50 protein-coding genes and 6 pseudogenes (1 of these 56 cut by a window edge) are annotated in these 56,695 nt (G+C 60.8%); 11 read left to right on the top strand and 45 right to left on the bottom strand.

The genetic code is table 11. The annotated features are described in order from the left end of the window. The 4 genes in view from AC0L16_RS14500 to AC0L16_RS14485 are tightly spaced (at most 60 nt apart) and all read right to left on the bottom strand, a layout consistent with a single transcriptional unit that may run on beyond the window. Positions 1-1,092, bottom strand: the 5' portion of a protein-coding gene (locus tag AC0L16_RS14500; RefSeq protein ID WP_473621516.1) for an ABC transporter ATP-binding protein. 6 nt of this gene lie to the left of the window's left edge; 1,092 of the gene's 1,098 nt are visible here — the first part of the coding sequence; it begins with the start codon at positions 1,090-1,092; its stop codon lies beyond the left edge, outside the window. 25 nt (positions 1,093-1,117) lie between these two features. Then, complete coding sequence (locus tag AC0L16_RS14495) at positions 1,118-2,020, bottom strand: carbohydrate ABC transporter permease (RefSeq protein WP_473621515.1); 903 nt, start codon at positions 2,018-2,020, stop codon at positions 1,118-1,120. Beyond that, entirely contained in the window at positions 2,013-2,948 is a 936-nt protein-coding gene (locus tag AC0L16_RS14490; protein ID WP_473621513.1) for a carbohydrate ABC transporter permease, read from the bottom strand. The genes AC0L16_RS14495 and AC0L16_RS14490 overlap by 8 nt, the downstream gene beginning before the upstream one ends. Positions 2,949-3,008: 60 nt before the next feature. Then, positions 3,009-4,274: an ABC transporter substrate-binding protein gene (locus tag AC0L16_RS14485; RefSeq protein WP_473621512.1), complete on the bottom strand. Its 1,266-nt coding sequence runs from the start codon at positions 4,272-4,274 to the stop codon at positions 3,009-3,011. A gap of 141 nt (positions 4,275-4,415) precedes the next feature. On the opposite strand from AC0L16_RS14485, the gene AC0L16_RS14480 reads away from it, so the two are divergent. After that, positions 4,416-5,612 (top strand): ROK family transcriptional regulator, encoded by a 1,197-nt coding sequence (locus AC0L16_RS14480; RefSeq protein ID WP_473621511.1) that lies wholly within the window; start codon positions 4,416-4,418, stop codon positions 5,610-5,612. A 70-nt stretch (positions 5,613-5,682) separates the two neighbouring features. On the opposite strand, the pseudogene AC0L16_RS14475 reads toward AC0L16_RS14480, so the two are convergent. Continuing rightward, positions 5,683-5,817: pseudogene (locus tag AC0L16_RS14475) on the bottom strand (DoxX family protein); the annotation flags it as partial. 178 nt (positions 5,818-5,995) lie between these two features. Between AC0L16_RS14475 and AC0L16_RS14470 the strand changes: the two are divergent. After that, entirely contained in the window at positions 5,996-6,238 is a 243-nt protein-coding gene (locus AC0L16_RS14470) for a type II toxin-antitoxin system Phd/YefM family antitoxin (RefSeq protein ID WP_473621509.1), read from the top strand. Continuing rightward, positions 6,238-6,663, top strand: a complete 426-nt coding sequence (locus AC0L16_RS14465; RefSeq protein WP_473621508.1) for a type II toxin-antitoxin system VapC family toxin — start codon at positions 6,238-6,240, stop codon at positions 6,661-6,663. Before AC0L16_RS14470 ends, AC0L16_RS14465 begins: the two co-directional genes overlap by 1 nt. A gap of 312 nt (positions 6,664-6,975) precedes the next feature. On the opposite strand, the gene AC0L16_RS14460 is transcribed toward AC0L16_RS14465, so the two are convergent. After that, complete coding sequence (locus AC0L16_RS14460; protein ID WP_473621506.1) at positions 6,976-7,941, bottom strand: SDR family oxidoreductase; 966 nt, start codon at positions 7,939-7,941, stop codon at positions 6,976-6,978. Positions 7,942-8,140: 199 nt separating this feature from the next. Here AC0L16_RS14460 and AC0L16_RS14455 point away from each other — a divergent pair. Continuing rightward, positions 8,141-8,985: pseudogene (locus AC0L16_RS14455) on the top strand (LysR family transcriptional regulator). A 226-nt stretch (positions 8,986-9,211) separates the two neighbouring features. Here AC0L16_RS14455 and AC0L16_RS14450 read toward each other — a convergent pair. Then, positions 9,212-11,698 carry a DEAD/DEAH box helicase gene (locus AC0L16_RS14450; RefSeq protein WP_473621505.1) on the bottom strand — a complete coding sequence of 829 codons (2,487 nt, stop codon included), beginning with the start codon at positions 11,696-11,698 and terminating at the stop codon, positions 9,212-9,214. 351 nt (positions 11,699-12,049) lie between these two features. Then, positions 12,050-12,517: a RidA family protein gene (locus AC0L16_RS14445; protein WP_473621504.1), complete on the bottom strand. Its 468-nt coding sequence runs from the start codon at positions 12,515-12,517 to the stop codon at positions 12,050-12,052. 402 nt (positions 12,518-12,919) lie between these two features. Between AC0L16_RS14445 and nuoH the strand changes: the two genes are divergently transcribed. The 3 genes from nuoH to AC0L16_RS14430 are packed head-to-tail and all read left to right on the top strand — an operon-like array spanning position 12,920 to position 14,981. Then, entirely contained in the window at positions 12,920-13,906 is a 987-nt protein-coding gene (gene nuoH, locus AC0L16_RS14440) for an NADH-quinone oxidoreductase subunit NuoH (protein WP_473621502.1), read from the top strand. A 28-nt stretch (positions 13,907-13,934) separates the two neighbouring features. After that, a complete protein-coding gene (locus AC0L16_RS14435; protein ID WP_292396800.1) occupies positions 13,935-14,501 on the top strand; it encodes an NADH-quinone oxidoreductase subunit I in 567 nt (188 codons plus the stop codon). Between the two features lie 39 nt (positions 14,502-14,540). Next, positions 14,541-14,981, top strand: coding sequence for a CBS domain-containing protein (locus AC0L16_RS14430; RefSeq protein ID WP_127316750.1), 441 nt, complete (start codon positions 14,541-14,543; stop codon positions 14,979-14,981). A gap of 23 nt (positions 14,982-15,004) precedes the next feature. On the opposite strand, the gene nuoG is transcribed toward AC0L16_RS14430, so the two are convergent. From nuoG to AC0L16_RS14355, 15 genes are all read right to left on the bottom strand, one after another. Further along, positions 15,005-17,614, bottom strand: coding sequence for an NADH-quinone oxidoreductase subunit NuoG (nuoG, locus tag AC0L16_RS14425; protein ID WP_473621625.1), 2,610 nt, complete (start codon positions 17,612-17,614; stop codon positions 15,005-15,007). A 32-nt stretch (positions 17,615-17,646) separates the two neighbouring features. Continuing rightward, positions 17,647-18,912 carry an NADH-quinone oxidoreductase subunit NuoF gene (gene nuoF / locus AC0L16_RS14420; RefSeq protein ID WP_473621501.1) on the bottom strand — a complete coding sequence of 422 codons (1,266 nt, stop codon included), beginning with the start codon at positions 18,910-18,912 and terminating at the stop codon, positions 17,647-17,649. 5 nt (positions 18,913-18,917) lie between these two features. Further along, the gene (locus AC0L16_RS14415) at positions 18,918-19,430 is read right to left on the bottom strand and encodes an NADH-quinone oxidoreductase subunit NuoE (protein WP_065007026.1); all 513 of its coding nucleotides are present in this window, start codon (positions 19,428-19,430) and stop codon (positions 18,918-18,920) included. Between the two features lie 18 nt (positions 19,431-19,448). Beyond that, a complete protein-coding gene (gene nuoD, locus AC0L16_RS14410) occupies positions 19,449-20,663 on the bottom strand; it encodes an NADH dehydrogenase (quinone) subunit D (RefSeq protein WP_473621500.1) in 1,215 nt (404 codons plus the stop codon). A 28-nt stretch (positions 20,664-20,691) separates the two neighbouring features. Continuing rightward, positions 20,692-21,228 (bottom strand): NADH-quinone oxidoreductase subunit C, encoded by a 537-nt coding sequence (locus AC0L16_RS14405; protein ID WP_128179632.1) that lies wholly within the window; start codon positions 21,226-21,228, stop codon positions 20,692-20,694. After that, positions 21,225-21,728 (bottom strand): NuoB/complex I 20 kDa subunit family protein, encoded by a 504-nt coding sequence (locus AC0L16_RS14400; protein WP_127208038.1) that lies wholly within the window; start codon positions 21,726-21,728, stop codon positions 21,225-21,227. The genes AC0L16_RS14405 and AC0L16_RS14400 overlap by 4 nt, the downstream gene beginning before the upstream one ends. Next, positions 21,716-22,081: an NADH-quinone oxidoreductase subunit A gene (locus AC0L16_RS14395; protein WP_287226362.1), complete on the bottom strand. Its 366-nt coding sequence runs from the start codon at positions 22,079-22,081 to the stop codon at positions 21,716-21,718. The genes AC0L16_RS14400 and AC0L16_RS14395 overlap by 13 nt, the downstream gene beginning before the upstream one ends. A 152-nt stretch (positions 22,082-22,233) precedes the next feature. Continuing rightward, the gene (locus AC0L16_RS14390; protein ID WP_473621498.1) at positions 22,234-23,673 is read right to left on the bottom strand and encodes an NADH-quinone oxidoreductase subunit N; all 1,440 of its coding nucleotides are present in this window, start codon (positions 23,671-23,673) and stop codon (positions 22,234-22,236) included. After that, positions 23,670-25,145 carry an NADH-quinone oxidoreductase subunit M gene (locus tag AC0L16_RS14385; protein ID WP_473621497.1) on the bottom strand — a complete coding sequence of 492 codons (1,476 nt, stop codon included), beginning with the start codon at positions 25,143-25,145 and terminating at the stop codon, positions 23,670-23,672. Before AC0L16_RS14385 ends, AC0L16_RS14390 begins: the two co-directional genes overlap by 4 nt. A 7-nt stretch (positions 25,146-25,152) precedes the next feature. Continuing rightward, complete coding sequence (locus AC0L16_RS14380) at positions 25,153-26,913, bottom strand: Na(+)/H(+) antiporter subunit D (protein WP_473621496.1); 1,761 nt, start codon at positions 26,911-26,913, stop codon at positions 25,153-25,155. Continuing rightward, complete coding sequence (locus AC0L16_RS14375) at positions 26,906-27,160, bottom strand: hypothetical protein (RefSeq protein ID WP_077376498.1); 255 nt, start codon at positions 27,158-27,160, stop codon at positions 26,906-26,908. Before AC0L16_RS14375 ends, AC0L16_RS14380 begins: the two co-directional genes overlap by 8 nt. Further along, positions 27,157-28,620 carry a monovalent cation/H+ antiporter subunit D family protein gene (locus AC0L16_RS14370; RefSeq protein WP_473621494.1) on the bottom strand — a complete coding sequence of 488 codons (1,464 nt, stop codon included), beginning with the start codon at positions 28,618-28,620 and terminating at the stop codon, positions 27,157-27,159. The genes AC0L16_RS14375 and AC0L16_RS14370 overlap by 4 nt, the downstream gene beginning before the upstream one ends. A 4-nt stretch (positions 28,621-28,624) precedes the next feature. Further along, complete coding sequence (nuoK, locus tag AC0L16_RS14365) at positions 28,625-28,927, bottom strand: NADH-quinone oxidoreductase subunit NuoK (protein WP_023800378.1); 303 nt, start codon at positions 28,925-28,927, stop codon at positions 28,625-28,627. After that, the gene (locus tag AC0L16_RS14360; RefSeq protein ID WP_023800377.1) at positions 28,927-29,427 is read right to left on the bottom strand and encodes an NADH-quinone oxidoreductase subunit J; all 501 of its coding nucleotides are present in this window, start codon (positions 29,425-29,427) and stop codon (positions 28,927-28,929) included. The genes nuoK and AC0L16_RS14360 overlap by 1 nt, the downstream gene beginning before the upstream one ends. Before the next feature lie 273 nt (positions 29,428-29,700). Further along, positions 29,701-30,132, bottom strand: a complete 432-nt coding sequence (locus tag AC0L16_RS14355; RefSeq protein ID WP_473621479.1) for a CBS domain-containing protein — start codon at positions 30,130-30,132, stop codon at positions 29,701-29,703. Positions 30,133-30,809: 677 nt separating this feature from the next. Between AC0L16_RS14355 and AC0L16_RS14350 the strand changes: the two are divergent. Next, positions 30,810-31,108, top strand: a pseudogene (locus AC0L16_RS14350) (alcohol dehydrogenase catalytic domain-containing protein); the annotation flags it as partial. 44 nt (positions 31,109-31,152) lie between these two features. Here AC0L16_RS14350 and arcC read toward each other — a convergent pair. The 13 genes from arcC to AC0L16_RS14285 form a co-directional block, all read right to left on the bottom strand. Continuing rightward, a complete protein-coding gene (gene arcC, locus AC0L16_RS14345; protein ID WP_473621493.1) occupies positions 31,153-32,088 on the bottom strand; it encodes a carbamate kinase in 936 nt (311 codons plus the stop codon). Positions 32,089-32,091: 3 nt separating this feature from the next. Beyond that, positions 32,092-33,093 (bottom strand): ornithine carbamoyltransferase, encoded by a 1,002-nt coding sequence (locus AC0L16_RS14340; protein ID WP_473621492.1) that lies wholly within the window; start codon positions 33,091-33,093, stop codon positions 32,092-32,094. A gap of 32 nt (positions 33,094-33,125) precedes the next feature. Next, positions 33,126-34,352, bottom strand: a complete 1,227-nt coding sequence (gene arcA, locus AC0L16_RS14335) for an arginine deiminase (RefSeq protein ID WP_128245893.1) — start codon at positions 34,350-34,352, stop codon at positions 33,126-33,128. Between the two features lie 58 nt (positions 34,353-34,410). Then, positions 34,411-34,770 (bottom strand): hypothetical protein, encoded by a 360-nt coding sequence (locus AC0L16_RS14330; protein WP_473621490.1) that lies wholly within the window; start codon positions 34,768-34,770, stop codon positions 34,411-34,413. A gap of 18 nt (positions 34,771-34,788) precedes the next feature. Next, positions 34,789-36,072 (bottom strand): amino acid permease, encoded by a 1,284-nt coding sequence (locus tag AC0L16_RS14325; protein ID WP_287246598.1) that lies wholly within the window; start codon positions 36,070-36,072, stop codon positions 34,789-34,791. Between the two features lie 302 nt (positions 36,073-36,374). Beyond that, positions 36,375-37,232 carry a TorF family putative porin gene (locus tag AC0L16_RS14320; RefSeq protein ID WP_473621489.1) on the bottom strand — a complete coding sequence of 286 codons (858 nt, stop codon included), beginning with the start codon at positions 37,230-37,232 and terminating at the stop codon, positions 36,375-36,377. Between the two features lie 144 nt (positions 37,233-37,376). Then, positions 37,377-38,318 (bottom strand): amino acid ABC transporter substrate-binding protein, encoded by a 942-nt coding sequence (locus AC0L16_RS14315; RefSeq protein ID WP_473621488.1) that lies wholly within the window; start codon positions 38,316-38,318, stop codon positions 37,377-37,379. A 36-nt stretch (positions 38,319-38,354) separates the two neighbouring features. Continuing rightward, a complete protein-coding gene (potE, locus tag AC0L16_RS14310; protein ID WP_473621486.1) occupies positions 38,355-39,695 on the bottom strand; it encodes a putrescine-ornithine antiporter in 1,341 nt (446 codons plus the stop codon). Between the two features lie 31 nt (positions 39,696-39,726). Next, entirely contained in the window at positions 39,727-42,090 is a 2,364-nt protein-coding gene (gene speC / locus AC0L16_RS14305; RefSeq protein WP_473621485.1) for an ornithine decarboxylase, read from the bottom strand. Next, positions 42,087-44,348 (bottom strand): Orn/Lys/Arg family decarboxylase, encoded by a 2,262-nt coding sequence (locus AC0L16_RS14300; protein WP_473621483.1) that lies wholly within the window; start codon positions 44,346-44,348, stop codon positions 42,087-42,089. Before AC0L16_RS14300 ends, speC begins: the two co-directional genes overlap by 4 nt. 885 nt (positions 44,349-45,233) lie before the next feature. Continuing rightward, a complete protein-coding gene (locus AC0L16_RS14295) occupies positions 45,234-45,503 on the bottom strand; it encodes a hypothetical protein (protein ID WP_473621482.1) in 270 nt (89 codons plus the stop codon). A gap of 287 nt (positions 45,504-45,790) precedes the next feature. Beyond that, complete coding sequence (locus AC0L16_RS14290) at positions 45,791-46,717, bottom strand: cation diffusion facilitator family transporter (protein WP_473550730.1); 927 nt, start codon at positions 46,715-46,717, stop codon at positions 45,791-45,793. 96 nt (positions 46,718-46,813) lie between these two features. Beyond that, on the bottom strand, positions 46,814-47,461 hold the full coding sequence (locus AC0L16_RS14285) for a recombinase family protein (protein WP_473621481.1): 648 nt from the start codon (positions 47,459-47,461) through the stop codon (positions 46,814-46,816). 206 nt (positions 47,462-47,667) lie between these two features. On the opposite strand from AC0L16_RS14285, the gene AC0L16_RS14280 reads away from it, so the two are divergent. After that, positions 47,668-48,927, top strand: a complete 1,260-nt coding sequence (locus AC0L16_RS14280; protein ID WP_473621623.1) for an MFS transporter — start codon at positions 47,668-47,670, stop codon at positions 48,925-48,927. 265 nt (positions 48,928-49,192) lie between these two features. On the opposite strand, the pseudogene AC0L16_RS14275 reads toward AC0L16_RS14280, so the two are convergent. The 7 genes and pseudogenes from AC0L16_RS14275 to AC0L16_RS14245 form a co-directional block, all read right to left on the bottom strand. Continuing rightward, positions 49,193-49,342, bottom strand: a pseudogene (locus AC0L16_RS14275) (NADH-quinone oxidoreductase subunit J); the annotation flags it as partial. Positions 49,343-49,599: 257 nt separating this feature from the next. Further along, a complete protein-coding gene (locus tag AC0L16_RS14270) occupies positions 49,600-50,031 on the bottom strand; it encodes a CBS domain-containing protein (RefSeq protein WP_473621479.1) in 432 nt (143 codons plus the stop codon). A gap of 419 nt (positions 50,032-50,450) precedes the next feature. Beyond that, positions 50,451-50,696, bottom strand: a complete 246-nt coding sequence (locus AC0L16_RS14265) for a hypothetical protein (RefSeq protein ID WP_473621478.1) — start codon at positions 50,694-50,696, stop codon at positions 50,451-50,453. A gap of 699 nt (positions 50,697-51,395) precedes the next feature. After that, positions 51,396-52,103, bottom strand: coding sequence for a toll/interleukin-1 receptor domain-containing protein (locus AC0L16_RS14260; RefSeq protein WP_473621477.1), 708 nt, complete (start codon positions 52,101-52,103; stop codon positions 51,396-51,398). Between the two features lie 376 nt (positions 52,104-52,479). Next, a pseudogene (locus AC0L16_RS14255) lies at positions 52,480-52,701 on the bottom strand (ABC transporter substrate-binding protein); the annotation flags it as partial. Beyond that, positions 52,646-52,987: a twin-arginine translocation signal domain-containing protein gene (locus AC0L16_RS14250; RefSeq protein ID WP_473621475.1), complete on the bottom strand. Its 342-nt coding sequence runs from the start codon at positions 52,985-52,987 to the stop codon at positions 52,646-52,648. The gene AC0L16_RS14250 and the pseudogene AC0L16_RS14255, both read right to left, overlap by 56 nt. Before the next feature lie 50 nt (positions 52,988-53,037). Continuing rightward, a complete protein-coding gene (locus AC0L16_RS14245; protein WP_473621474.1) occupies positions 53,038-53,340 on the bottom strand; it encodes an MmgE/PrpD family protein in 303 nt (100 codons plus the stop codon). Positions 53,341-53,689: 349 nt separating this feature from the next. Here AC0L16_RS14245 and AC0L16_RS14240 point away from each other — a divergent pair. Further along, a pseudogene (locus tag AC0L16_RS14240) lies at positions 53,690-54,786 on the top strand (IS110 family RNA-guided transposase). Between the two features lie 131 nt (positions 54,787-54,917). Here the strand turns inward: AC0L16_RS14240 and tnpA are convergent. Both tnpA and AC0L16_RS14230 read right to left on the bottom strand, forming a co-directional pair. Beyond that, positions 54,918-55,364, bottom strand: coding sequence for an IS66-like element accessory protein TnpA (gene tnpA, locus AC0L16_RS14235; protein ID WP_473621473.1), 447 nt, complete (start codon positions 55,362-55,364; stop codon positions 54,918-54,920). Between the two features lie 526 nt (positions 55,365-55,890). After that, positions 55,891-56,193: a hypothetical protein gene (locus AC0L16_RS14230; RefSeq protein ID WP_473621471.1), complete on the bottom strand. Its 303-nt coding sequence runs from the start codon at positions 56,191-56,193 to the stop codon at positions 55,891-55,893. Between the two features lie 272 nt (positions 56,194-56,465). On the opposite strand from AC0L16_RS14230, the gene AC0L16_RS14225 reads away from it, so the two are divergent. Then, on the top strand, positions 56,466-56,695 hold a 230-nt coding region (locus AC0L16_RS14225; RefSeq protein ID WP_473530963.1), incomplete at its 3' end, for a co-chaperone GroES.

The raw sequence follows: 56,695 nt of genomic DNA, 5'->3' as shown, positions 1-56,695 counted from the left end.
AAGCGCCCTGGTTGCTGGATCGAACAGACAGGCGCGCGACATGTCGATGCCGAGCGTTATCGTCTCGCCCATGACGGGAGCGTCATCCGGCTCGAAACGTCCGGTGATCTCCAGGTCGCCTAGCCTGAGGACTGCAAGCGTCTCGGCACCGGTCGGCTCGACCAGTTCGACCGGCGCCTGCAAGGGCTGCACAGCAGGTTTGCGCGACTTCAGGTCCGCCGTGAAACGGTAGATGTGTTCGGGCCGAACACCGAGCACCACGTCCTTTGGCGCACCGGCTGGCAAAGGCGCGGCAAGGGCAAGAGTAGCGTCGCTGCCGTCAGCGGCGCGCACCGAGATGCTGGTTGAGCCCGTAAGCCGGGCGGGGATGAAATTCATCGCCGGCGATCCCATGAAACCGGCCACGAACATGTTGGTCGGCCGGTCATAGATCCGCTTCGGCGTGTCGAACTGCTGCACCGAGCCCTGGTTCATCACCGCAATGCGGGACGCGAGCGTCATCGCCTCAACCTGATCGTGGGTGACGTACACCGTCGTCTTGCCGACGCGATGGTGCAGCTTCTTGATTTCGGTGCGCATGTCGACGCGCAGCTTGGCGTCGAGATTGGACAGCGGCTCATCGAACAAAAACAGTTTTGGGTCGCGTACCAGGGCGCGTCCCATCGCAACGCGCTGCCGCTGGCCACCCGACAATTGCCCAGGCTTGCGGTTGAGCAGCTGCTCGATCTGCAGGAGTGCGGCAACCCGCTTTACGGCCTCCGCCTGCTCCGCTTTGGGCACGCCCCGGCTTTCCATGCCGAAGGTGATGTTCTGGCGCACCGTCATGGTCGGATAGAGGGCGTAGGACTGGAACACCATCGCTATGTCGCGGTCCTTGGGCTGCACGGAGTTCACCAGCCGGTCGCCGATCCAGATCTCGCCCGAGGTGACGGTCTCCAGGCCGGCGATCATGGCGAGCAAGGTTGACTTGCCGCATCCCGACGGGCCGACCAGGGCGACGAACTCGCCGGTTCGCGCCTCGAGATTGATGCCGGCCAGAATCTCGAGCCCGCCATAGCTCTTGTGAAGGTCGCGGATCATCAGCGCGGACATGGGCGATGCCTCATTTGATGGCGCCTCATTTGATGGCGCCTTGGGTCAGGCCGCGCACGAAGTATTTTCCACCGAACAGGTAGATCAGCAGCGGCGGCAGCGCGCCGATCAGCACGGCTGCGCTCATCACATCGTAAGCACGGGCAGTCGTGCCGCCGGCAGTAAGCGCGACCAATGCCGCCGTAATCGGCTGCTGCTGGCCGGAGGTGAAGACGACGCCGAACAGATACTCGTTCCAGATGCCGGTGAATTGCCAGATGACGGTGACGATCAAAATCGGCGGCGACAGCGGCAGGATGATCTTGCGGAAAATCCGCCAGAAGCCGGCGCCGTCGATGCGTGCCGCCTTGATAAGGTCGTCCGGTATGCTGACGTAAAAATTGCGGCAGAACAGAGTGGTGAACGAGATGCCCTGGACGACGTGTATCAAGACCAGCCCGTATGTCGAATTGGTCAGGCCGAGCTTGCCGAGCAGGAACGCCCACGGCATCAGCGAGATCTGGCCGGGCATGAAGACGCCGAGCAGCATCAAATTGAACAGAATTTCCGAGCCCTTGAAACGCCATTTCGACAGCACATAGCCGTTCATGGCACCGAGGAGCGTGGAAATGAGCGTTGCGGGGATCGTCATCCAGAGCGAGTTGAAGAAATTGCGCTTCATGCCTTCGCAGGTGCCGCTGACGCAATAGGTGCCCCAAGCCTGCGCCCAGGCGTCGAGGCGGAAGCTGCGCGGCAGCGAGATGAGGCCGTTGCGGGCGATGTCGGACTGCTCCCGCAACGAGTTGAAGACGACGACCAGCAGCGGCGCAAGGTACATGACAGCGAAAAGCGTCAGCACCGCATAGACAAGGAAGCGGTTCCAGAAATATCGCCGCGTGGCCGCGGCCGCTTCGGGATCATGCCGGGCGTTGGCGGCGATTTCAGCCATTGCGGCCCTCCGCCCGCCTGCGCCAAACGATCCACAAGGAATAGGGCACCAGCACAACCGCGAGGGCGGCGAGCATCATCATCGCCGCGGCGGCACCCTCGCCGATCTGCCCGCGCTGGAACATCAGGTCGTAGACATAGATCGCCGGGAAGGTAGTCGACACACCTGGCCCACCCCGCGTCAACGCCGCCACCAGATCGAAGGTCTTGATGGCGAACTGGATCTGGATGACCGCCACCGCCAGAAAAATCGGGGCGATCGTCGGCAGGATGACCTTCCGATAGGTTCGCGAAACCGACGCACCGTCGATCTGCGCTGCTTTGATGAGATCCGGATCGACCGATCGCAGGCCAGCCAGGAAAAGCGCCATCGCGAAGCCGGACGACTGCCAGATACCGGTTATGATCACCGCGTAGATTGCGGTGTTGCGGTTGGCCGTCAGGGCGAAGCTGAAGTCGGTCCAGCCGAGCCCCCGCACGAAGGCCTGGATGCCGTCGACGGGATTATAGAGCCAGCTCCACACCGTGCCGGTGACGATGAAGGAGACTGCCAGCGGATAGAGGAAGATCGTGCGCCAGACCGCTTCGCCGCGAACGCGCTGGTCGATCAGGATCGCCAGAAGCAGTCCGATTGCCATCGAGCCGACGATATAGAAGCCGCTGAACAGAAAGAGGTTGGTGTAGGCGATGTTCCAGCGCCGATTCGCCCAGAGCGAAGCATAATTGTCCAGGCCGACGAAGCCATAGGTCGGCATCAGCGACGAACTGGAGAGCGAGAGATACAGCGTCCAGAGCGTGAAGACGAAGACGTAGACGAAACTCGCCGCAAGCGAGGGCGCCAGCACCAGAATTGGCACCATCGTGCCCAAGCGCTGCCGCCACGGGGTTGCGGGAGCCGCAACCGATACAGTCAGGTCATGCGTGGACATCGGCTGCTCCGGCGAAGTCAGGCCGGGCGCGCCGCGCCGAGCCAATCATCGGCAGCGTCTTCACATCTGCGCTTCGGCCGCATCGGCCATCGCGCTGGCTGCGTCCTGCGCGGTCATGTCCGGCGTCGCCACGAATTCGGTGACGGTATCCATGATCGCGCCGCGCACCTTCTGCGGGATCGTCATGTTATGCGCCATCGAACGGACAAGCGTGCCGCCATCGATCGACGCCTGCAGATCCTTCTGCGAGAGCTGCTGGCAGGGATTGAAGCCGTTCGAAAGATCGACGTCGAGACGGGCCGGGATCGAGCCCTTGGTCTGATTGAAAATCGTCTGGAACTCGGGCGACAGGATGGTGCTGGCGAGCAGTTTCTGCCCGTCGACGTAGTCCGGATCCTTCTGCTGGAAGAACACGACCGAGTCGGAATTCAGGATGAAGCCCGGCTTGCCCCAGTCAGTCGGCGCCTGGGCGCAGACATAGTCGGTGCCCTGCTTGAAGCCGCCGGCGGTGAGCAGGCCGAGCGTCCAGTCGCCCATGATGTGGAAGGCGGCCTCGCCGCGGCCGACCAGATGCGACATGCTATCCCAGTCGCGCCCGTTCATGCCGGGGTCCATATATTTCGTCGTCATGGTGCGGAACTGTTCGAAGGCCTTGACCATGCCGTCGCTGCGCATCGCCTCGACGTCCCCCTCGACGAAGGCGTTCTTGAAGAGATCGAGATCCATTCCGTAGACCACGACCTCGAAGACCGTCGAATCGGTCCAGTCGGCGGTCGAGTGCGAGATGCAGATCTTGCCCGATGCCACGATCTTGTCGCAGGCGGCGTTGAAGTCCGCCCAGGTCTTCGGCACCTCGGCGACGCCTGCCTCCTGCATGACCTTCGGCGATGCCCACAGCCAGTTGATGCGATGGATATTCATCGGCGCCGCCACCCAACTGCCGGTCGGCTTCATCACCGGCAGCAATTCGGGAGCGACGACCTTCTCCCAATTTTCCGCTGTCGCCAGTTCGTCGAGATTGGCTGTCATGCCGGTCTCGTTCCACTCGGCGATCTCGGGCCCCTTGAGCTGCACCGCTGGGGGTGCGTTGCCGGCGATGACGTCGGCGCGCAGTTTCGCCAGCGTGTTGGCCGTATGGCCCGCGATTGAGGTCTGCTGCCAGGTGCCACCCTTGGCGGTGAACATCTCGCCGAGCTTGGCAATGGCCTGGGCGTCCGATCCGGTCGCCCATTGATGCAACAGGTTGGTCTTGGGCTCTGCGAGCGCAGCTCCCGCAGCAAGGGTGTACGCCGTAGCGGCCGCAACGGCCGTCCTCAGATATTCCATCGTTTCACTCCCATAAGTGATGTACGGTTCGTAGCGACCGCTTGTGACGCAATTCGAGTTCGTCGCAGAGGGAGATGCAGCATCTCCGTTCTTTCCAAGATGACATATTTGAGCTATCAGTCAACGTCCTTTGTGCTCACCATGAACAAACCTTCGCTTAGAAATTGGCTGATCGACAAGCCCTCCGCATCACCGGAGAGCCTGATCGTGCGCTGCCTGCGTGAGCGCGGCGTGCTTTCTGCGTCGCAAATCGCGCACGTCACTGGTTTGGCGCGGTCGACAGTTTCAACCGCGCTCAATGGCTTGAGAAAGTCCGGAATGGTGATCGAATCCTCGGCCCACCATGACGGGGCCAGGGGCATTGGCAGGCCTGCCGCGACCTTGACGCTCAATCCCGCTGCGGGCACCTGCGTTGGAATCCACCTAGGCCTCGATGAGATGCGGTGCCTCGTCGCCGACGTCTCGCATTCTGTCATTGCCGAACAAACTATCGCCATGGGCCTGGACTACCAGCCACAACAGGCGGCCGAGCTCGCCAAGTCGGCAATTGCCGAATGCTATGAAGAGAACGGCCTGCCGATGGCCGGGCTCCTGGGGGTTGGGGTTTCCGTCTCGGGCCCTGTCAGCCGCGAAGGCGTGGTGCAGCGTGCGAGTATTGTTCCGACCTGGGCTCGGGTCAACATCCGCGATGTGTTCGGGCCGGTTCTCGAACAGCCGATTTTCGCCGACAACGAGAGCAACTGCTCGGCCATTGCCGAGCTGATGTGGGGCGCGGCCGTCGGCCAAGACGATTTCGTCCTGTTCAAGATCGATCTCGGCGTCGGCGGGGCCATAGTCCAGCATGGCCGGCTGGTGACGGGCATCGCCGGCGGCGCCGGCGAATTCGGACATATCAGCATCGATCCAGGCGGCGATCTTTGCCGGTGCGGCAATCGCGGTTGCCTAGAGCTTTATGCGAGTTTTGCTCGGCCGCTCGAGCAGATTTCGCGCATCGTGCGGCGGCCGGTCACGATGGACGAGGTGATCATGATGGCTGAACAGGGCGACGTCGGGGCGCTGCGGATGATCGAGGACACCGCGGAGTTCGCCGGCCGTGGCCTTGGTCTGATCGGCTCGGTGATCAATCCGCCGCTCATCATCATCGGTGGCCGCATGGCTTTGGCAGGCGACATTCTCCTGGCACCGCTGATCGCATCATATGAACGCCACACGCTCATCAAGTCCCGCGATCTCGCGCCCGCCCTGCGCACGCGGATAATCGTCGGCAAGCACACGGAGAACGATGCATTGCTCGGCGCAGTCGGCCTGGTGCTGCGCCACAACAGCCGGCTGCAATGATTTGATTTTGCGGCGAGTGCTCGCGAGGAACAGGATGACGGGCGCGATGTCTTCCTCCGGCGTTCCGAAGCGGCCGAGCGTTGCTCGGCGGGGGCACGTCCCCGACGTGGGCCAAGCCGGACAGTAGCAGGTGATAGAACATCCCGGCGTAGGCGATATCGGTGAGGTGAACGCGGAAGCGTGACAAGACGGCCGCCGCGCCCAGTGGAAGCTGGAAATCATGTGGCTGCTCAATCAGCGAGTCTATCGGTTCGGTGAGCTGCATGCCCTCAGATCATGTCATTGAGCCGCTGCCGGGGCAGAACGTGACGCGTGAAAAACCTCTCACTGGAATTGTTGAGCGCACTACGCTATATGACCATCTACATGGTCAGGAGCGTGACATGAGTGTGATCAACCTGGCAGATGCCAAAGCCCATCTGAGCGAGCTAGTAGATCGGGTCGAGGCAGGAGATACGATCGACATCACCCGGCGGGGTAAACCGGTCGCACGGCTCACCGCCGTGGCGAGACCGCGGCGGCGGATCGACGCGGCCCTCCTGCAATCCTTGACCGCGACCATGCCGCCTCAGGCCGAGAGTTCTGCCGATCTGGTACGGTCGATGCGGGATGGCGACCGCTATTGATGCACTATCTCGACACGTCGCTGGTCGTTGCCGCCCTTTCAAATGAAGCGATGACGTCGGGCGTTCAGAGCTGGCTGGCGGAGCAGGACCCCGCGCAGTTGCTGATCAGCGACTGGACCATCACCGAGATGTCGTCGGCCATGGCGATCAAGCTGCGAACCGGGCAGATCAACGCGGAGCAGCGCGCAGCAGCGCTCGCGATGTTCCACAAGCTGGTCTCCGAGAGCTTCACCGTGCTGCCGGTCACCGGTGGGCATTTCCGCACGGCGGCAAGGTTTGTCGACCAGCATAGTCTCGGGCTTCGCGCTGGCGACGCGCTGCATCTCGCCACGGCATCGGAGCACGGCGCCACGGTGCATACGCTCGACCAAAAGCTCGCCGAGGCTGGACCGTTGCTCGGCGTGGCGACGCAACTGCTGGCATGATCCGAACCCCTTTGCATGTGCGGATTGTGGCTATTTGTGCAAGGCAGCAGCTATCTTGCGTTGGTGAAGCCATTTCACCGCGCCGTCGTTCCTGCGATGCTAATGTGGCGTCCGGCCACTAGCGTGGCCGAGCAGGGACCCGGCCACGATCGGGTCGAACGAAAGACGCGCCGACACCATCAAGGGGCCGTCACCGCCATGGTTGACCGTGCGGTCGGGGAAGCCCGTGGCTTCCGAGAAGCCGCGCAGGTCCGCAAACAGGTCCGCGCGATCGACGACGGGACTGTCAGGCCGATCAACCGTCGCGATGCATCACGAAATTAGCTGGTGACTTTTCGCCCATCGCGTGATCGCATCTCGGGATGTAGGCGCTGGTCCAAAGAAGTGCTCCTGTTTCGAAATATTCGAAACATAGACGCCCTTCTTGAAGAACAGGAACATCTGCATCAGGTCATAGCCAAGCTCGGAAAACAGCTTGACCGGGCGCGCCAGCAAGCGGAAAACCAGCCACGGCACAGCCCGGACCTTAAGGCGTTTCTTTATAACCTCGGAGACGAGATCGGCGATCTCTTGCTGGCTCTTGGCCCCATCGCGCCAGCCGACATCGATCGTTTGGTTGTTGATTTCACTACCAGGAAATGTCGCGGCTTTTGCTAGATATGAGGCCAGATCATCTGTCAAAACATAGGACCATTTTGTAGTCTTATCGCCCATCGCAAGGAACCGGCCAGCTTTCACACCCTTCGCAATATAGTCTGAGCTTTGATCGAGAAATGTAGGGGCGCGGACAAATACAGATGGCACCCCGGAGGCCTTGATCAGATCCTCGGCCACTTTCTTGGCGTGGAAATGCGGCACTGCTGACGCCGCCTCGCAACTGACGATGCTGAGAAAGACAAATCGGCCAACATTGGCACTTGCTGCGGCCTCTATAAGATTCTTGTTACCCTGAAAATCCGTGTCGAGGCTTCCCTTCATGTAGCTGTTGGCCGAGCTGACGACGACGTCCACGCCCTGCAAAGCACGATCCAATGACGCTGGATCCATCATGTCGCCGCGCACCCATTCGACGTCGGCGCCCTCATTTGAGGGCGCGTCCTTACGCGACATCGCGACGACGGCCACATTCGCATCATGCGCCAGGTTGCGGAGAATCTTGGCTCCGAGGAACCCTGTGGCGCCGACGAGCAGGACCTTTTTTGTCCCCGTCGCGCTTGAACTTGCGGTCTCGGCAGGTGCCTTCTCCGAGACGGTCGAGGAATGCGGTGATTGAAACAATCTAATCTCCTGTCATGAACTGGTATCGGTTCGGGCGCTCAGGGCGGTTTAATCGATATAGCCTCGCGCAGTGCCACCGAAGTAGGTGGGTCTCCATTCGTTGGAGTCCCTTGTGCACCATTCCAGTATTAAGATAAATCCCGCATAATAGAAATCATCTTTCCATTAATGGAGCAATCCGTTGAACCATTTGAACGACATGGCGCTGTTCGTGGAGGTGGCCAGAGTCAGGAGCTTTCGGAAGGCGGCAGAGGCTCTCGGCATGCCAAACTCCACTCTGTCGCGGCGTATCGGCGAGTTGGAGAAGGCGATCGGCCTGAGACTGCTGCATCGCACGACGCGCAAAGTCGAGCTCACCGAGGCCGGCCAGCTCTATTACGAGCGAAGCAAGCGAATCGTTGACGAGGCACGGCTGGCGCACGAGCAGCTCGGCGCGATGGTTGAGCAGCCGAGCGGCGTCCTGCGGGTTTCGCTCCCGGTCGACTTCGCCACGCTTTACCTTACGCCGATCATCGGCGACTTCGCGCGGCACTATCCCGGTATCACGTTCGAATTCGACCTGACCCCACGCCGCGTCGACCTGGTCGCCGAGCCGTTCGATGTGGCGATCCGCATCGGCAAACTGGAAGATTCCGGTCTGATCGCGCGCCTTCGCGCCACCTCTATGCATCTCCTGGCTATATCGAAGCGTCAGGCGAGCCCGCGACACCGGCGGAGCTGGCGGAGCATGAATGCATCTGCATGCCGCGGGCCCCGACCTGGACTTTGCACCAGGGGGTGAACAAGGTCGAAGTCGGCGTTCGCGGCCGCTTCACGCTCAACAGCGTCGGGATGATGCGCGCCCTGGCGGTCGACCAACAGGGCATCGCCCTGCTTGCCGAGAAGATCGTCGCAGAAGACGTGGCTTCTGGCCGGCTCCGGCGCATCCTGCCCGAATGGCAGGGATCGTCGGTCAGCATTCACGCCGTCACCGAAACTCGCCTTATTCCAGCCAAGACCCAGCGCTTCGTCGAATTTTTGTCCTCCAGGCTAATGGAGGCTTGAACATGCTATCGCCGCGGTTTCCCCGCTACTCCCCACTCGATTGTTTTAAGGCCAGTTATATCATTGATCTCGCTGGGTTTTTTCTCGTTTACAGCGCCGAGTACCGACCTATGGGGCCGTCAAAATCGTACGGTCTTGTCTAAGATTTATGCCCCTCATGGCGCTCTGCGACCAACGCGCCAGGCCACTGCGCGATTGAAGCGATCATGCGTTCAACCACGGCTCGTCATGCAATCTTCCCCCGCAAGCTGTCGGCGAGTGCAGAAAGCGTATCGGCAAGTTGTCTCGCGGCTTCGGGTGGCGGCAGCGGCATTTTGAGGCTTTGCGCGCCGGTGGCGGGATCGCGCTCAATCCATGGATGCGCCGGTGCGCTGGGATCGTTGGCGGACGCCAGCGCGGCGACAAACTGGGCGCCGACCTGCAGCAAGGCGCGCCAGGGATCGGCACCCGTATCGCTCGCTCCGGCTCCATCAGTTCGCGCAATCGCCGTCTCGCCCGCTCCAGCGTCTACATCCGCATTTACATCTTCCGCGGAACCGGCCGCATCTGCAGCGGCGATGTTCCTCACTTCCTCGGCCGGTGTTACGGCCTCGCCCTCACCCATGCTCCCGGTGACATTTTCCACGTCCTTCATGAAGCGATTGAGACGCGAACCGCCGAGCGAAATCTCGCCGCTGGCGCCATCGAGAATTCCCGCCGACAAGGAGCGTTTGAACGCCAGCACCGAAAGCATGCCTTCCTCGATGGTGCCCTTGGCGACGAAATTGATGACCCGCACCGGCCGTCTCTGACCCATGCGATGAATGCGCGCGATGCGCTGTTCGAGGATCGCCGGGTTCCACGGCAAGTCCATGTTCACCAGGGTCGAAGCATGCTGCAGATTGAGCCCCGTGCTGCCGGCATCGGTGGATAGAAACACGCGGCAGGCGGGGTCGTCGCGAAACCGCTCGACCAATGCTGGCCGCTTCTCCGAAGGCACGCCGCCATGGAAGCTGACATAGCCCAGCCCACGCGCTTCGAGGCGGCGGATGACGATGTCGTGGGTCCGCGTCCATTGCGAAAACACCACCGCCTTGGCGTCGGGTTCGGCGAACAAATCCTCAAACAGCGCCGCCAGTTCGTCGGCCTTGACGCCATGGTCGGTTTCCTGGTCCAGCAGATAGCTGCTGTTGCAAGACATGCGCATGTTCTGTAGCGCACAGGTCAGCCGGCGCTGATCCTTGTCCGACAGAAACCTGGTCTTGCGCCAGCGCTGGACGATTTTCGCCACCACATCAGCGTTTTCCTGATGATGGAGCATTTGCATCTCGGTCATCGGCACCAGCAGATTCTGGTCGGTCCGGCTGGGCAGTTGCCGCAGCACCTCGGATTTGCGCCGGCGGATCATGACCGGCGCCAGCGTCTGGCTGACCTTCTCCAGCCCGGTATAGCCGGTAACACGCCCGGCATCGTCCTTGACCTGATGTTCGTGCAGCAGCTTCCAGGTCGGTCCCAGCCGGTGCTGATCGACAAACTGGACGATGGACACCAGTTCCTCCAGCTTGTTTTCCAACGGCGTCCCGGTAAGCACGATCGCATAGGAGCTATCGATGCGTTTCAAGGCGCGCGCGGCAATCGTGTTCCAGTTCTTGACCCTTTGCGCTTCGTCGACGATGACCAGCTCGGGCCCCCGCGCGGCGATCAGGTCGAGATCGGGCTTGAGCTTCTCATAATTTGTGATCTTGCAGAAATCGTCAAAGGTGTAGTCCATCTGCCTCTGCGCCCGACCGCCGTTGATCACGCGTGCCGCATTTTCACCTTCCCGCCCCGAGAAACGCATAATCTCGCTTTGCCACTGGTATTTGAGCGAGGTCGGGCAGACCACCAGCACTTTCGAGACGCCAAAGTGCCGCGCCAGTATTTCAGCTGCGGCAATTGCCTGTATGGTCTTGCCCAATCCCATATCGTCGGCGATCAATGCCCGGCCGGTTCGCACCGCAAACAGCGCGCCTTCGGCCTGATAGGGATAGAGCGGTACCTTCAGAAGTTCCAGCAGCTTGGGATCGGCGGCACCGCGCTGGAACAATTGTTCGAGCTTTGCGGCGCGCCGGTCCGCATCGCGCCTTCCCGCGATAAAATCGAGCGCATCGTCATAGGCCCGCAACTCATGGCCGCGCGTCGACACCACGGTCATAAAGCGCTCCAACTCGCCAAACCGCTCGTCCGACAGCATCCCTTCGTGTTCGGCATCGAACAACCCGTCGGCGGCTTCGGCGACCGCTGGCGGGCAGTCAGTTCCGGCGCGAAAATACACGCAGCGCTTGCCGTCGTTGCGTAGATACAGCTCAGAAAAAGCCGGCTGGTAACCGCGCGCAAACGCTGTCCTGGCGCCGCGCTTTTTCTTCAATCGGGCAAGCGTGAATTCGAGGTGCTTGCAGGTTCCCAATTCGCTGGTGGCATAATCGGGGCATGAACAGAAATTGCCACCCGGCCCCAGACCTCGGATCGCTACGCGGTAGCTGGACTTCGAAACAGCATTGCTGACCCGAAATTCGGAGAAAAACGGTTCGCTGGTGAGATTCTCAAGTCCGAAGTCCTGCTCGCGTCCGAACTGGCGGCGCAAGCCGCGTTGCCAGTCGACCGGCGAAAGGTCGGCAGGCGCGTGGGTGCGCGAGAGCTTAGGCTCCCGGTTCGGCTTGATGGCGGAATTCAGGCTTTGGCGCTTGGGTTTCATCGAAGCATAATCCGTTCAGAAAACTTTCTCACCAGATGTTAATCGTGAATGCGGGCGACTCCCCTACTCCCAGTCAATTATTCACAGCTTTCGTAACATGCTGACTTTTCAGGGCAAATTTTTCTGCGCGCAGCCAAGAACGGTCTCAGCGATGCGTCAGAAATTCGCGCTCTTGATTTCAAAGACGAGTTTCGGCGATCCGCGACTTGCTCGGTTTCAACCACTATCGACATCGATCGATCGATTTTCGACCTTCTCTAGACGCGCCTTCAACGATCAGCATCGTCGGAAAAAGACCGTCGCGGCCAGTCGTTGGATAAGACTCTGCTGGTTCGGTTGCCCGGTCGTGGCCTAGCCATCCACAACCGCGAACGCATCAACCTCGATGAGGTAACCAGGAGAAAGGGCGGTGACCCCTACGAGGACGTCGGCAGGCTTGTGATCGCCGAACAGCACCACTCGAGCTTCTTCGATGATCGCCAGATGGCGATCGCGCTCGTAATCAACAACGTAGATCGTAATCTTTGCCACTTGTTCGGGAAAGGCACCGGCGGCTGCAAGGGCTCGACCAAGATTGGCGAACACCTGGCGTGCTTGCGCCGCTAGATCACCGGGGCCGACAAGCTTCCCGTCGATGTCTTCCGGTTCCTGACCAGCGACGAATATGAGCTTGGTCCCGCTTGCGACAACGACTTGGGTATAGGTCGTTGGGGTCGGTAAATCGCGCGGATTGATACACTCTAGCGTCATCTTCTTCGCTACCCCTTTGATTGCTTTTTCGTTCCGCTGTTCGGGTCCATCGGGACGTCTCCTTTGCATATCGCAGAGCCGTTCGAGCGGGTCGTCAGTCAGGAAATGACCGATAGCATTTTTTAGTGGGGGAGCGTCACCTGCACCGATTAAGCGTTTCAGTGCCCTGCGTTCTGGCCCTTAGGTATGTGTCTCGTGCCGAATGCCGTTGTTGAACGGTAAGTAAGGGGGCTGTTTGTGGAGGCGTTCAGTATTAGGCGCTGGGGCCATCTGGTCCCGTCATTGCGTGCCATTGCTCGATGTGCGGGCCCGTTTGAGCGCCAAGCGACACACACCATGGCCAGCAACTGTAAGACTGTGATACATTGCACAAGTTACGTTGCCGCCGGCAGACTGTCGTTTCGGCGAAGCCGGACAAGCGCAGTGCTCAGTATCGTAAGTCTCAACCCGATGAACAAGTAGCCGCGGATTATGGAACTTGTCGTCGCCCTTGGCCTGATCGCCTTCAAGGTCGCGTTGCTGATTGCGATCCTGCTGCTGCTGCCTTTGCCGCTGACCTGGGTGGAACGCAAGATCGCCGGGCACATCCAGCAGCGGATGGGGCCGATGCGCGTGGGGTGGCACGGGCTGCTGCAGCCGGTGGCGGACGGCATCAAGCTCTTGACCAAAGAGGATCACATCCCGGCCGAAGCCGACCGCTTCCTGTTCAAACTGGCGCCGATCCTGGCGCTCGCCCCGCCCTTCGTGGTGTTCGTCGCGATCCCCTTCGGCGAAAGCGTCTCGGTCCTCGGCGCCGAGATCACGCTCTACGTCTCCAACATGAACGTGGCGCTCCTTTTCGTCTTCGCGGTGATCGGGATCGAGGTCTATGGCGTCATCTTCGGCGGCTGGGCCGCGAACAGCAAATACGCGGTCCTGGGCAGCCTCAGGACTTGCGCGCAGATGATCAGCTACGAGATCCCCATGGGGTTCGCGGTCATCGGCGTGGTCATGCTGGCGCAATCCATGAGCCTGCTCGAGATCGTACGGGCGCAGGCCGATGTCTGGAACATCGTCTACCAACCGGTCGGGTTTTTCGTATTCTTCGTCGCCGGGCTGGCCGAAGCGCAGCGCATACCTTTTGACTTAGCGGAGGCGGAAGGCGATCTGGGGGCCGGGTTCCATACCGAATACAGCGGCATCCGCTTTGCGTTCTTCATGGTCAGCGAATACGCCGTCATGCTGCTGGTGTCGGTCCTGTCGGTCATCCTGTTCTTCGGCGGCTGGAACGGCGTGCTGATCCCGTTGCCGCCGCTCCTCTGGTTCGCGCTCAAGGTCGCGTTCTTCCTCTATGTGTTTATGTGGTTCCGCTTCACCTTCCCGCGCTATCGATACGACCAACTGATGGCGATCGGTTGGAAAGTCTTGCTTCCACTGTCACTGGGGAACATAATTATAACTGGTGTTGCTTTCCTTTAGGGATAGCAGTGGCTCGTAGCGAGGCGCTATGTCGCGCGCACTGGACAGAAGTGGAGCATGGATCGGCTGGGCGTTCTTCGCCGATCTGGCGGGCGCCTTGGCGCTGACCTTCGGCTACATGTTCTCCAGATCCGTGACCATGCAGTATCCTGACAAGGAAAAATGGTTGCCCTATTCGCGTTACCGCGGGCATCACTTCTTGACGCGCGACGAAGAGGGCGAGATCAAGTGCGTGGCCTGCGAGCTCTGCGCGCGGATTTGTCCCTGCGACTGTATCGAAGTCATTCCCTACGAGGACGAGAAGGGCAACCGGCATCCAGCAAAATTCGAGATCGACATGGCCCGCTGCCTGTTCTGCGGGCTGTGCGAGGACGCCTGCCCGGCCGACGCGATCGCGCTTGGCCAAGAGTACGAATTCTCGAGTTTTTCCTCGCGTGACCTGGTGGTCGGACGTGACGATCTGCTCGGCAAACCGGGCAAGGCGACGACCGGCGGCGGTGTGGTCGCGGCGCGCCTGAACACCGAACAGGACGTGCTAGTCGAGACGAGTGAGCCGCAGGGATACAACTGGTGGCGGAATATCCGCCGAACGTGAACGTGCGGTAGCCGTCAAGCCGGAGCACAGGAGGCTCAGATGCTTGTCTGCCAAATCTTGAAGACCAAATCTCCCGAGCTCATCTCGGTCACACCAGATCAGACGGTCGTAGAAGTCCTGCGGTTGTTTCGGGACAACAACATCGGATTCGTGGTCGTCAGCCGTTCGCCCGGGGAATGCCTGGGCACGCTGTCGGAGCGGGACTGCTGCTATGCGGTGGCTGAATACGGAATCGAGGCGCCCACAATGCGGGTCGCCGACATCATGAACCGCAGTGTGGTGACCTGTTCGACACAGGATTTGCTGCCCTTTGTGATGTCGCTCATGACCGACCGACGCACGCGCCATGTGTTGGTCATGGACGGCGACGCTTCTGTCGGCGTGGTGAGCATCGGCGACGTGGTCAAGCACCGGCTCGACGAATTGCTCCGTACCGAGCAAGCGTTGAGCGATTACATTGCCGGGACCCCTTATCACTGAGGATACAAACCCGGGGGAGCCGATTAGGGTGAACTGCCCGGAAACTCGGCAACGCCTCGGCCGCGACTTTCAGGGCGCGCCTCGACTCCGGTGGCGAAGGCAGCGTGCGCCTTTTGAACCTCCACCGGACAAGGGTATTCGCCCCGCCGCATAAGGCTGTTGAGACGCAGGTCTCTATAGTTTTCCGGCACGAACACGAGGCCCGGGGGAAAATGCCTATTGACCTTGAGCTGCGCCCTCAGTTCGCCCTGGGTGGATCGTACGATCACCTGATCGCGATCCGAAAGGCCAAGCTGCGCGGCGTCCCACGCGCTCGTCTCAACATATGGGTCATCCGCCACCGTATTCAGGATCTCCGAGCGTTCGGAAAGATATCCATTGTGGAACAGGCAGTTGCCGGTGACCAACATGAGCCGGTCGGCCGCATTCGGGTTAGGCGGAGAGGCGAAGAACTCGCCAGCCGGCGGCGTCAGGTCCGCCGTGGTGAATGCTCCGTCGGCTCCAAGCCCGTCCGTCAGCCCTTGGTAGGCCGGAACCAGCCGGGCAATCTCGCGGAAGATTTCGCCTTGCATCGACGGTTGCAATGCCTGGTTGCGGAGCGCTGCGACGAAGTCGAAGATCGCCAGATTGCCCCGCGCCTCGAAGGCGGGTTCGCGGAACTTGCGGACCGCCTGGATCCGGCCCTCGTTGTTGGTGAAGGTGCCGGATTCCTCGCCATAACCCGCCGCAGGCAGGACGACATCGGCCAGACCCACGGTATCGGTGAGGAAGGTGTCCTGCACGATCAGGAGATCGGTGGCATCAAGCGCCCGCTTGACGAATCCCCGGTCGGGATAGGTCATCAGGGGGTCGCTTCCGACGATATAAAGCGCGCCTACCCGCCCCTTGTCACAAAGCGCCAGCATTGCGTCGAGATCCGCGCCCGGCTCAGGCGGAATTTCGGCGCCCCAGGCCCGTATGAGAGCTGTGCGCGCCGTGTGATCGCCGACCGGGCGCAGCCCCGGCAGGGCCGCCGGCAGAACCCCCATGTCCCAGGCGCCCAGCTGGTTGGCTCGGTCGAAGAGGAACTGCATCGCCGGGCCCTTGCCGAGCACGCGGAGAACCCGCAACAGGTTGGTGAGCTGCTGCAGCGTTGCGCGCGCTTCGGAAAGCCTCAGGAGGTCGGCGCTGACAAGCACAGCGACGCTCCCGCCGTCCAGCAGCGCAGCGGCTAGACGGTCCGGCCCGTCGCTGCCGGTGGTCGCTGCTGCCCAGCCGGTTGTCGCGCCGACTCCCGCAAGAACCTCGCTCGTCAGGGCTTGGCCGGCCGCCGCCACGAGACCGGCCACCACTGCTGCAAGGGCCGCAGCCTCAGCGCCCGGAGCAACGCGAACGACCGCTTGGGCATCGGCGTCCAGCCGGGATGGCCGCGCCGAGAGCATGAGCAACCCGGTCTGCCGCCGCCGGGCGCTGTCTCGCAGCAGGTATTCAGTGACCGGGTTCTCGTCGGTCACGTTGCCACCGACGACAAGCACGCAGTCGTGGCCGATCACCTCCTCCAGCGGCGCGCGGCTGTAGAAGCCCGCCACCAACGGGCCGAGCGTCTCGAAGGGCGTAGACCAGCGCGACGAGCAGTCGATGTTGTTGGTCCGGAATACCGTCCGCATCAGCTTCTGGAACTGATAAAGCACCTCGTTGGGCAGGCGCGGCGAGGCCAGCCCGCCCGCAGCCTTGCTCTCGACGGCCGACAGGCCTCGGCGCAGATAGTCCCCGGCTTCGTCCCAGGAAACCGGAACCAGTGCGCCGTCACGACGGATCATCGGCCGCTTGATCCGGTCCCGGCTACCGACGAAGTCGAGGCCGAAGCGCCCCCGCACACAGAGCGTTTCGCGATTGACGCCATGCTCCCACTTCGAGCGGACCCGCATGAACTCGCCCTTGCGCGCGCCGACGGTGAGCTGGCAGCCGGTGCCGCAATGCGGGCAGACCGTGTCGGTCTCGACCAGATCCCAGGGCCGTGCCTTGTAGCGATAGGGGAAGCTCATCAGCGCGCCGACCGGGCAGACCTCGACGCAATTGCCGCACTGGTCGCAACTCGCGAGACTACCCTCGAAGCCGGTGACGGCGGTATCCATGCCTTTCTCGACGGTGCCCAGGGCGACTGCGCCGACGACCTCCTCGCACATCCGGACGCAGCGCTGGCACTGGATGCAGCGGTTGACGTTCATGATGATGACCGGGCTGAGACGGATGTCCTCGGAGTGGAACACACGTTTGGCATCGCGGAATCGGCTTTCCCGGGGCCCGTATGCCATCACCATGTCCTGAAGCTCGCACTCGCCGCCCTTGTCACAGATCGGGCAGTCGAGGGGGTGGTTGGCAAGCAGCATGTCGAGCATGGAAGAGCGCGTTTCGTCGATCAGCGGCGTGTTAGTCCGCACCACCATGCCGTCGGTGACCGCGGTGGCGCAGGAAGGCTGCAGCCGCCGCTGCCCTTCGATCTCCACCAGGCACATGCGGCAGGAGGCCAGCGCCGGCAGCCGCTTCAGATAGCAGAAGGTCGGGATTTCGATGCCCAAACGCTCGGCAGCCTGCAGCACCGTAGAGCCTGCCTCCACTTCCAGCGTTTGTTCATCGATCGTGACGCTAACCATGACTTTCTTGCGGCCTTCTCCCTGCGCGCTCCTTAGTGAAACGAGCACCTGCCCTCCTCGATATGGGCGACGAATTCATGCTCGAAATGCGCCAGTGCCGCCCGCAGCCCCATAGCCGCGCCATCGCCCAGAGCGCAGAACGTGTTGCCGAAAATGCCCTTGCAGAGCGCCTCCAGCTGTTCCAGATCCTCCGGCACGCCCTGTCCCGCCTCGACCCGGCGCAGCACTTTCACAACCCAGTTGAGCCCTTCGCGGCACGGCGTGCACTTGCCGCAGGACTCGTGGTGGAAGAACTCGATGATCCGGGTGGCGACCTTGACCATGCAGGTCGAGTCGTCGATTACAATCACCCCTGCCGAGCCAAGCATCGAGCCGACCGCAGCCAGCGAGTCGAAGTCCATCCCGACATCCAGCCCGCGCTCCGGGATCAGCGGCGCCGAGACCCCGCCGGGGATCACCGCCTTGATCCTGCGCCCCGGCGGCGGCCCGCCCGCGCGGTCCTCGACCAGTTCACGCAGCGATATGCCCATCGGCAGTTCGTAAAGGCCCGGTTTCCGCACGTGCCCGCTGAGGCAATAAAGCTTCGGACCGGGGCTCTTGTCAGGGCCGATGCCGCGAAACCAGTCCGGCCCCCGCGCCACAATATGCGGCACGCAGACCAGCGTCTCGACATTGTTGATCACGGTCGGGCTGGCGTAGAGCCCCGCGACCGCCGGAAAAGGCGGTTTCAGACGGGGCTGCGCCCGCTTGCCTTCGAGCGAGTCGAGCATCGCCGTCTCCTCGCCGCAGATATATGCGCCGGCGCCGCAATGGATGTGCACGACGAAATTGAAATCCAAGCCCAGAATCCGTGTTCCCAGATAACCCTTCGCATGGGCCTCGGCGATCGCCTGCTCCAGCCGGTGGATCGCCAGCACGTATTCCCCGCGGATGTAGACATAGGCGGTTTCCGCCCCGATCGCGTAGGCGCTGATCGCCATGCCCTCGATAAGCTGGTGCGGATCACGCTCCATGATGATCCGGTCCTTGAACGTGCCGGGCTCGCCCTCATCGGCGTTGCAGCACAGGTATTTCGGCTTGTCGGCCCGTTTTGGCACGAAGCTCCATTTCAACCCCGTCGGGAATCCGGCGCCGCCGCGACCGCGCAGGTTCGATTGCTTGACGAGGTCGATGATCTCGTCGGGCGTGTGCTCGCGCAGCGCCTTCGCCAGCGCCTGGTAGCCGCCGCCGGCCTCATAGCTCGAAAGCAGATGGCCATCCGGCACGTCCATGTTTCTGAGAAGGACCGGTTCGAACATGGCGGCTATTCACCCGGCGGTCCTGCGGCGGCGAGTTCGGCGCCAGTCGCTTGCCCTGCCGCCGCGCGCAGCCTGTCCAAGAGCGCGTCGATCCGTGCAATGTCGAGGTCGCCGTGATAGTCGTCGCCGACCTGCATCACCGGGGCCATCTCGCAAGCGCCGAGGCATTCGACGGTCGAAAGCGTGAACAGCCCGTCCGGGGTCGTGCCGCCCTTTTCGATCCCCAGCACAGTCTCCAGATGCCTCAGCAGGTCCTCGGATCGGCGCAGCATACAGGATAGGTTGTCGCAGAGTTGCAAGTGGAACAGACCCACCGGCTCGGTATGGAAGAGGGTGTAGAAGGTCGCCAATTCGTAGACCCAGACCCGCTCGACACCGAGGATGTCGGAGACCTCTTCCAACACCGGGCCGGGTAGATGGCCATGTTCCTTCTGCGCGATCAGAAGCGCGGGCATGATCGCCGAGCGCTGGTCGGGATACCGCGCCGCCGCCGCCTCGATCTGTTCGCGCATGTTCATCGCGTCCAAAATCTCCTGCTACTTGTCCACCTCGGCCATCACAGGGTCGAGGCTGCCCAGCACGGCGATCATGTCCGCCAGGTAGCGGGCATTGCCGACCCCGAACAGTCCCTGAAGGTTGACGAATGACGGTGCCCGCACTTTCATCCGGAACGGTTTTTGCGACCCGTCGCTGATGATGTAGAACCCGAGTTCGCCCTTTGGCGCCTCGATCGCCGAATAGACCTCGCCCTTCGGCACCTTGAAGCCATAGGCCGAGAGGTCGAAATGCTGGATCAGCGCCTCCATCGAGCAGTGCACCCTGTCCTTATCCACTGGGAAAGCGATGGTCGGCATATCGATCTGGAACGGCCCCTCGGGCATCTGGTCAAGGCATTGCTCGATGATCCGGACGCTCTCGCGCATCTCCTCGACGCGGCATTGCCAGCGCGCGTAGCAATCACCCTCATCGCGGGTAATGACGTTGAAAGCCAACCGGTCGTAGATCTCATAAGGCTCGTCGCGGCGGATGTCCCAGTCGACGCCCGAGGCCCGCAGGTTCGGGCCGCTTAGGCCAAGATCGATGCCGTCCTCGGCGGAGATCACGCCGATCCCTCGTGTGCGCTTCAGGAACACCCGGTTGTTCTCGATCAGCCGTTCATAATCGCGGATCCGGTTCGGGAAGATGTCGCAGAACTCCCTGATCTTGGGGAAGAACCCGTCGGGCAGGTCCTCGCGCACACCCCCGACCCGGCAGAAGGAGGTGTGCATCCGCGCCCCGCTGATCATCTCCAACAGGTCCATGATCATTTCACGCTCGCGCATGGCGTAAACCAACGCGGTCATGGCGCCCAGGTCCATCGGCAACGCGCCGGTGATCAGGAGGTGACCGGAGATCCGCGCGAGTTCGGCCATCAGCACGCGGATATATTGCGCGCGGATCGGCGCTTCGATGCCCAGGAGCTTCTCCACCGCTAGCGCGAAAGCGAGGTTGTTCGAGGGCGGGCAGAGGTAGTCGAGCCGGTCGGTTAGCGGAAAAATCTGGGTGTAAGTGAAGCTCTCGGCCAGCTTTTCGGTGCCGCGGTGGAGGTAGCCGATGTGTGGGTCCACGCGCGCGACATACTCGCCGTCCAACTCAAGGACGAGCCGCAGCACCCCATGCGTGCTGGGATGCTGGGGGCCGAGGTTGAGAAGCACCTCCTTTGTGTCGAGCGCTTCACCTGCCGGCCTGCTCAGTTCCGTGACTTCGGTCATCTCATTTCCCGGCGTCGAACGGCCTCCCTTATGGAATGTCCTTGGTGGCGAGATCGGGCTGCGTCGGCGGCGGGCCTTCCGCGCCAAACGGGTTCAGCGTGTCCTTGTAGCCCCGGAGCGGAAAGTCCTTGCGCTGCGGAAAGCCCTCGAAGCCTTCCCACATGTAGATCCGGCGCAGGTCGGGATGGCCCTCGAACCGGATGCCATACATGTCCCAGGCCTCGCGCTCGTGCCAGTTGGCGGTCCGCCAGACCCCCGTCACCGACGGGACCCGGGGCGGATCGCCGAGGCGGCATTTGATCCGAACGCGCCATTTGTTCGGCAGCGAATAGAGGTGGTACACCGCCTCGTAGCGCAGCGTTTCGGGATAATGGTCGACCCCGCAGATGTCGGACAGGAAATCGAACCGCAGCGTCGGATGGCCCTTCAGGAATTGGCAGAGCTCGACGATCATGTCAGGCGGTGAGGCGAAAGCGTGAACCCCATGCGAGAAGCCAAGCTCCTCGATTTCCCCCCCGAAACGTTCCGCGATCAGGGTGCGGATGAGGGACGTCTCCACGCTCATGACGCTACAACCCGATCCAGAGGCGTCCCGGCCAGCGCGCGGGACCTCTTGATCTTCTCTTGGAGCAGAAGGATGCCATGCATCAGTGCCTCGGGCCGCGGCGGGCAGCCGGGCACATGCACGTCCACCGGCACGAAAGTCTCCGCCCCCTGCACCACGGCGTAAGTGTTGTAGACCCCGCCCGAGATCGCGCAGGTGCCCATGGCGATGACCCAGCGTGGCTCCGGCATCTGGTCGAAGAGCCGGCGCACGACCGGAGCGAACTTCCGCGTCACCGTGCCGGCGATGATCATCACGTCGGACTGGCGCGGCGAAGGTCGAAACACCACGCCGAAGCGGTCGAGGTCGTAGCGGGCGCAGCCGGCCGAAATCATCTCGATGGCGCAGCAGGCAATCCCGAAGGTCTCGGGCCAGAGCGCCGACCGCCGGCTCCAGCTGATGACGCTGTCGGCGGTGGTGAACAGCACGCTGTCGCGAATCGTTTCGCCTACTCCTCCCATTCCAGCGCTCCTTTCAGCCAGGCGTAGGCGAAGCCCACGATGAGCAGCAGCATGAAGACAAACATCTCGACATAGCCGACGAGCCCGATCTCCTTCAGCACGACCGCCCAGGGAAACAGGAACATCGCCTCGACGTCGAACACCACCAGCAGGATTGCTAGGATGAAGAACTGCACCCTAAAGCGGCCCCCGGCGGCCTCGCCGGCCGGGTCCATACCGCACTCGTAGGGCATGTTCTTCGCGGGATAGGGGTTGGACGGGCGCAGGAGCGAGGAGACGTACAGCGTCGCCACGGCCACCAGGACAATTCCGGCGACCATGAAGAGAACCGGCAGGAATTCCATTCCAGTCATGTCGCGCTGCCCCGGTCACTCACCGAGGGCTTGCTCAAGCTGCGACCGACCAATCTTCTGGCCGGCGGTGCGGCCCTCGTGCAGCGACTAGGGCATCCTTTCGTAGCGCCAAGAGTATTCGGTTGGCCGGTTCATTGCAAATCCAATCGTAGTCAACCGCCGAACACGGAACTCTGGGCAAGCCTCAGAAACCACGCCGGAAACAGTCCGATGCCGATGGTGCCGGCGGCGGTCAAGGCGAGCGTGGCGCGGACGGACGGCGTCAGGGCAGGCTCGAACGCGCGCTCCGGCTCGCGCATGTAGATCACCATGACGATGCGGATGTAGAAGTAGGCGGCGACGGCGCTCAGCAGCACCGCGATCACCGCCAGCGTAACGAAACCCCGCTCGACGAGCGCCACCAGCACGTAGAACTTGGCGAAGAACCCGGCTGTCGGCGGAATGCCGGCGAGCGAGAACAGGTAGAGCAGCATCAGAAGCGCCAGCCCGCGATGCGACTTGGCGAAGCCGGCGTAGTCCTCGATGACCTCGCCGGAGAAATCGCCATTCCGCATCATGATGACGATGCCGAAGATACCGAGATTCATGAAGGCGTAGATCAGCAGGTAGAGCATCACGCCGGCAATCCCGTCGGCGCCACCCGCCACCACGCCGAAGAGCGCGAAGCCCGCATGGGCGATGCTGGAATAGGCGAGCAGGCGCTTGAAATTGTCCTGCACCAGCGCCACGAAGCTGCCGAGCGCCATCGTCACCACCGCGATCACCGCGACGATGATCCAGGCGTCGGAAGCGGCGACCAGTGGGTTGAGGAACACGCGCAGGATCACCGCGAACCCCGCCGCCTTGGGGCCCACTGACATGAAGGCGGTGATCGTCGTCGGCGCGCCTTCATAGACGTCCGGCACCCACATGTGGAACGGCACCGCGCCGACCTTGAAGACCAGCCCCGCGACGATGAAGACCACCGCCAGGAGCAATCCGGGATCGAGCGGGTCGCCGGTCACCGCCGCAGCCATCCCGTCCAGCTGCGTCGTGCCGGTGATCCCGTAGATCAGCGAGACGCCGTAGAGGAAGATTCCCGTCGAGACCCCGCCGAGAACCACGTATTTCAGGGCCGCCTCGTTCGACCGCCGCTCCTTCCTGAGGAAGCCGGTGAGCACATAGGTCGAGAGCGCCATCAGCTCGAGGCCGACATAGATCGACAGAAGATCGGTTGCCGAGGCCATGATCATCATGCCGGAAAGCGCAAAGAGCAGCAGGACATAGTATTCGCTCAACGCGATCTCCTCGATCTCGGCATATTTTCGCGACAGGAGGAACGTCAGGATGGTCGAAAGATAGAACACCATCTTGAAGAAGACCGCGAAGCGGTCGGCGATAAACATGCCCGAATAGGCCGGCCGCACCTCGCCCGCCAGTAACAGTGTCGCCAGGGCCGCAACCAGCACGGTTGCAGCGGAAGCCCAGACGAGGAAATACCCCTGTCCCTTTGGCACAAGCTGTCCCAGAATCAGCAAGATGCAGGCCCCAGTGACCACCACGATCTCGGGCAGGCTCGCTAGGATCGACTGGAAAAGCGTGGCAGCGGTCATTGGCCGCCCCCGTTAGAATGCACCTGCGTGAGCAGATGCCTCACCGAAGGCCCGATGATGCTGAGAAAAGGTTTCGGATAGAGCCCGACCCAGAGCACGAAGACCGCCAGCGGCAGGATCGTCACCAGTTCGCGGGCGTTTACGTCGCGAATCTTGAACCGCACGCCGATGCTGGCTGGACCAAGCGCGACTTTCCTGTACATGCCAAGCAGATAGGCCGCGCCCAGCAGTGCCCCCAAAACGGCGGCCGCGCCGACGGCCAGATTGGCCGCAAACGCGCCCGACAGCACCAGCAACTCGCCCACGAACGAATTCGTTCCCGGCAGCGCCATCGACGACAGGGTGAACAGCGCAAGAAACGCGGTATAGACCGGCGCCGCCTTCATCAGCCCGCCATAATCCGCGATGCTGCGGGTATGGGTCCGCTCGTAGATCAGGCCGACGAACAGGAACAACGCGCCCGTCGTTACGCCATGATTGAACATTTGCAGGATGCCGCCCTCGAGCCCGCGGAGGTTCAACGTGAAAATACCCAGCGTCACGAAACCCATGTGGCTGATGCTGGAATAGGCCACCAGCTTCTTGAGGTCGTCCTGCGCCAGCGCGAGTAACCCGCCATAGACGATTGCGAGCGCCGAAAGCGAAAGCATTAGCGTCGAATAATACAGCGTTGCCTCCGGCAGCATCGGCAGCGAGAACCGCAGGAAGCCGTAGGCGCCCATCTTCAGGAGAACGCCGGCGAGGATGATGCTACCCGCCGTCGGCGCCTGCACATGGGCGTCCGGCAGCCAGGTATGGACCGGGACCATCGGCACCTTGACTGCGAAGGCGATCAGGAAGGCAAAGAACAGCCAGGACTGAACCCGGAACGGCAAATCCTGCGCCGTCAGGGCGAGGATGTCGAAAGTCTCGCCGCCGTGGAAATAGAGCACGATGACACCGATCAGGAACAGAAGGCTGCCCGCCAGCGTGTAGAGGAAGAATTTGAACGCCGCATAGACCCGGCCGTCGCCACCCCAGACGCCGATGATCACGTACATCGGGATCAGCATCGCCTCCCAGAAGACGTAGAACAGGAACAGGTCGAGCGCGCAGAACACCCCCAGCATCAGCGCCTGCATGGCCAGCAGGCTGACCATGAACTCCTTCACCTTGCGGTCGATCGCGACCCACGAGGCGAGCACGCAGATCCAGCCCAATAACGCAGTCAGGAATACAAAGAGCGCGCTGATTCCGTCGATGCCGAGCGCGTAAGTGATTCCGAGCGCGGGCACCCAGGGGCGCGTCTCGGTGAACTGCATCTCGTGGGTAGTGGTTTCAAAGCCGGCCAGCATGACGATGCAGAGAGCGAAGTCGAGGACGGTGACGCCCAGCGCCGTCCATCGCACCTGATCGTCGTTGCGGAGAAGCATCAGAACCGCTGCCCCGGCGGCGGGCATGAACACGATGAGGCTAAGCAGCGGGAACGCCATCGCACCCCTACCGCCACACCACGGCGAAAACGGCGATGGCTGCGATCACACCGACGATCATGGCCAGCGCGTAATGGGTCACGACGCCGGTCTGCATCTGCCGCAGCGCGCCGCCACCGCGCAGGATCGAGCGGGCGACGCCGTTGACGACGGCGTCCACACCGTTGAGATCGATCCGCAGTCCGGCCCGTGCGGTTCCGTGCAGGAAGGGCAGCACCGCGGTCTCGGAGATGTCGCTCACCGCCTTCTCGTAACGCGCCAGCGGTTTTTCGGCGAGCCACTTGAAGTGCCGCGCGCCTTTGCGGTAGAACCAGTCGGTGTCGATGCTGATCGTGTTCTCGGGGTCGAGCGCCCTGAGGAACAGCACGAAACCCAATGCGGTGAACATCAGTATGCCGAGGCTCTCGGTGATATGGACGCCGGTGTAGGGTTCGAAGTCGACTGGATGGGGCAGCAGCGCGTAAAGTGGCTGGGGGAACACCCCGATCGCGATGCACAGCACCGCAGCCATGCCCATCGCAACCAGCATGTTGCGGGGCGGCTCCCGCGCCTCCAGTTTCCGGTCCGTGCCGAAGAACATGTAATACGGGAGCTTGAGCCCAGTGTGCAGGAAGGTCCCCGACGACGCCATCGTCAGCGCCAGCACCACCAGCGCGCGGTGATCCTGCCCGGCGGCGGCCACCACCATCGATTTGGTCACGAAGCCCGAGAAGAACGGAAATGCCGAGATTGCGAAGGCGCCGACCATGTAGAGCGCCACGGTCAGCGGCATAGTCCTGTAGAGCCCGCCGAGCTCCGTGAGCTTGCGCCGCCCGGTGACGTGGATCACCGCCCCCGCACCCATGAACAGGAGCGCCTTGTAGAGGATATGCGCGAAGGCATGGCTGGAGGCCCCGTTCACCGCCATCTCGGTACCGATGCCGACGCCCGCCACCATGTAGCCCACCTGGCTGACGATGTGATAGGCCAGGAGCCGACGGCAGTCGTTCTCCAGCACCGCGTAGATGACGCCGTAAAGCGCCATTGCCGTGCCGAGCCAAACGAGAAGCTCGGTGCCCGGAAACGCCCGGGCCAGCACATAGACGGCGGTCTTGGTGGTGAAGGCGCTCATGAACACCGCTCCGGTGACGGTCGCCTCCGGGTAGGCGTCTGTCAGCCAGGCGTTGAGAGGCGGCACCGCGGCGTTGAGCATGAACCCGGCAAGGATCAGGTAGGCGGCGACGCCCATCCCCCCCTCGATCGGGCCGAAGAGCAGCGAACCTGTGGCAAGCCCGTGGAGAATGACGCCACCCAGCAGGGCGACGCCGCCGGTGATATGGACCATGAGATACCGGAACCCCGCACGGATCGCCTGCTTGCCGCGCTGGGCAAAGACCAGATAGGCAGAGGCAAACGCCATACCTTCCCAGAACAGGAACAGGGTCAGGTAGTCGCCTGCAAACACCACGCCGAGCGCGCTGCCAACATAGACGAACGCCGCCACATGCTCTCCGGCGCCCGTCAGGTGCAGCGCATAGACCATGCCGATCAGCGCCATGATGGTGAAAACGGTGGCGAAGACGATGCTCAGCCTGTCGACCTTCGCAATCAGGATTTCCTGCCCGATGAACTCCGCCGCGCCGTAGCTGCCCGGCTGCACGGTGAGCACGGCGAGGATCGCCAGCGCGGGAATCAACATCAGATAGGCCTTGCGGATTGATCCTTTCAGGAAAGGGATCGGCAGGGCGCCAAGAATGAACAGCAGGGCGGGATGGACGAAGTCAATCATAATAGTCCTCGCGCCGCATCAACCCGCCCTGATGGCCGAGGAACTTGGAGACGAAGATCAGCAGGACGCAGGACAAGAAGCCATAGACGGCCGACCAGCCCGGCAAGCGGTCCCACAGGTATTCAGCGTGTTCGCGGGGGACCAGAAAATCGGCGATGACGATCAGAACGAGCGCCAGATAAAACAGCCGGCGGCGTTGCTCCGCGTGTCTCGCCTCACCAAAGAAATCGACGACACGCCTGATCATCTGACCACTCCTTCCGCCAGGGTGAGAAAATAGCCGGGGAAAATACCCATCGACACCGACAGGATCGCGGTCGCGACCAGCGGGATCGTCACCATCGGAATTTCACGGACCGTCGCCGGACTTTCCTGTGTCTCCGTCCCGAAAAAAGCGACATAGCTGACCGGCAGGAAGTAGGCGGCGTTCAGGACCGAGCTCACCAAGAGCACGACCAGGAACGCAATCTCCCCCGCCTCCACCGAGCCCAGCGCCAGATACCACTTGCTGACGAAGCCCGCGGTCGGCGGCACCCCGATCATGCTGAGCGAGGCCACGAAGAACGCGCCCATCGTCCAGGGCAGCCTGCGGCCGATGCCGGCCATGTCGCTGATGTTCCGCTTGCCGGACGCGCAATAGATCGACCCGGCGCAGAAAAAGAGCGTGATCTTGGAGAACGCATGCGCCGCAATGTGGATGATCCCGCCGACCATCGCGACCGGCGACAGCAGGACCGCGCCCAGCACGATGTAGGAGAGTTGGCTGACCGTCGAATAGGCGAGCCGCGCCTTCAGGTCGTCCCGCGTCAGGGCGTAGATGGACGCCATCAGGATGGTGAACGAGACCAGATAGGCCGTTGCGATGCCGAGCCCCAGCCCGTCCACCAGCCCCGTGCCGAAGACATGGAACACCACCCGCAGCACGCAGAACACGCCCATCTTGACCACGGCCACCGCATGCAAGAGTGCGCTGACCGGTGTCGGCGCGACCATCGCGGCAGGCAGCCAGGCGTGCATCGGCATCACCGCGGCCTTGGCGAAGCCGAACAGATAGCAGAAGTAGACCACGGTCAGCAGCGCCGGCGAGGCATCGACCCCGGCCAGCAGCCCGCCTGGCACGAAGTCGAGCGACCCCGCCAGATGGTAGGTCAGCGCCAGCGCGGCGAGAAGCACGCTTTTCGATGCCCCCATCAAATAGACGAGGTACTTGCGGCTACCCGTCCATCCTTCTTCGTCCTCGTGGTGATAGACGAGCGGATAGGTAACGAGGCTGAGCACCTCGTAGAAGATCACCAGCGTGAACAGATTGGCGGCGAAGGCGCCCCCGACGGCCGCCGCGAGACTGGCGGCGAAGCAGGCGAAGAACCGGGTCTGCGCGTGCTCGTTCAAGTGGCGCATGTAGCCGATGGAATAGATCGCCGCCACGATCCACAAGAGCGACGAGACGGTGGCAAACACCATGCCGAGCGCATCGACCCGGAAAGCGAAGTCGATCCCCGGCAGAATCTCGAACAGGCGCAAATCGACCGTCCCGCCGGCCAGCACCGTGGGTGCCATCGAGGCGACAATTGCGAACATAGCGATCGCGGCCAAGGGCGAGACGACATCGCGGAGTTTCTCGCGGTTGTTCAGAACGAGAACTGCAAGGGCCGCCAGGCCTGCGACGGCGACGGCAAGCAGCGGCCGGATCGATATCACCGGGTCCAAGCCGCTATCCTTTCATCATGGTCACGTCGTCGACCTTGAGGGTGGACTTGTTCCTCACGAGGGCGACCAGAATCCCGAGGGCGACCGCAACCTCCGCCGCGGTGATTGCGATGACGAAGATCGCGAAGATCTGCCCGCGGAAATCGTCGTAGTAACGCCCGAAAGCGATGAAATTGATGTTGACCGAGTTGAGCAGCAACTCCAGCGACATCAGCACGACCAGGATATTGCGCCTGAGCAGCACGCCCGCCGCTCCGATCACGAACAGGACCACTCCGAGCAAAATATACCACCAGAGCGGAACCATCACCCCTGCTCCTTCCGCGCCAGCACGATGGCGCCGACCAGGGCCGCCAGCAGGATCACGGAGGCGGCTTCAAACGGTAGGAGATAGTCGGCGAAAAGTGTCATGCTGAGCTGCCTGATCTGATCGCCGCCGCGCATCGCGACGGGCTCCGTGACCGAAAAGCGGTCGCTCCAGAGCACCAGTACAAGCATCTCGACCCCAAGCAGGACGAGCAGCACCAGAGCCGGCAGGTTGCCGCCCGGCAAGAACCGCTGCAATACCGCTTCGCGCACATCGATCATCATGATCACGAACAGGAACAGGACCATGATTGCGCCGACATAGACGAAGATCTGGATGACAGCGAGCAACGGTGCCTCGAGCAAGACGAAGATTGCCGAGATCTGCAGGAAACACGCCATCAGCGCCAATGCGCTGTGAACCGGATTCCGCGCCAGGACCACGGTCAGTGCCGTGATCACGGACGCCGCAGCGAACAGAAGAAAGAACGCCTGATCCATCGACGCCAACCCTCCGCCGCGATCTGTCACTCGGCGCAAGGCGGCCGGGTTTGAGATAGCTGCGCACTTCAGATGCGTCTACAAATTGTGCCCTAGTATCGAATTTTTCTCAAGATTACATGGTTTGGCGCTACGCAATGCCCAAGTCTCACTGATACGGTGTGCGATCCGCAGCCTGCCTATCCGTTGTTCAGGCTGCCGAAGGAGGTCCGGCACGGCTTCAGAAACCCAGAAAAAAGGACGTCGCGGCCAGACGGCGGGCCTTTGGCGAGCTTACCCCGCCCAGATGTAGTGAATAATCTCTTCGGCCTCGCGCTCGACCTCCTCGATGCGCTTCTTCACCACGTCGCCGATCGAGACAATGCCGTCGAGTTGGCCGTTCTTCACCACGGGCAGGTGGCGGAAGCGGCCTGTGGTCATGATCTCCATGACCTGGTTGATCGTGTGGTTCTCGGTGCAGAGGTTGACCTTGGCGGTCATTGCGTGACGGACACTCTGCTCCAGGGCCGCAGCCCCATGCTTGTTCATGGCGCAGACGATGTCGCGCTCGGACACGATGCCGACCACCTTGCGATCACCATTGGTAACGACCAGTGCGCCGATCCTGTGTTCGGCGAGCCTGTTGATCGCCACGGCGAGCGTCTCGTTCGGGCCAATCGTCTCGACGGCTCGACCCTTGTCCTCAAGAATCGCTTTGACGTTCATGGCTTCCTCCAAGCGCTGCTACGCTCCGGCCTCCGCCCCGTCTCCCTCTCGGTGCATTTTCTGCCCCATCGTGCGCCGCGCGCCTTGATATTTCAAGTCCGACTTGCGCGCCAGGCACCAGTGCTTCCTGGCGGTAGGCCTTCATGATTGGCTCACACAAACCGCCGCCTGCTACAGGGGTCGCCTTGCCGGTGGCGCCAGTCGATCTCTGTTGCCAGCCGCCGGGTAATGGCTGTCGCGTCGCGGCACCAAGGCGGTCAGAACCCGGACTGACGCCGGAGCCATTTTTCCGACTCTTTGCCGAAAAAAATCCAACAATATCATGCCGTTAAACATCTAAAATGGTAGACGGAGAGCACCTGAAATCCAACCTTCTCCACCCCGACTCGCAACCTGCCCCATCACGTTGCCGCCATGCACCACCGCCCACGGCGAAGCCGGGAACGTTGCACGCTTCATTGACCTTCTTAACGATGTCCGGCAGGGCGCCACCGCCTTCTCGACGCTCCGACACTGCCATCAGCGCCACCTTCAAAAGCCGGCCTAAGTTTTTTAACGGAGGCGGGGAACATGGATGCTGCCTCGCGGTTGGACCTCAGAAAGCCAATTCCAGCCTGAAGGAAAGCGGCCGAGCTCGCTCTCACGACGCCGCGAACCGGGCCTACGGGAGATTAAGCATGCGAGCGCTGGTTTGGCATGGAAAAGAAGACATACGTTGCGATGAGGTTACCGATCCCGAAAATCGAGGACCCGCTGCGCGATCTGCGGCTCGGACCTGCATCTCTATCACAACCTCATTCCGGCAATTCTGCCAGGCGACATTATGGGCCACGAAATGATGGGTGAGGTGGTGGAAGTTGGATCCGGGGTAAACGGCGCGCTTAGGAAGGGAGACCGCATCGTCGTTCCCTTCACCATCATTTGCGGGGAATGTGACCAGTGCAAGCGCAAGAACTTTTCGGTCTGCGAACGTACATGGTCGTGCCGCCGATGTACCCCGTGGCGGCGGCACTGCCCGCTTCAGCCGAAGGCAATGTCTCCAGCATCGACGGAGATGGTAGTACCTTTTTCACCTCGCACCGCGGCGGGCACATCCGGCAGGGCACAGATGATGGCGCGTCCACCGGTTACCCGGGCGAAGTCCTGCGCCGCCTCGACTTTCGGCCCCATCGAGCCCGCAGGAAAGGTGTAGGCGTCGAGCGCGTCGGGCGTAGCCGAGCGAATCGCGCGCTGTCCAGGCTTGCCCCAATCGAGATAAACAGCATCCGTGTCGGTCGCGACGACGAAAAAATCCGCCCCGATTTCCTTAGCGAGCAGGGCCGAGGCACGATCCTTGTCGATCACGCATTCGACGCCGATCAGATGCCTCTCCTTGCCCGGTTCATACATCGTCGGGATGCCGCCCCCGCCGGCGGCGATCACCACCGCGTCCTTTTCAAGCAGCCACTTGATCGGGCGGAGCTGGAAAATGCGCTGTGGCAGCGGAGAGGCCACGACCCGGCGCCAATACTTGCCGTCGGGCTTGACTTGCCAACCTTTCGCCGCCGCCTCCGATTTCGCCTCCTCTTCGGTGTAAACCTTTCCAATGAACTTGGTCGGGTCTTTGAACGCAGGATCATCGGGGTTGACCTCGACCATGGTCAGAATCGTAGCGATCGGCTTTTCGAACGGCAGGATGTTGCCGAGTTCCTGTTCGACCATGTAGCCGATCATGCCCTCGGTCTCTGCCCCGAGCACATCCAACGGAGAGTCTTCGCCCTCGTAAGCGATCTCCTGGAGGGCTAACAGTCCGACCTGCGGGCCGTTTCCGTGAGTGATGACGGTCTCGTGCTCCAGGCATAGCGGCGCCAAGGCTTCGGCTGCGACCTTGGCATTCTTGCGTTGATTCGTGGCGGTCATGTCCTCGCCGCGTTTCAAAAGCGCGTTGCCGCCGAGTGCTACCACCACGCGTCCCATGGCTCAGGCCCCCAGCGTGGCGACAAGGATCGCCTTGATCGTATGCATGCGGTTTTCCGCCTGCTCGAAGGCGATGTTCATCGGGCTCTCGAATACTTCCTCAGTTACCTCCATTTCGGTGATACCGAACTTCTCGGCCATTTCTTTGCCGACCTTGGTGTCGGTGTTGTGGAAGGCCGGCAGGCAGTGCATGAACTTCGCGTTCGCGTTGCCGGTCGCCTTCATCACCTTCATGTTGACCTGGTAGGGCATCAGCAGCTCGATCCGACTCTTCCAGACTTCCTTTGCCTCTCCCATCGACACCCAGACGTCGGTGTGCACAAAGTCGACCCCCTTAACGCCTTTCGCGACGTCGTCGGTGATGGTGATGCGTGCGCCGGTCTCGGCGGCGCGCTTGGCTGCCATCTCGCGCACATCCTCATGCGGTTGGTTCTCCTTCGGAGCCACCATGCGCACGTCGCAGCCCATGATCGCGCCCAACATCAGCAGCGAATTGCCCATATTGTTGCGTGCGTCGCCTAGGAAAGCATACGAGATCTGGGTACGCGGCTTGTCGGCATGCTCGACCATGGTCAGCATATCGGCGAGCATCTGGGTGGGGTGCCAGTCGTCGGTCAGGCCGTTATAGACCGGCACGCCGGCGTATTGGGCAAGCTCCTCAACCAATCCCTGACCGGAGCCACGGTACTCGATGGCATCGAACATGCGCCCGAGGACGCGGGCGGTGTCCTTCATGGATTCTTTGTGGCCGATCTGGCTGCCGCCCGGATCGAGATAGGTGATGTGGGCGCCCTGGTCGTGGGCGGCGACTTCGAACGCGCAGCGGGTGCGCGTCGAGGTTTTCTCGAAAATCAGGCAGATGTTCTTGTCCTTCAGCGCCTGCTGCTCGGAACGGGCGTACTTCGCACGCTTGAGATCGCGCGAAAGGTCGAGCAGGTAGAGCATCTCGCGCTGGGTGAAATCCGCAATCTTGAGGTAGCTGCGGCCCTTGAGATTGAATGCCATGATGTTTCTCCCTGAAATTGGTTGGCGAAGGCTCAGTAGGCAGGGTCGCGCAGGATCGGGCAGGTCATGCAGTGACCACCGCCGCGGCCGCGGCCGAGTTCCTGGCTTCCGATGGTGATGACCTCGACGCCTGCGCGGCGCAGCAGCGTGTTGGTGTGGGTGTTGCGGTCGTAGCCGATGATGACCCCGGGCTCGAGCGCGACGACGTTGTTGCCGTCGTCCCACTGCTCCCGCTCCTGCTCGAACGCGTTGCCTCCGGTGCCGATGACGTGCAGGTCGTCGAGCCCGAGCGCCTCCTTATAGACATCGAACAGGTGCTTGTTCTCCTTATGGATCTCGAGACCGGCATCGCCGCCTGGACGCAGCGAGAAGCAGTTGATCTCATCGACTACCTCGCGGAAGGCGGTTACCTTGTCGTGATCGAGGCAGGTGAACACCGTGTCGAGATGCATCGCCGCCCGCGATTTCGGCATGACGCAGGCGATAACGCGTTCGGCGGCTTGCTTGGCGAACAGCCGGTTGGCGACCTGGTTCACCGCCTGCCGTGTGGTGCGCTCGCCCATGCCGATCAGCACCACCCCCTTGCCGATCGGCATGACGTCGCCGCCCTCCATGCTGGTATTGCCCCAGTCCTCGTCGCTGTCGCCCCACCAGATCTCGAATTCGTTCTTCGTGAAAAGGGGATGGAACTTGTAGACGGCCCGCTGATAAAGCGTCTCGGGCTGGCGCGCCGGCCAGAACATCGGATTGCAGGTCACTCCGCCATAGATCCAGCAGGACGGGTCGCGCTGGAACAGCGCGTTCGGGACAGGCCGGACCATAAACTCGCTCGCTGACAGCACCTCTTGCATGATGGGCGTCACCATGTCGGCCGGTAGGTCATCGCGCACAATTCCGCCGAGCAGGTGCCGCGCGAGGGCATGACCGTCCAGTTCGTCGAGCCATGGTCGCAGGATTCGCGAGAGCGTGGGACCGACCTGATTGTCCGTTATTCTCCGGTCCAGAACGAACTTACGACCCTCCGGCACCGTGTCGAAGACTTCCGTCAGCAGGTCCTGGATGTCGTAAACCTCGATGCCGCGGTCCTTCATTTTAAGTACGAAGTCGGCATGATCGGATCGTGCCTTCTGCACCCAGATCACGTCGTCGAACAAGAGATCGTGGCAGTTACCCGGCGTCAGCCTTTCGTGCGCCAGCGACGGGCGCGACACCATCACTTTGCGGAGCTTGCCGATTTCCGAATGAACACCGAGTTGCATAGTCGAACCTCCCTTACTTGAGACCGGAGGCCCCGTGGGCTCCGGCGCGGGCATTGCGTCATTTGATCAGGACGTGAATGGGAATTCCCACGAGAACGAGCAGGAAACCGAGAAAGACTGTTTGGGCCCCCGCGCCATAGATCGCCCCGAGCGAATAGGTGAAGCCAACGCCGCCCAGTATCGCGACCTTGGTGACGCCGGCGCCAGCCACTGTCCGGCCAGTCCGAATCAGGATCATAAGCTCGGCGAGCGAGCAGAGCGCGTAGGGCAGGAGGCTCGACATCACCGCAAGCAGGATGATGGTGTTGAACGCGCCCACCAGCCCTTGTGCAAAATTCATCGCGACGAGGATCGAGGCCAGAACGTTCGAAAACACCAGCGCGTTCGCCGTTGAAGAAAAGATGTCTCGCAAGCTCATATATTCTACAATCTGTTCCTACATGGCAATCGCGCCTGTGCGCCGTCGTTGCCAGACAAACACAGGAATGCCCAACAGCAAGAGCACCAGTCCGTAAAGAACGGGCTCTGCCCCGCAGCCGTAGAGCGTGAAGATGGCGAATAGGAAGGCTACGATCTCGACGATCGTCACACGGGGAACATGCACGCCGCCGCTGACGCGAGCTGAAACCAGGCTGCCGGCTAGTGCGCAGAACGCGTAAGGGATGACTGCAGCCATCGTGCTCAAGCCGACGACCAGATTGTAGAACGCCGAGAAGCCCTCCGCGCCTATGGCCTGAACGAGAATGAGCAGCGTCGCCAACACGGCCGAGACCACGATTCCGATCGCCGGCACGTTTTGCTGCGAAAGGTTGCCGAACAAGGGTGGGAATAGCCCATCGCGCGCTGCCGCCATCGGCACCTGCCCCATCAGCAAGGTCCAGCCATTAAGGGCGCCGATAGATGACAGGATCACGGCGATGGAGATCGAAATCTCGCCTGCAGGCCCCCACATCGCTCGGGCTGCATCGGAGAACGGCGAGAGCGAATGGACGAGTTCGTGCCGCGGCAACACGCCCATCACCACAATCGTTCCGAACACGTAGAGGGTCGCCGCGATCACAATTCCCAGCACCGTCGAACGAGGAATCGTGCGCTCGGGATTGCGAACGTCGCCAGCCGGGACGGTCGCAGATTCAAGCCCAAGGAAGGCGAACATGGTCAGCGGCGCCAGCGCGGCAGTGGCTTGCAGCAACGGCTGGCCGCTCGGATTGAACTCGCTGAAATGCGACGTGTCTATGTAGAGCAGACCAATAACAGCTACTGCACCGAACGGCACCAGCTTGGCGTAAGTCATTACCTGAGACACGAGGCCGGCAGCTTTGACACCTCGCAGATTGATCAGGACCACAACCCAGATCGCACCGAGGGTAAAGACAACGATCATCGTCCTCCCCCGCAGAATCGGGAACAGGTCGACGACCGAACCGGCAAGGGCAATGGCGATTACTGGCAGTGACGCCCAGATCGATATCCAATAACCCCAAGCAACCAGAAAGCCAGGGAAGTCGCCGTAAGCCAAGCGGGTGTAAGCGTAGGGTCCGCCGGTTGCGGGCGCCAATCGCGCCAGTTTCGCGAAGGTCAGGCCGAGGCAGATCGCTCCTGCACCCATCACGATCCAGATGACAATGGCGAGGTTGCCATAGGGAGCGAGGGCCGCGGGCGACAGATAGAAGCCCGACCCGACCATGTTGCCGACCACGATAGCCGTACACGCCGCCATACCAAGGCTTTTTCCGGTCGTGAGACCGTGCTCCGCCACAGCAACTGCAGGCCCTGCGGCAGGTGCACTTTTGGTCGGGTCCGGTGCTTGCGTTGTCAAGGAAGCGCTCAATCCCTGCTAGCAGTGGTCACACTGCCGGTTCAAAGACCTTGAAGTACGATGATCGCCCTTCGCTCGGGCCTGCCTGGAACCTCGAAGTTCCGCTCATCCAACCGCGTTGACTGTTTCGACGTGTTGTCGATTCCGCTTACCCAGATCCCGCCAAAACTGCGACTTGCTAGGCCTCTGTCAAAGCAGACAGGCTACTTGTCAGATAACCAGTCCCTCACCGCCGACCAGCTCGTATCGAAGGAGATGGTCGCCACCACCCTGTCATCGCAACCATCGGAGAAGCCACTGCGAGCCGTGCAGCCCTCGTCGGAAAGATCGGTGCCCCAGTAACGAACATCGAGGGTCAGCGATTTCCAGCTGTACGAGATGCCGGCCATCCATGCGAGTTGCTCGAATGCGTCGGGATCATCGATGAACTGGTAGCCGATGCCAGCATACGCCGAGAAGTCATGCGGCAAAGGTACCCTCACGCCGCCGGCAACCCAGGTAGCTGTATTTCCACTCTGGTTGAAGTCGGGAGCAAAAAATACGCGGCCGCCAATAGTGAACATGTCTTCGACGTTGTAGTCGGCCTTAGCGAAAATTTCCCCATAATCGGGGCTAACATGCTCCGGTGTATAGAAGTAGTGAACGTAACCAAGATCGAGCGACAGCGGACCGAATTCCGGCCTGATACCCGCGGCGACATCGATCTCTGCTCCTTCAAAACCTTCGCCATAGTCGACGTTGGACGACCACACATTCACATATGCCGTGCCTATCGTCGGTAGTTCGATACTAGGCTCGACATAGCCTTGGATTGCAGGTTCGCTGTTGGAGTTGGTTATACCGCGCGAAACATAGTCGGTCGTCAAGGCGATGCCAAACGCAACGTCGAAGGGGACCCCCGGAGTGGCCGCGAGAGGCGGCGGAGGGGGAGCTGTGGGCGCGATTTCCTGCTCAACTGCCTGCGTGTTTGCTGACAGCAGTATGAAAGGAATTGCAACCATTGATCGTGAGAATATTGTGGCATAGATAGTACGGGAAATGTTACGAACAAATGCGGCCATGTCGTTCCCCTGTAATCGTGTTTTCAAGCCACCCCATTCCAGAATACGCCCCTGCACGATGGTGTAAACACGGCAGCCATACCGCATCACCGCATTCGCGTATCCTTGTGTTATTATTGTACCAGATCATGTCTCCGAGCGCCATCATTCCGGCAATGCGCTTTGAAGGAAGAAAGTCAGGACCGCCTCGTCCGGCGCGCCGAACCATTTCGCGTAGGTGTCTTGGAACTCACTGGACCTGAAGTGCCGGCTGAGCGAACGATCGACAGACAGCCGAAAATCGTCATCGTTCCTTGCCAGCGTGAGCGCGACGGGCTCATGGGTGAAGAACCTCTGCAAAATCATCAAGCTGTCCTTCTCTTCAATTTCCGCTGTCGTCTCCACCAGGATCGGCCGGGGCCCGAAGAAGACATCCGTGGCGCCTTCCAGAAGGCCACGCACGCCGGCTTCGAAGCTCTCGACTGGAACGACCTCCGCGGGAATCTGAAAGTGTTTGAGGCGCTCTGAGAGCCAGGTTTCCGCGCTCGTGCCGGCCACGACGGAAAAGGTCTGCTCCTCGAGAATATGAGCCGGCGAGGCGCGCCAGATCGGTCCCGACGGAGGGCGGCCCTCCAGCACATCCCTCAGAGCCGGGGGAGCATCCGCCCTGAGCATCGCGGCTACTCCGGACGGATAGATCGGAATCGAGAACGAGACAGTCTTTCGTCTCTCAAGAGTGACCGCGTCCGGTCCGCACAGCAGATCGACCTTGCCCTGCACGACTGGATCGAAACCCTCCCCGACAGTCACAGGCACCCATTCGATCTCCAGGTCAGAAAGATTGAGCTCGGCTCTGATCTCTTCGGCAATCTTTTGGCACAACGAAACCGAATAGCCGGCGGGACCACCCGATTGCTCCGCGAACGAGAACGGCCGCACGTCCGGCCGGTAGCCGAGCAAGAGCTTGTGCGCCTCGCGGATGCGGTCCAGCGTGGCGGCCGGGGATGGAACCGTATACAAAAGCCCCAACGCAAACGCGACTGCCAGGACTAGCAAGGTCTGCCGGTGGCTATGATGCCGCAATGAAAACTGTTGGGCGCGTTGCATGTTTAGTCTCCTCTCGAGGGCCTTGCTCCCCGGCAGTCAAGGGGCCGTGGTTGGTTCGACCGCCTCGCGCTGCCTGGTCGCGAAGCGAGGCGCGATAAAGCCCCAAATGATAAAGGTAAGCGCCGTCACCAGCATGCCGCCCATGACAGCCTCGTGCCCTGATGCGTAGAGGGCATAGGTGCTGTAAAGCATGGCCACCAAAGCAACAGCGACGTTTGCCCGGTACTTTGTCCCGGCAATGTTCGCGGTCTTCATCATCATTATGAGCGCAGACAGAGCGATGATGTAAGGAATCACGTTCGTCACGACCGCGAGATTCACTAGAGCCGAGAACTGCTCGCTCAGCGTAGGCGAGATCGTCATCAGTGCCAGCAGCGATTGCACGACGCCGAGAACGATCATTCCTGTGACCGGCGCACCCATGCTGTTTACTCGGGAAAAGAATGCGGGGAACATGCGTTCGTCGGCAGCCGACTTTCCGGTCTGGGCGATCGTGAACTGCCAGCCGAGCAGCGAGCCGAGGCAGGCAAGAATTGCGAGCGCCATGACAATGTTTCCGATAAACGGATTGAACATCTGCGCATATGCCAGCGCGAACGGGCCGGTCGACTGGGCTAGGTCGGCGTTTGGCACGATGCCCTGGATCACGGTCGTGGATAGAATATAGATCACCGCCGCGCCCAAGGTCCCGAACAGGCATGCCAACGGGACGTTGCGCTTCGGGTTCTCCACCGCAGCCGAATTCTGCGCGGCCGATTCCATGCCCAGAAAGGCCCATAGCGTCAGGGCAATGCTCGATCCCATACCTTCCGCGAGCGAAAGCCCGTTCGGATTCCATGCCTGCGCGAAGGTCTCTGAGCTGAACCAGAACCAGCCTATGATGGATATTCCGGCAACTGGAATGATCACGCCCCAGACCGTAATCGCGCCAATCCTTCCTGTGATGCTCGGGCCGCCGAAGTTTGCAACGGTAGTCAACCAAAGCAGTGCGATAAGTCCGATGCAGGTTGCTATCGGGGTCGACGAAAGCACCGGGAAGAAGCCGGCCAGGTAGCCGACGGCGGAGATGCCAATCGCCACGTTTCCAATGGCCAGCGAAAGGAAGTAGAGCAGGAACACCAAAAAGTAGCCTGGCTTCCCGTAAGCATCTTCGGCATAGGCCGACATGCCGCCAGGACGCTGATTAAACAGGCCCGCCTGCGCGAACCCGTACGCGATCGCCATCGATCCCACTGCTGTCACAATCCAGGACAGCAGCGATATCGCACCAACCTTTGCCATGTTCGTCGGCAGCATAATGATGCCGGACCCCATCATATTCACAGCGACGATCAAGGTCAGCTGGACCAGGGTCATGCGTTTTGGCTGTTCCGGCATGGACAGTCCTCCTTAGCGTCCCCTGTGGGCCCTACTGGCGCACCACGTAGGTGTGAAACTTAATACGGCCGTCGATCTTTTCCTGGAAAACGCCCTGAACCTCGTAGTTGAATCCAGGAAACCGATTGAATGATTCTTCGAAGGCAAGGAAGTAGTCGAGCATCGGACGGGCTCTCTCGTCCCAGCGTTCGCCGGGCACGACGACGCCGATGCCAGGCGGGTAAATCAGCGCAAGCGTGGCCGATATCCGGTCTTTGATGTTGGCCAGAGGTATATAGTCGACATCGTTCGCGACGAGCGCCTCGTAAGCCTTCTTGGAAGGCATCGCGAGTTCAGGGAAGCTGGACGCCCTGAAGCATTGCAGTTGAAGTCCCTTGACGTTGGCCACCCGATAGAAGTCGTGCATCTCATTGCAGATCTTGCGGATCGTATAGCCGGCATAGCGTTGGCTGTTCGCCGCGCACACGGTCGGCAGGACCTCGGGCAACGGCGCATCGCGATCCCATAGGTTCTTGAACTTGACCAGTTTCGCAATCAGCGTGTTGAGCTTGCTCTCGTCCTCCGCCGGTGTCATGAGAAAGAGTATGCTGTTGAGATCGCACTTTTCCGGCACGACGCGCTGTTCGCGCAGATAGTTGGCCACAACCGTCGCGGGCACGCCGAAGTTCAGGTAGTCGCCGGTCCTCCGATCAATCCCAGGCGTCACCAGCGCCAGCTTGTTGGGATCGACCATCGCATAGCCGTCCACATAGCCTGAGTAGCCGTGCCACGTGGCCTCCGGATGGAAATTCCAGCATTGCTGCTCGCGCTTAAGCACGTCCGTGGGAAGGCTCTCCCATGGAGCAGCGTCAACGTCCGGGGTTATGGCAGAGCCGCGGATCGTCACCTTGTCGGGTACGAACGGGTCGAAGAACCATTTCTCTTCGTCGCCCTCGCCGTTATCCTCGTAGAATCGGCAGAATTCGCGCAGCTTTTTGCGGCAGTCGATCCCGAGCGCGATGCAACGATCCCAAAGCATCTCGCCGGCCTTGCCTTCGTGCACCTTCGCGTTTACCTCCAGCGAGGCGAACAGCGGATAGAACGGCGACGTCGACACGTTCATCAGGAAGGATTCGTTGAACCGCTTGTGCTCGATGAACCGGCGCTGGCCGCTGATATGCTGGTCGCGCTTGTGGATTTGCGATGCCTGCGAGAAGCCCGCGCCCTGCTTGTGAACGGATTGCGTGGAGAAAAGACCCGCCATCTGCGGCCCAAGATCCTCCAGGCGCATGGGGCTATGGTCTTCGAAAAGGGGGTGGAAGGCATTGTAGCCGATCCACGCTTCGTCCCAGAGGATGTAGTCGCAGAGATGACCGATTTTCTCCATGACCTTGCGGACATTGTAGACGGTGCCATCGTAGGTTGCGAGTTGAATGCACGCGAGCCGGAAGGGGCGTTCCGCCCTGTGCCGGTCAGGATCCTTTACGAGAGGATTGGTGCGGATTTGCTCGCGGAGATAATCTTCGTCCCAAGCATTCCAGTCGACGGCGCCGATCATGCCGAAGGAATTGCGGGCGGTCGGCAGGAAGATGGGGATCGCGCCGGCCTGGACCAGTGCGCCCTGGTGTAGCGATTTGTGATTGTTGCGATCGAACAAAACCAGATCATCGTGCTTGAGAGCGGCGTTTGCCACGATCTTGTTGGAGGTGCTCGTGCCATTGAGGACGAAGTAGGTCTTGTCGGCGCCGAATACCCGTGCGGCGTAGCGCTGTGCTTCTACGGCCGGGCCCTCGTGAATGAGGAGATCCCCGAGATCAACATCGGCGTTGCATAAGTCGTTGCGAAAGATGTTCTCGCCGAAATGCTTGAAGAACAGCTGGCCGGTCGGGGACTTCTGGTAGAACTGACCGCCCTGATGTCCCGGGCAGTCGAAGGCTATGTTGGCCTCGCCGTCATAAGCCATCAACCCCCCGAAGAATGGGGGCAACAGCGTCTTTCCATACATCAGCAGGCTGGCAACCACCTGCTTGGCGTAGAAGGCCGGGGTCTGCTGACCGAGGTAGATATAGCCGTCAACCTCGCCCGTCTGGATGAGTACCGCCATGTCAGCGAGCTGGTGCGAGTCGGCCAGCGCCCACAGCGGCGTACGGAACCCAATCGCCCTCACCGCCCTCGCCAGGCTGCGCGCACCTTCGAGTCGATCGCCGTCGATGGATGCAATGTAGGCCCCGACGGAGGCATCCTCGGAAACGTCGCGGTTTGGACTGTCAGCGATCTCGATCTCGAAGCCATCGGCTGCGATCTGCTCGAGCAAATTCTTCGTCAGGGGATTGCTGTCGTCAACGATCGCGACGATCTTGAGTAATTTGTGGAATGGGATCGCGGCAGTCGGGGATCTGACGTCACGAGGGATCATTTGGCTACCCCTTTCGCAATGCAGTCAATCAGGTAGCGTCTTCCCTCCGTAGTAGGCTCGAAGCGCAGCCCGTGAATGTCGGTTTCAAAGCCTGGAAACTTCTTGTCGAAGTCCCGAGCGTAGAGCAGATAGTCGTAGATCGACTTGGTTGCCTCGGTGATACGTTCACCAGGCATGATCAAAGGTATGCCTGGCGGGTACGGCACCACCATTACGCCAAGCGTTCGTCCCATCAGCGCGTCGATCTCAACGCTTTCCACACGGCCGCGCACGAGGCTTTCATAGGCATCGCAGGGCCGCATCGCCATCTCGGGCAACGTCGTGTACATCTCGCGCTGCGCCTTGGGTAGATTGTCTTCGCGATAGATCTTGTGAACCTGATCGCACAGGTCCTTGAGGCCCATTTTTCCATAAGCCCCCGGATGCGCGTCGACGAGCGCCGGTAGCACACCCTTCAGAGGCGCATTGGCATCGTATAGTTCCTTGAAATTGAGCAGCTCCGTCACCAGTGTGCTCCACTTGCCCTTGGTGATTCCCATCGAGAACAGCACCAGGAAAGAATAGAGTCCTGTCTTTTCGATCTCGATGCGTCGCGCCGACAAGAACTTGACGACCACGGCAGCGGGGATGCCATGTTCCTGCATGTCGCCATTCGCCGACAGGCCCGGGCTGAGGATGGTGACCTTGATCGGGTCCACCAGTACATGATTGTCAGCCAGACCCTCGAAGCCGTGCCAAGGATCACCTGGTTTCAGGACCCACTCGAACCTTGTCCCGGCAGGCAGCTCAGCGATGGCATCAGGCTGCCAGACGTCGAACCACCATGAACCGTGGACCTGCTTTCTGACGGCCGCCATTGCGCGGCGGAAGCTGAGCGCCTCCTCAATGGTTTCCTGAACGAGAGCCCGGCCTGCAGGTTGTTCCATCATCGCCGCGGCGACATCGCAGGAAGCAATGATGCCGTATTGCGGCGAGGTCGAGGTGTGCATCATGAACGCGTCGTTGAAGCGGGCCATGTCCAGCCGCTTCTTCTCGGCATGCTGTACGTGGATCATGGACGCCTGCGACCAGGCAGCCAGCAGCTTGTGTGTCGAGTGGGTTGCGAAGGTGATCGCGTTGGCCGAACGCGCAGGACTGGCCGACGAGATGCCGTGATAGCCATCGTAGAATTCGTGGAAATTGGCGTAAGCGTACCAAGCCTCGTCGAAATGAAGTATCTCGACAGAATTGCCGATGGTCTGCTTTACCGCATCGATATTGTAGCAAAGACCGTCATAGGTTGAGTTGGTCATCACCATCAGGCGGACCTTGCCGTCGGTCTCCTTGGCAAACTCACTCGCCGCGATCTTCTTCTTGATCGACTGTGGCGTGAACTGGTCCCTGGATATCGGACCAATGATGCCCAAGCCGTTACGGGACGGCACAAGATAGATCGGCGTTGCACCCGTCATGATCAATGAGTGCAGTATCGACTTGTGACAGTTACGGTCGCACAAAACCAGATCGCCACGGCTAACGGTTCCGTGCCAGACGATTTTGTTGGCCGTGGATGTACCGCCCACGACGAACAATGTCTCGTCCGCTCCGAAGATTCGCGCAGCGTTACGCTCGCCTTCCGCGATGGGACCGGTGTGGTCCAGGAGCGATCCAAGCTTGCCGACCGATACGGAGATATCGGACCGCAAGGTGTTTTCGCCGAAGAACTCGTAGAAGAGCAGACCGACCGGACTCTTGCGGAAAGCCACACCACCGCCGTGACCGGGCGTGTGCCAGGAGTAGCTGGCCTGCAAAGTGTATTCCATGAGCGCCTTGAACATCGGCGGTGGAAGGCGCTCGAGGTAGAGCTGCGCCGCGCGCACGATGACCCGCGCAATGAACTCAGGCGAGTCCTCGAACAGCCGCATGAAGGCATTGGCGTGCTTCAGGACCCTGGTCGGAACCATCTCGGCGGTGAGTTCGTCGCCGAAGAGGAAGATTGGCAGTCGATCGTTGCGACTGCGCTTGGACGCCAACACCTCCTCGAGGACCTGCCACCGCGTCTCGGCGTTCTCCGAGCCGTCTACGGAGATCAACCAGCACGATTCGTTATTGAAGATTTTGACGAGCCGCCGGGCATCCTCGTACGATACGCCAGCGACCACGCGGAATCCCTCTTTCTCGATCGCGGCAGCCAGTTGCTGCATCCCGCGACCGGCAGCGCTCTTGCCCTCGTAGTCTTCGTCGATGATCGCAATTGGGAATGCTTGAACTTCACGCATGGCTTAACCCACCCTGGGGGCCCAAGATTTCGGTGAGATTCGAGCTAATTTTCGAGCTTATGCAGAAATAGAGTGATGTGAAGGGTACATGCATCCTGAATCTGACCCTCATCGGCACAATCGTTGTGGACTACACGCCGACAGCAGCAACCGTGCGTATCTGCAAGCCTGATAGAGGTCTAGCAGGCGGTTGGCTATAAACTATGTTAACGACGTTGGCGTCTTGGTGCTATAGATTTGAGTTAACCAGAGAACGTAGTGGCGGCGGCGTTCGCTGCGCTGACGATCTCAACGCTATGTGGCGAATGGCAGCTTTGGTCGCGGGTCGCCCAGTATCTACGCCCTCATGCTGCTAAGATTGGCACGAATTGGTGGACCTGACAAGGAACGAGGCGAAAGTTACGGCAATCGAGGAAACAGGCTATGGCACGGTGTTGATGCCGCAGGTTGGAGCGTCGGGTTCGCCCGCTGCGATCTGTCCGACAGAACAGCACGTGTGCAGCCGACCAGCCGCGGTCCCTCAACCGCCTAACGCGATGGTCAGCGCAACCAACAGGCAACCGAGCAAAACCATGGAACCGGCCGTCCACCACGGCCGGTACTACCAGGTGTCCGAACGCGTAACCAGCGATCAGCATTATCGCAATGGCGATTGAGTTTGAGATCCGAAGCGCAGTTCGGGCATCCTGCACAAGCAGGAACGGAACAATGATGGGCATCGTAGAGCCGAACACCAGAACAAAAACAGCCGCGGCGCCTAGCCAGTCCTCTCTCTTGAGTCCTGCCCGCGTTTTCGCCGTCGTGACCTTCGACAGCGTGGAATGCACCCTCTGTCGAGATCGGCAGGCGTCAATACCGACGCCACCAGCAAAGGCAGCCTGTCAGCTATTGCCGCCCGTGCCTCTTCGGGTGTGCAGCCTGGTGCACCTTGGCAATGGTGCGCTGGTCTGCTGCCCGATCGGCAAGACACCCCATGAGATACATGATTGCATCGATGAGGGCCCAAGCCAGATTGCAGCCGATCGCGCCGACCAGCATTGCACGCACTTCCAGTCGGCCCACCCCTGCAACGCTCATCGAGCCGGTAAAGGTAAGCGCCATTATAAGGCCGAAAAGCACTTCGGAAATCCGCTCGATAGGTTCGAGCACTCGCATCGATGCACCCAGATGCCCAGCGCCCATTGAACAAGTCGTGGCCCGCGATGTGCGTCATCACTGTGCCATGGGACGGATTTTACGATGCCGGCTGCGTCATTATCCATCTGGAACGCAAGGCGACACCATGAGGATAGCATTGTGATCTTCTCCTCGCCAGCGTGACCTCCTCGTCATCAGACACTCTTCTTGGAACGCGTCTCCCGCAAGGTCGACCTCGGTCGCGCGATGCGGGTCTGCGTAAATTGCGCTAGCGGATTGAGAACGGATACCTCATGACGGTATCGCTATTCGGCCCAGCCGACGTCCGCAGTAAAGGCTATTGTTAACCAGCGATTGTGTCCTTCATCGCCAATTGCTGTACCTATCTGGTCGCGGATGCGATCCCATTCCTCGATGCTCTTTGGAGGTAGGTTCGCCGGCACGATAAAGTAGAGTTCTATTTGCGTGGCCCGTCCAACTTTTGCGGCGTAAGCTCTATGGGACAGAAATCCTTCCCGCTGTACTGTCTCGGTGGCAATTCGGTCAACGTGAGCTTTGAGATCGACAGGTGTTATGAGCAAGATCTCGGACAGAGCTTGGCGCACCGCGCCGATGGGCAACGGGATAATCACTACGCAAACCAACGCCAGAACGACAGGATCGACGTATGGCGAAATCCAGGCAAGTGGTGTTCCGCCTACCGCCTGACCGATTAGGAAAGCGATCAAGAGGGCCGACGTTATGCCGGCGGACATTATCCATGCCTTGACATCCAATGCGATAAAATCCGACTGCAGACTCCTATTTACCCGCGTGCCTATTAACGCCATTGCCAGACAGACCGCGAGGGTGACAACGGCATAGACAATCGCGATGCCAAAGCGCAGTTCGTTGCCCCCGTGTAAAATGGTGATTACCCCGTTGATAAGGGCGTAGCTTGCAACGGCAATAAGGAGGGTGCCATTGAGGCCAAGCACGATAGGCTCCAGATGCCAGAATCCCATCGTGAAGCGATTGCGCAGCCTGCCCGACAATGCATCGGTCTTCGCCGATCTTACAATGAGGCTGGATACCCAAAGAGCCAGGATTGTCATCCCCGCATCGCCAAGAGAATAGGCGCCGTCAAAAGCGATCGAGAACGAGCCCGACAACAGGCCGAAGACAATTCCAAAGGCCGCGACGGCAACCGTTGCAAAAATCGAGGTGCGGAGGAAGCCTTGTTCGCTGAACATCTCTCTCAATCAGCTTACGAGCGGAGAGCCGAACCAGTCTTGTGCTGCGTTAGTTGTCGCTCACGCAATTGCTGAATACAGAACCCAATTAGGGGATTATAGCACGGTCTGGGCAAACCGGTCGGCTTCTTCGATCGAAATCTTCCGACCTTTCGCCGCAGCTTCTGCGGTGTTGGTCGGATTGCCGAGTTTTATGCCAGTGATCTTGCGCGAGGCGAGGGCGGCTTTAGTCCGTTCCGAGATCAGCCGCCGCTCTTTCTCGGCGAGCGCGGCATAGAGGTGCAACATGAACGGATCGGCATCGGCACCGAGTTCGGCGACGATGAAAGGAACGCGCTGGACTATCAGGCCGGCAATGAAGGCGACTTCGCGTAAGAGTCGGTCAAGCTTAGCCACAACGACCGGGCATTTGAACTGTCGGGCAAGGGCGAGGGCAGCTGTCAGTTGCGGACGTCGATCAAGAGCATCCGCGCCCTTTCCTGTTTCGATCTCGGTGAACTCCTGGAGGATGATCATTCCCTCCGCCTCGGCGAAGCGGGCGACCGCGGCACGTTGGGCCTCGATGCCCAAGCCTGAACGTCCTTGCCTCTGAGTGGAGACACGATAGTAGGCGACTGGGCGCGGCATGTTGCTAATCCCTGGGGTGTGCTCACAGGAGAATGAGAAGCAACTTTTAAGTGGTTGTTTATGAAATCTTCCGGTCACCGGCGAGCGTAGCATGGCGCACCAGCCGGTTTCCTCCATCAGACGCACTCCCGACTAGGCGACCGGGATGAGAAGCCATCACAAGCGTTCTACGACGTAAATTGACCCCAAGTGGACCTTCTTATCGCGAGGCGGCAGTGACCGCTCAAGGGGGAAAGCGGACCGATGTATGCCTCATGCGTTGACATCAGGCGACCGGCGGCCAGTTTAGTGTGGGTGCCAAAGCTGTTGTGCTCTATCGGAAGATGCTAGGTTACCTCTTACCTCTCGGCTACCGCCCCATCCTGTCGCTTCTTCGCGGCACGGGCTTCCTGCTTGCAGCAACAGGGTTGCATGGCTTGCTCTTGCCGCTGCGCGGGCAGGCGGAGGGGTTCTCGACTGCGTCCCTTGGGTTACTCGGAACCGCCTGGGCGGGCGGTTTCGTCGCCGGCTGCATCTTGGCACCTCGGCTTGTCCGCCAGATCGGGCACGTCCGCGCATTCGGCACCTTTGCGGCTTCTGGCGCAATCATCGCGCTGCTCACCGGCCTGATCGTTGACCAGTACGTATGGATTGTTCTGCGCGCCTTCACTGGCTTCGTGATGGCCGGCGCTTACATGATCGTCGAGAGCTGGTTAAACGAGAAGGCGACCAATGAGAGCCGGGGCACCGTCTTCGGCCTTTACATGATTGTGTCATATGCCTCGCTCGTGGCCGGCCAGATGATCGTCGTCTTGGGAGACGTGAGGAACGCGTCGCTGTTCATGGTCGCCGGGATCTTCTTCTGCCTCGCCTTAATCCCGACGGCAGTGTCATCGGCAGCGACGCCAAAACCACTAGAGGATGTCGCCCTCGATCTGAAAGGTTTGTATGCCACTTCACCGCTCGCCCTGATCGGCTGTTTCCTGACCGGCGTTGCCAACGGAGCCTGGGGAACGCTCGGAGCCGTCTATGGTGCCCGCATCGGTATCAGCAACACGGGTATTGCAGTGATGGCAAGCGCAGTTGTTCTCGCCGGTGCCGCTCTCCAGTTTCCGGTGGGCCGGCTGTCCGATATCACCGACCGCCGCCATGTGCTGGCCGGTGCGGCGGTCGGAGCGGCCGTCTTCGCGCTCCTCGTCTTCGTCCTCCAGCCGCGGTCGGCCGCATTGGTCATAGTTACCACCGCGGCCTACGGTGCCCTGGCCTACACCCTCTATTCGGTCGCAGTGGCACATGCCAACGACCGCGCCCGTCCAGAGGAGTTCGTCAAGGTGTCGAGCGGTCTGCTGCTGTTCTATGGCTTCGGCACGATGGTCGGGCCGGTGCTGGGGGCCGTGCTGATGGCCGAGATGCGGCCCGAGAGCTTGTTCCTCGCTACCGCTTTCGCGCACACTCTGCTCGCCGTATACGCGCTGGTCAGCATCAGGAGCCGCGCTCCGGTATCGCAGGCTGCCAAGGAGGCGTTCAGGACACTGCCGGTCGAGCAGGCTGGGACGCCTGAATCGCTGCGGCTGGATCCACGAACCGGCCCGGCCGCAGAGTGAAACCAGGCGGCAAGTCTGACAATCCCGTCGGGAATGCGTCGCTGTGTCGCTTGCCGCCGTCTGTAGATTGTGCGCTTTGCACAGCCGCTCCCTACAGTGGAGTGTCCTATCTCGGCCGATATTGTTGAAAAGTCCGGCGCCCCGAACGCTTCCAGGCGTTCGATAATCGTGGTCTGAGTCAACCCGTCCTTGTGGAGGCGATCCCTTGCTTCGTCCATCCAGAAGAGATCGCTGTGCGGCGGCCGCTTCGCGTTCAGATCCCTGACGGCGCCTCGAGCAAGACGAAGATTGCTGAGATCTGCAGGAAACACGCCATCAGCGCCAATGCGCTGTGAACCGGATTCCGCGCCAGGATCACGGTCCGTGCCGTGATCACGGACGCCGCAGCGAACAGAAGAAAGAACGCCTGATCCATCGACGCCAACCCTCCGCCGCGATCTGTCACTCGGCGCAAGGCGGCCGGGTTTGAGATAGCTGCGCACTTCAGATGCGTCTACAAATTGTGCCCTAGTATCGAATTTTTCTCAAGATTACATGGTTTGGCGCTACGCAATGCCCAAGTCTCACTGATACGGTGTGCGATCCGCAGCCTGCTTATCCGTTGTTCAGGCTGCCGAAGGAGGTCCGGCACGGCTTCAGAAACCCAGAAAAAAGACGTCGCCTTTGGCGAGCTTACCCCGCCCAGATGTAGTGAATAATCTCTTCGGCCTCGCGCTCGACCTCCTCGATGCGCTTCTTCACCACGTCGCCGATCGAGACAATGCCGTCGAGTTGGCCGTTCTTCACCACGGGCAGGTGGCGGAAGCGGCCTGTGGTCATGATCTCCATGACCTGGTTGATCGTGTGGTTCTCGGTGCAGAGGTTGACCTTGGCGGTCATTGCGTGACGGACACTCTGCTCCAGGGCCGCAGCCCCATGCTTGTTCATGGCGCAGACGATGTCGCGCTCGGACACGATGCCGACCACCTTGCGATCACCATTGGTAACGACCAGTGCGCCGATCCTGTGTTCGGCGAGCCTGTTGATCGCCACGGCGAGCGTCTCGTTCGGGCCAATCGTCTCGACGGCTCGACCCTTGTCCTCAAGAATCGCTTTGACGTTCATGGCTTCCTCCAAGCGCTGCTACGCTCCGGCCTCCGCCCCGTCTCCCTCTCGGTGCATTTTCTGCCCCATCGTGCGCCGCGCGCCTTGATATTTCAAGTCCGACTTGAAATCTCAGGCCACAGTGCTTTCTGGCGGTAGGCCTTCATGATTGGCTTACACAATCGCCGCCTGCTACAGGGGTCGCCCTTGCCGGCGCCGATGCTCATCGATCAGCCGAGAGCGCCGCCACGGATTCCCAAGGGAAGCCGATTCCGTCGGACTCATGGGCGGCATGCCTGGTTCCTCTAGATGCATGCCGCTTTCGTCTATTTTCGCAAGCGCCCCTGAAACCTCAGGCGGCGTGCAGGTGCCGTTCAGCGTCCGGTGCAGCGATTTTGGCAAGCGGCGCGAGGCTCGAACTTTCGCCCTTCAGAGCGATATCACTCAGCGAGATGAGTCATTCGCTTCTGCCAGTTGAGCACTGGAAGGTGACGCACCCGGCGCGCCTGCGTTTGTTCAAGCGCCTGCTCCAGGGCCTGGTACTCGAAACAGAAGAATATGCCGGGCGACATCACAGCGTCGGACGCGAATCCTTCGTGGTAAAACATCCGGGTCGATCGAGTGAACGGTGGAATCACTATGGCGGGCGTTACTGTGACAAGACGATCAGGATCGTCATTGATCATGTGCGGCAGATGAACTCCCGGACCGTCGAAGATCCTACGCTAATCTACTCCAAAACAGCCGCTTCGCCGAATTTATTAGGTCTTTCCCCTACTCCCACTCAATCATCAATTAGACTATCATCTCATTGATTTTACTGATGAAATCATATAATCTGATTTCGCATACCGTCAATAATACCGTCAGATTCCTACGCTGTTGAAAAGACTGAAACAATGTGGTCGACGCCGCGGTATGCACACTTTTGACTGCATTATTTACGGGCTGTCATTCGGCGAGGCAAAGCTGGAGTTCTCCGACCATAAGGCAAGGACGGGCTTTGCTCATGCTCGACAGCTCACGCGCATGCTGGACCACACTGCTCGACGCGTCGATCTAAATTCATAATGGCTTACGAGTTTCCCTGCCGCCGGCTCTGTCGGCCATGCGACGGGTGGTAGAGAGCCGACGGGCGGTAGAAAGCATAGCCAGTTGTCCTGCGACGGCGTTGTTGGGGGTAAGACATGCGCCCTTCCCTGCCCCACAATGCTGCGGCGAATTCGCGCCTCCTCACCTTTTGCCGAACCTGCTGAACGCCGGAGATATCGGCAATCGCCGCTCGCTGCCGACAGGTTTGCACGGGTGCGGCTGCCTGGTGAGTGCCGGCGCGTCAGTGCCTGAACCGCTTGTGTAACGTAGGGCCAGCCGCTCCGGCAATAAAGCTAGAGTGCGACCAGCTCGGCGAGCTTGGCCGCCACGTCTGCCATCGGCTCTTCTGCGGTGCTCAGGCCGCTTCGCGAGCCCAGCAGGGGGCTGACGTTGCGGAGAGCTTCGTACGTCGTGTTGTGGACGATAGGAACGAGCTGTTCACGCGCTAGAAGTGCCGAAAGCTCCTTGTCGGCGATGCCCTCTGCTGGGAGGCGGCGCAGCAGCGCGGGAGTAACCAGCACGATCCCGACTCGCGACTTCACCAGTCCCTTGTCGATTTCGCGAAGCAACGGCGTGCCGAGGGCAACGTCCTTTTCGCTGAACCAGACCGAGACACCGAGTGATTCGAGCAGATCGTGCAGCTCCTTGGCAGCCCCCTGCCGGTCGTCCCACGCGTGACATAGGAAGACATCACGAAGGTCAGGTAGTTCCGCTCGGCTCTCGACAGTGTGGCGGATAGGCGTGAGTGCCCGCACTTCTGTAGGCGTGTACAACACGGACGAGCCAGCTTTCGACCAACTTGCTTTTATGCGGCCGGACCCGCCGCCGCTGCTCCGGCCGCCCCCGCTGCCCCCCGACGAGGAATAGTAGGACAGGGCCGGGGACGAGTACGACCCGCTGCTATATCCACCGTAGCGCCCGTAGCGGTGACGGCACGCAGGGCAGTTCGCCGCAGCGCTCGCTGAGCGGTGGCCCTCTCTTGGCGCTGTGCATCTAGCCATGTGAACGTCCCCCAATGTCTTTCTCTAACAAGCTCCCGCTTGGGAGCTCAAATTCGTCAAGTGCTATATCGCTTTAGTCGGCGTTATTGATAGTCTACTGTTGCAAAACTCACGATTCTTGCATCGGGCGAAAAAGTACACCAACTAGTACTCTGACAAGATGCAAAATCTGATGGAGGTGGATTTCACTGAAGACGGGGGAGTTCGCGCCGATCAACGGACGTCCGCTTTGGAGCAACGGAATTGTCGCCCGGAACGGCCGAACTGGGAGCGCGTCGCGCCTCAATGAGAAGTTTATCGAACTTGCATTGAAGAAGTGCGTGTCGTTCCAGGGCATCGTGGATAGATAGGTAGTCGAGTACGTCTGATCCTGAGTCGGGCGACCGGCATTGACCGGGAATTCGTTGCCGAGCGTACCGTACCCACGCAGGATCTTGTTGAGTGTCTCCTCGCGGTCGATGGCAAGCTTTAGCGCCATCCTCAGATCGTTGTTGTCAAATGGCGCGGTGTCGCAGAATGACCTCAGGTGGGTAAGCGCCTGATCATATCCACGACCTTGATATAACCGTCGAGGACGTCGCCGGATCGAGACTGTCGGCTGCCCCAGCACCACTAAGGCCGCCCCCGATGACACCGCCGCGGACCGGCCCCTCAGCCCCTGATTTCTGAGTGACCTGCGCCATGTGGCCCAGCGGGGTCAGTACAGGTTTCTCGTAAACGCGCTTAACTGGAGCAGTACGCATAGATGCGCGCGCGCCGCTGGCGAGGATCGAATTTGCGAACGTGGCTGAAACGCCGAGCGCCGTCGCATGTCCGAGAAATTCACGTCGGCTCAGCCGACCCGCAGCTAAACGGCGGCTGAGATAGTCGAGTTCCTGCGACATTGAGATGCTCCTCACTCGGATGGGTGTTCGCTGTGGCCTTTATCGAAGCCCTATTTCGACAATATCAACTCATTGGAGCGCTTTACGGTCAAGATCCTGCTATTAACGCAGGAAATTGGCGTTCTTTCCTTTCCTCGTGCACAGTTCGTTTCATCGAAAACGGTGCTGGGACCACCGGAGTCGGTACGCGCGAGATAGGGCGTCAGTTGTCTCGCCCCGCGGCTGGTGCTTCCCGCGATCATGCAGCCGACATGGTCGAGGACAAGGAGCTTCGCCTTGTCAACTACTGCTGCCGGCAGTTCGTCGTATGTGAGGCTGGCGACCGTATTGGCAACGTCTAGTGTCAGCGACATAGTTTCAAACCGCAATGAGGAACCTGCGCTATTACCGGGGCCGCAGACACTGCTAGCGAGACTGCCGCGAGTCCACAAAGGCAAATTATGAGGTTGGCTTTCACTTCTTTCCTCTTCTTTGGATTTCCCCACTCTAAGCGATGTCATTTTTTCGCGCATTTGCGGATAGTTATGATCGTGCGTATTTCGTTATTCGACTGCGATAAAGAGAGCGTGCTCTCGGGCGCGCGCCTGCGTCACTTCGATCGTGCAAGGGGCGGGCACCGGCGGTGAGGTAGCTCGCCCTACACTGCGCGTCCGAGGGTTGCTCGGGCGGTCCGAGCCGATCCTCATCACAGGAGGACGAGCCGTGGCAGATTATAGGGAAGCATTTGTCGGAATCGATGTCGCCAAGCTGAGGAATGCCATCGCGATTGCGGAAGCCGGCCGGGAGGGAGAGGTTCGGTTCTTCGGCGAGGTCGACGCATCGGATACGAGCATGCGCCGCGTTATCCAACGGATCGCCGCCAAGTTCGGTCGCATCCACCTCTGCTACGAGGCGGGCCCAACCGGCTATGGCCTTTACCGGCTGATCCGTTCCCTTGGCCATGAATGCACCGTGGTCGCGCCATCGCTGATTCCAAGGAAGCCTGGCGATCGGGTGAAGACGAACCGCCGGGATGCTCTTTCATTGGCAAGGCTGCTGCGCGCCGGCGAACTGACGGCGGTATGGGTTCCCGATGAAGATCACGAAGCCATGCGAGATCTCGTTCGCGCCCGGGCAGCCTGCGGGTCCATCGCCAGCAGGTGAGCGCTTTCATGCTCAAGCATGGTCGTGCCTATCCGCGCACGAAGAACTGGACCATGCGCTACCTGCGTTGGTTGCAGGAGCAGCGGTTCATTATCCTGCACATCAGATCGCGCTCCAGGAAATGGCCGAAGCGGTGCGCGTCTCGAAAGAGCGTGTGGAACGGCTTGAGCGCGTGATCGAAGAGTTCATCCCGAACTGGTCGCTGGCGCCGATCGTGGGAGCGCTCCAGACATTGCGTGGGGTCGATCTGATCGTCGCCGTGACGTTCGCCACCGAGGTCGGCGACGTAAGCCGTTTTGAGAGCCCTCGCCAGCTCATGGGCTATCTGGGCCTCGTTCCCGGCGAGCGGTCGACTGGAGAGACAATCAGGCGTGGCGGCATCACCAAGGCAGGGAATGGCCGCGTTCGCCACATGCTAGTCGAGAGCGCCTGGACCTATCGACATCCACCGCGGATCGGCAAGGCGAAGCTGTACCGGTTGGAGCAGGCACCGCCGAAAGTCCGTGACATCGCATGGAAGGCTCAGGGCCCGCCTGACGACCCGGTATCGAAAGCTGGTTGCGCGAGGCAAGCGAACGACGGTGGTCTGCACGGCGATCGCCCGCGAACTAGTCGGCTTCATGTGGGCCGTCGCCAGGGAGGCACGCTCCACCTGATCGCTCGCCGCGGCAGTGTACACCTCGCGCATGGGCGGAGGCGGGACCACGGCCAGGGGAATGCCCGTCCGCGCCCTTGCGGAAGTCCACTGGCTTCGTCGCCACCATGACCTTGACCCCCGTCGGCCCGATCACGTCGTTGCCTTAAGCGCGCGGATTATAGCAGCCACCGTCTTGGTGTCGGCGCCGCGGCCAACGCGTATGGCGACACCGCCGATCTCAAGCTCGATCACTCCGGCGTCGCGGACCGCCTTCTGCTTCCGTGGTCGTCCTGGGCGCTGCGCCACCGGTTCCGGCAAAGACGCTGCAACCACCGCACGAACGAACAGGGATTCTGATGCCGTCGCCTCTGCCGATGGCTGACGCGCGGCACGGCGCCAGGCAAACAATTGCTGCGGGGAAAGCGCATATCGGCGAGCTACAGCACAAACCGTCACGCCAGCCTCGTAGCTCTCCGCAACGATCCGCGCCTTCTCCTCTGGAGGCCACTCGCGTCGCCGGCCGGAGCCCGTGAACACCTCGAACCGGCGCACCGGCTCCAAATCGTTCGACTTAAGCGTTAGCTCTGAAATCGTCATATGTCGAAGCCCTCAAAGGCTCCGAACATCGTCCTTCATGCCGATCTCCGAAAGGTGCCGTCGGAACACCGCTTACGTTTCATCTTGGTTTATGGTCAAATCGGCGTGGGGCCCACGAGGGTGGGTAAAACCGGCGTAAGGCCCCTGAGGGTGCGAGCCGCAGATTATCGCGGCGAACCTGTCAGTTCCCTCCGGAGATGCCGCAGAGCAATGGAAGGGCCGAACGAAGCTCTTAACACTTGGCCAACGTCTCAGTGCTCGATTGGTCTTGTGAACTCCGAGGCCACAACCGTAACGCAAACTGTGACGCCGATGGAAAATCTCGGTCTTCCGATCGCAATGACGTCAAGGCCCGCGTGACCACCTACAACATCGCAGCACACGGCAGTACCCGGCATGATCGTCACGGCTTTCCGGTGCCGTTGCGGCTCAACGCGCTGCGTTCACGGCGGAATTCGTGCAGGGAGAGTTTCTCGCGGAAGGCGCACTGGACGGGTTCAACGAGGAGGCGCGCCATCTTGTCTATCTAATCGCCGATATGGGACTCAGGCTCTCTGAAGCGGCAAACCTCACCACTGAAACAATCCACCTCGATCATGAAATCCCAAACATCGTCCTCAAAACGAGCATTCCGCTCGACCCGCTGATCGGAACCTACCGAACAAGCAAATTGCGAGCGCGCTTTAGATTGCCAGGCGCTTCGGCAGGCATTTGCAGACCATCGATTGCGATAAGCGCTCCTTTTGGCGATGCCACTTAGGTTATGATGAATTGCAAAAAGCTCAAGACTGTTTGGCTGACCATCGATTCCGGCCGACTGCTCGGCCATTAATTTCACATAATTTCACATTCCAAACAGAGACGAAAGTTGGCCCAGCGCTTACGGCCGAAATGCTCGCCTAGGCAGTTGGATGCACCGTAACGGACGCGAGGCTTCCGCGCCGATTCCAAATCCTTTGCTCTTCGGCCGTCCCCTCGTCCGTCTTGACTAGTACGAGCCCACAGCCTATTTCAGCGCCACGTTAGCACTCTCCACTGGCGAGTGCTAACCACGCTCCGGCAACGGAGAACCTTTCAACCTCCGCACCAGGGATATCCAAAATGGCAAAGTCGAATTTCCGGCCGCTGCATGACCGCGTGGTCGTTCGTCGGGTCGAATCCGAATCCAAGACCTCCGGCGGCATCATCATCCCCGATACGGCTAAGGAAAAGCCGCAGGAAGGCGACATCATCGCCGTTGGTTCCGGCGCCCGTGACGAAGCCGGCAAGCTCGTCCCGCTGGACGTCAAGGCCGGCGATCGCATCCTGTTCGGCAAGTGGTCGGGCACCGA

It is taken from the genome of Mesorhizobium sp. WSM4848 (genome assembly GCF_055811375.1).
This window is presented reverse-complemented; position numbering and strand designations above follow the sequence as displayed.

What these genes read in the sequence shown, in the direction of transcription:
- AC0L16_RS14395 (WP_287226362.1), bottom strand. Translation starts at nt 22,081, where the DNA reads ATGACTGGAATGGAATTCCTGCCGGTTCTCTTCATGGTCGCCGGAATT.
- AC0L16_RS14270 (WP_473621479.1), bottom strand. Translation starts at nt 50,031, where the DNA reads ATGAACGTCAAAGCGATTCTTGAGGACAAGGGTCGAGCCGTCGAGACG.
- AC0L16_RS14265 (WP_473621478.1), bottom strand. Translation starts at nt 50,696, where the DNA reads ATGATCAATGACGATCCTGATCGTCTTGTCACAGTAACGCCCGCCATA.
- AC0L16_RS14415 (WP_065007026.1), bottom strand. Translation starts at nt 19,430, where the DNA reads ATGAACATGCGCGAACAGATCGAGGCGGCGGCGGCGCGGTATCCCGAC.
- AC0L16_RS14430 (WP_127316750.1), top strand. Translation starts at nt 14,541, where the DNA reads ATGCTTGTCTGCCAAATCTTGAAGACCAAATCTCCCGAGCTCATCTCG.
- AC0L16_RS14360 (WP_023800377.1), bottom strand. Translation starts at nt 29,427, where the DNA reads ATGGATCAGGCGTTCTTTCTTCTGTTCGCTGCGGCGTCCGTGATCACG.
- AC0L16_RS14450 (WP_473621505.1), bottom strand. Translation starts at nt 11,698, where the DNA reads ATGAAACCCAAGCGCCAAAGCCTGAATTCCGCCATCAAGCCGAACCGG.
- AC0L16_RS14230 (WP_473621471.1), bottom strand. Translation starts at nt 56,193, where the DNA reads ATGGCCGAGCAGTCGGCCGGAATCGATGGTCAGCCAAACAGTCTTGAG.
- arcC (WP_473621493.1), bottom strand. Translation starts at nt 32,088, where the DNA reads ATGGGACGCGTGGTGGTAGCACTCGGCGGCAACGCGCTTTTGAAACGC.
- AC0L16_RS14470 (WP_473621509.1), top strand. Translation starts at nt 5,996, where the DNA reads ATGAGTGTGATCAACCTGGCAGATGCCAAAGCCCATCTGAGCGAGCTA.
- AC0L16_RS14285 (WP_473621481.1), bottom strand. Translation starts at nt 47,461, where the DNA reads ATGGAGGAAACCGGCTGGTGCGCCATGCTACGCTCGCCGGTGACCGGA.
- AC0L16_RS14465 (WP_473621508.1), top strand. Translation starts at nt 6,238, where the DNA reads ATGCACTATCTCGACACGTCGCTGGTCGTTGCCGCCCTTTCAAATGAA.
- AC0L16_RS14405 (WP_128179632.1), bottom strand. Translation starts at nt 21,228, where the DNA reads ATGAGCGTGGAGACGTCCCTCATCCGCACCCTGATCGCGGAACGTTTC.
- AC0L16_RS14390 (WP_473621498.1), bottom strand. Translation starts at nt 23,673, where the DNA reads ATGACCGCTGCCACGCTTTTCCAGTCGATCCTAGCGAGCCTGCCCGAG.
- AC0L16_RS14380 (WP_473621496.1), bottom strand. Translation starts at nt 26,913, where the DNA reads ATGATTGACTTCGTCCATCCCGCCCTGCTGTTCATTCTTGGCGCCCTG.
- nuoF (WP_473621501.1), bottom strand. Translation starts at nt 18,912, where the DNA reads ATGTTCGAACCGGTCCTTCTCAGAAACATGGACGTGCCGGATGGCCAT.
- AC0L16_RS14320 (WP_473621489.1), bottom strand. Translation starts at nt 37,232, where the DNA reads ATGGCCGCATTTGTTCGTAACATTTCCCGTACTATCTATGCCACAATA.
- nuoG (WP_473621625.1), bottom strand. Translation starts at nt 17,614, where the DNA reads ATGGTTAGCGTCACGATCGATGAACAAACGCTGGAAGTGGAGGCAGGC.
- AC0L16_RS14445 (WP_473621504.1), bottom strand. Translation starts at nt 12,517, where the DNA reads ATGCAAAGGAGACGTCCCGATGGACCCGAACAGCGGAACGAAAAAGCA.
- nuoD (WP_473621500.1), bottom strand. Translation starts at nt 20,663, where the DNA reads ATGACCGAAGTCACGGAACTGAGCAGGCCGGCAGGTGAAGCGCTCGAC.
- AC0L16_RS14485 (WP_473621512.1), bottom strand. Translation starts at nt 4,274, where the DNA reads ATGGAATATCTGAGGACGGCCGTTGCGGCCGCTACGGCGTACACCCTT.
- AC0L16_RS14375 (WP_077376498.1), bottom strand. Translation starts at nt 27,160, where the DNA reads ATGATCAGGCGTGTCGTCGATTTCTTTGGTGAGGCGAGACACGCGGAG.
- speC (WP_473621485.1), bottom strand. Translation starts at nt 42,090, where the DNA reads ATGATCCCTCGTGACGTCAGATCCCCGACTGCCGCGATCCCATTCCAC.
- arcA (WP_128245893.1), bottom strand. Translation starts at nt 34,352, where the DNA reads ATGCAACTCGGTGTTCATTCGGAAATCGGCAAGCTCCGCAAAGTGATG.
- nuoK (WP_023800378.1), bottom strand. Translation starts at nt 28,927, where the DNA reads ATGGTTCCGCTCTGGTGGTATATTTTGCTCGGAGTGGTCCTGTTCGTG.
- AC0L16_RS14330 (WP_473621490.1), bottom strand. Translation starts at nt 34,770, where the DNA reads ATGAGCTTGCGAGACATCTTTTCTTCAACGGCGAACGCGCTGGTGTTT.
- AC0L16_RS14340 (WP_473621492.1), bottom strand. Translation starts at nt 33,093, where the DNA reads ATGGCATTCAATCTCAAGGGCCGCAGCTACCTCAAGATTGCGGATTTC.
- tnpA (WP_473621473.1), bottom strand. Translation starts at nt 55,364, where the DNA reads ATGACGATTTCAGAGCTAACGCTTAAGTCGAACGATTTGGAGCCGGTG.
- AC0L16_RS14385 (WP_473621497.1), bottom strand. Translation starts at nt 25,145, where the DNA reads ATGGCGTTCCCGCTGCTTAGCCTCATCGTGTTCATGCCCGCCGCCGGG.
- AC0L16_RS14250 (WP_473621475.1), bottom strand. Translation starts at nt 52,987, where the DNA reads ATGTCGCAGGAACTCGACTATCTCAGCCGCCGTTTAGCTGCGGGTCGG.
- AC0L16_RS14280 (WP_473621623.1), top strand. Translation starts at nt 47,668, where the DNA reads ATGCTAGGTTACCTCTTACCTCTCGGCTACCGCCCCATCCTGTCGCTT.
- AC0L16_RS14295 (WP_473621482.1), bottom strand. Translation starts at nt 45,503, where the DNA reads ATGCGAGTGCTCGAACCTATCGAGCGGATTTCCGAAGTGCTTTTCGGC.
- AC0L16_RS14400 (WP_127208038.1), bottom strand. Translation starts at nt 21,728, where the DNA reads ATGGGAGGAGTAGGCGAAACGATTCGCGACAGCGTGCTGTTCACCACC.
- nuoH (WP_473621502.1), top strand. Translation starts at nt 12,920, where the DNA reads ATGGAACTTGTCGTCGCCCTTGGCCTGATCGCCTTCAAGGTCGCGTTG.
- AC0L16_RS14490 (WP_473621513.1), bottom strand. Translation starts at nt 2,948, where the DNA reads ATGTCCACGCATGACCTGACTGTATCGGTTGCGGCTCCCGCAACCCCG.
- AC0L16_RS14260 (WP_473621477.1), bottom strand. Translation starts at nt 52,103, where the DNA reads ATGGCTAGATGCACAGCGCCAAGAGAGGGCCACCGCTCAGCGAGCGCT.
- AC0L16_RS14245 (WP_473621474.1), bottom strand. Translation starts at nt 53,340, where the DNA reads ATGTCGCTGACACTAGACGTTGCCAATACGGTCGCCAGCCTCACATAC.
- AC0L16_RS14325 (WP_287246598.1), bottom strand. Translation starts at nt 36,072, where the DNA reads ATGGCGGCGTGTACGGCTATCGTGGTCGGCAACATGGTCGGGTCGGGC.
- AC0L16_RS14480 (WP_473621511.1), top strand. Translation starts at nt 4,416, where the DNA reads ATGAACAAACCTTCGCTTAGAAATTGGCTGATCGACAAGCCCTCCGCA.
- AC0L16_RS14300 (WP_473621483.1), bottom strand. Translation starts at nt 44,348, where the DNA reads ATGCGTGAAGTTCAAGCATTCCCAATTGCGATCATCGACGAAGACTAC.
- AC0L16_RS14315 (WP_473621488.1), bottom strand. Translation starts at nt 38,318, where the DNA reads ATGCAACGCGCCCAACAGTTTTCATTGCGGCATCATAGCCACCGGCAG.
- AC0L16_RS14435 (WP_292396800.1), top strand. Translation starts at nt 13,935, where the DNA reads ATGTCGCGCGCACTGGACAGAAGTGGAGCATGGATCGGCTGGGCGTTC.
- AC0L16_RS14290 (WP_473550730.1), bottom strand. Translation starts at nt 46,717, where the DNA reads ATGTTCAGCGAACAAGGCTTCCTCCGCACCTCGATTTTTGCAACGGTT.
- AC0L16_RS14495 (WP_473621515.1), bottom strand. Translation starts at nt 2,020, where the DNA reads ATGGCTGAAATCGCCGCCAACGCCCGGCATGATCCCGAAGCGGCCGCG.
- potE (WP_473621486.1), bottom strand. Translation starts at nt 39,695, where the DNA reads ATGCCGGAACAGCCAAAACGCATGACCCTGGTCCAGCTGACCTTGATC.
- AC0L16_RS14355 (WP_473621479.1), bottom strand. Translation starts at nt 30,132, where the DNA reads ATGAACGTCAAAGCGATTCTTGAGGACAAGGGTCGAGCCGTCGAGACG.